The 56,657-nt window shown below is 61.3% G+C and carries 49 protein-coding genes and 4 pseudogenes (1 of these 53 running past the window's edge); 29 read left to right on the forward strand and 24 right to left on the reverse strand.

Features of this window, described 5'->3' with window-relative positions:
- Window positions 1–635: 635 nt before the first annotated feature.
- Window positions 636–1,823, reverse strand: a complete 1,188-nt coding sequence (locus tag ACFSNN_RS04330) for a tyrosine-type recombinase/integrase (protein ID WP_134466206.1) — start codon at window positions 1,821–1,823, stop codon at window positions 636–638.
- Between the two features lie 145 nt (window positions 1,824–1,968).
- On the opposite strand from ACFSNN_RS04330, the gene ACFSNN_RS04335 reads away from it, so the two are divergent.
- Window positions 1,969–2,130: a hypothetical protein gene (locus ACFSNN_RS04335; protein ID WP_244323243.1), complete on the forward strand. Its 162-nt coding sequence runs from the start codon at window positions 1,969–1,971 to the stop codon at window positions 2,128–2,130.
- Window positions 2,131–2,133: 3 nt separating this feature from the next.
- Complete coding sequence (locus ACFSNN_RS04340; RefSeq protein WP_134466207.1) at window positions 2,134–3,567, forward strand: NAD(P)-binding domain-containing protein; 1,434 nt, start codon at window positions 2,134–2,136, stop codon at window positions 3,565–3,567.
- Window positions 3,568–3,636: 69 nt separating this feature from the next.
- On the opposite strand, the pseudogene ACFSNN_RS04345 reads toward ACFSNN_RS04340, so the two are convergent.
- Window positions 3,637–5,046, reverse strand: a pseudogene (locus ACFSNN_RS04345) (tripartite tricarboxylate transporter permease); the annotation flags it as partial.
- Between the two features lies 1 nt (window position 5,047).
- Between ACFSNN_RS04345 and ACFSNN_RS04350 the strand changes: the two are divergent.
- The 5 genes and pseudogenes from ACFSNN_RS04350 to ACFSNN_RS04370 all read left to right on the forward strand — a co-directional run.
- Window positions 5,048–5,455 (forward strand): annotated as a pseudogene (locus ACFSNN_RS04350) (LLM class flavin-dependent oxidoreductase); the annotation flags it as partial.
- 151 nt (window positions 5,456–5,606) lie between these two features.
- Entirely contained in the window at window positions 5,607–6,335 is a 729-nt protein-coding gene (locus ACFSNN_RS04355; RefSeq protein ID WP_244323244.1) for an ABC transporter permease, read from the forward strand.
- 94 nt (window positions 6,336–6,429) lie between these two features.
- Entirely contained in the window at window positions 6,430–7,077 is a 648-nt protein-coding gene (locus ACFSNN_RS04360; RefSeq protein ID WP_244323245.1) for an ABC transporter ATP-binding protein, read from the forward strand.
- A gap of 37 nt (window positions 7,078–7,114) precedes the next feature.
- Window positions 7,115–8,152, forward strand: a complete 1,038-nt coding sequence (locus ACFSNN_RS04365; protein WP_244323246.1) for an ABC transporter substrate-binding protein — start codon at window positions 7,115–7,117, stop codon at window positions 8,150–8,152.
- Window positions 8,153–8,661: 509 nt separating this feature from the next.
- On the forward strand, window positions 8,662–10,077 hold the full coding sequence (locus ACFSNN_RS04370) for a YeiH family protein (protein ID WP_134466212.1): 1,416 nt from the start codon (window positions 8,662–8,664) through the stop codon (window positions 10,075–10,077).
- Window positions 10,078–10,508: 431 nt separating this feature from the next.
- Here the strand turns inward: ACFSNN_RS04370 and ACFSNN_RS04375 are convergent, their stop codons facing one another.
- The 4 genes from ACFSNN_RS04375 to ACFSNN_RS04390 all read right to left on the reverse strand — a co-directional run bounded on the left by ACFSNN_RS04375 (window position 10,509) and on the right by ACFSNN_RS04390 (window position 13,495).
- Entirely contained in the window at window positions 10,509–10,907 is a 399-nt protein-coding gene (locus ACFSNN_RS04375; protein ID WP_134466213.1) for a PIN domain-containing protein, read from the reverse strand.
- The gene (locus tag ACFSNN_RS04380) at window positions 10,904–11,149 is read right to left on the reverse strand and encodes an AbrB/MazE/SpoVT family DNA-binding domain-containing protein (RefSeq protein ID WP_134466214.1); all 246 of its coding nucleotides are present in this window, start codon (window positions 11,147–11,149) and stop codon (window positions 10,904–10,906) included. Before ACFSNN_RS04380 ends, ACFSNN_RS04375 begins: the two co-directional genes overlap by 4 nt.
- Before the next feature lie 559 nt (window positions 11,150–11,708).
- Complete coding sequence (locus ACFSNN_RS04385) at window positions 11,709–13,040, reverse strand: type II toxin-antitoxin system HipA family toxin (protein WP_134466215.1); 1,332 nt, start codon at window positions 13,038–13,040, stop codon at window positions 11,709–11,711.
- Window positions 13,041–13,042: 2 nt separating this feature from the next.
- Window positions 13,043–13,495, reverse strand: coding sequence for a helix-turn-helix transcriptional regulator (locus tag ACFSNN_RS04390; protein ID WP_377689702.1), 453 nt, complete (start codon window positions 13,493–13,495; stop codon window positions 13,043–13,045).
- Between the two features lie 324 nt (window positions 13,496–13,819).
- Here ACFSNN_RS04390 and ACFSNN_RS04395 point away from each other — a divergent pair.
- Window positions 13,820–14,825 (forward strand): annotated as a pseudogene (locus tag ACFSNN_RS04395) (LLM class flavin-dependent oxidoreductase).
- 68 nt (window positions 14,826–14,893) lie between these two features.
- Here the strand turns inward: ACFSNN_RS04395 and ACFSNN_RS04400 are convergent.
- The 6 genes and pseudogenes from ACFSNN_RS04400 to ACFSNN_RS04425 form a co-directional block, all read right to left on the reverse strand.
- Entirely contained in the window at window positions 14,894–16,135 is a 1,242-nt protein-coding gene (locus ACFSNN_RS04400; RefSeq protein WP_134466216.1) for an acyl-CoA dehydrogenase family protein, read from the reverse strand.
- A 92-nt stretch (window positions 16,136–16,227) separates the two neighbouring features.
- The gene (locus ACFSNN_RS04405) at window positions 16,228–17,232 is read right to left on the reverse strand and encodes an NrtA/SsuA/CpmA family ABC transporter substrate-binding protein (protein ID WP_134466217.1); all 1,005 of its coding nucleotides are present in this window, start codon (window positions 17,230–17,232) and stop codon (window positions 16,228–16,230) included.
- 35 nt (window positions 17,233–17,267) lie between these two features.
- On the reverse strand, window positions 17,268–18,014 hold the full coding sequence (locus tag ACFSNN_RS04410; RefSeq protein WP_134466218.1) for an ABC transporter ATP-binding protein: 747 nt from the start codon (window positions 18,012–18,014) through the stop codon (window positions 17,268–17,270).
- On the reverse strand, window positions 18,011–18,850 hold the full coding sequence (locus tag ACFSNN_RS04415) for an ABC transporter permease subunit (protein ID WP_134466219.1): 840 nt from the start codon (window positions 18,848–18,850) through the stop codon (window positions 18,011–18,013). The genes ACFSNN_RS04410 and ACFSNN_RS04415 overlap by 4 nt, the downstream gene beginning before the upstream one ends.
- Before the next feature lie 135 nt (window positions 18,851–18,985).
- On the reverse strand, window positions 18,986–19,852 hold the full coding sequence (locus ACFSNN_RS04420) for a class II glutamine amidotransferase (protein ID WP_134466220.1): 867 nt from the start codon (window positions 19,850–19,852) through the stop codon (window positions 18,986–18,988).
- Window positions 19,853–20,126: 274 nt separating this feature from the next.
- A pseudogene (locus ACFSNN_RS04425) lies at window positions 20,127–20,246 on the reverse strand (acyl-CoA dehydrogenase); the annotation flags it as partial.
- Between the two features lie 258 nt (window positions 20,247–20,504).
- On the opposite strand from ACFSNN_RS04425, the gene ACFSNN_RS04430 reads away from it, so the two are divergent.
- Together ACFSNN_RS04430 and ACFSNN_RS04435 are read left to right on the forward strand one after the other, a co-directional pair.
- On the forward strand, window positions 20,505–22,094 hold the full coding sequence (locus tag ACFSNN_RS04430; protein ID WP_134466221.1) for an ABC transporter substrate-binding protein: 1,590 nt from the start codon (window positions 20,505–20,507) through the stop codon (window positions 22,092–22,094).
- Window positions 22,095–22,284: 190 nt separating this feature from the next.
- Entirely contained in the window at window positions 22,285–23,331 is a 1,047-nt protein-coding gene (locus ACFSNN_RS04435; protein ID WP_166799455.1) for a sulfonate ABC transporter substrate-binding protein, read from the forward strand.
- A gap of 89 nt (window positions 23,332–23,420) precedes the next feature.
- Here ACFSNN_RS04435 and ACFSNN_RS04440 read toward each other — a convergent pair whose 3' ends face one another.
- On the reverse strand, window positions 23,421–24,197 hold the full coding sequence (locus tag ACFSNN_RS04440) for a GntR family transcriptional regulator (RefSeq protein ID WP_134466222.1): 777 nt from the start codon (window positions 24,195–24,197) through the stop codon (window positions 23,421–23,423).
- Window positions 24,198–24,493: 296 nt separating this feature from the next.
- Here ACFSNN_RS04440 and ACFSNN_RS04445 point away from each other — a divergent pair, with 296 nt between their 5' ends.
- Window positions 24,494–25,930 (forward strand): SLC13 family permease, encoded by a 1,437-nt coding sequence (locus ACFSNN_RS04445; RefSeq protein ID WP_244323247.1) that lies wholly within the window; start codon window positions 24,494–24,496, stop codon window positions 25,928–25,930.
- 43 nt (window positions 25,931–25,973) lie between these two features.
- Complete coding sequence (locus ACFSNN_RS04450) at window positions 25,974–28,388, forward strand: hypothetical protein (RefSeq protein ID WP_134466223.1); 2,415 nt, start codon at window positions 25,974–25,976, stop codon at window positions 28,386–28,388.
- A 223-nt stretch (window positions 28,389–28,611) separates the two neighbouring features.
- On the opposite strand, the gene ACFSNN_RS04455 is transcribed toward ACFSNN_RS04450, so the two are convergent.
- Together ACFSNN_RS04455 and ACFSNN_RS04460 are read right to left on the reverse strand one after the other, a co-directional pair.
- Complete coding sequence (locus tag ACFSNN_RS04455; RefSeq protein WP_377689707.1) at window positions 28,612–28,902, reverse strand: hypothetical protein; 291 nt, start codon at window positions 28,900–28,902, stop codon at window positions 28,612–28,614.
- A 110-nt stretch (window positions 28,903–29,012) separates the two neighbouring features.
- Entirely contained in the window at window positions 29,013–29,876 is an 864-nt protein-coding gene (locus tag ACFSNN_RS04460; RefSeq protein ID WP_134466225.1) for an NADPH-dependent oxidoreductase, read from the reverse strand.
- A gap of 396 nt (window positions 29,877–30,272) precedes the next feature.
- Here ACFSNN_RS04460 and ACFSNN_RS04465 point away from each other — a divergent pair, with 396 nt between their 5' ends.
- From ACFSNN_RS04465 to ACFSNN_RS04485, 5 genes are all read left to right on the forward strand, one after another.
- Window positions 30,273–30,488: a hypothetical protein gene (locus tag ACFSNN_RS04465; RefSeq protein WP_134466226.1), complete on the forward strand. Its 216-nt coding sequence runs from the start codon at window positions 30,273–30,275 to the stop codon at window positions 30,486–30,488.
- A gap of 153 nt (window positions 30,489–30,641) precedes the next feature.
- Window positions 30,642–31,205: an alkyl hydroperoxide reductase subunit C gene (gene ahpC, locus ACFSNN_RS04470; RefSeq protein WP_134466227.1), complete on the forward strand. Its 564-nt coding sequence runs from the start codon at window positions 30,642–30,644 to the stop codon at window positions 31,203–31,205.
- A 183-nt stretch (window positions 31,206–31,388) separates the two neighbouring features.
- Window positions 31,389–32,456 carry a sulfate ABC transporter substrate-binding protein gene (locus tag ACFSNN_RS04475; protein WP_134466228.1) on the forward strand — a complete coding sequence of 356 codons (1,068 nt, stop codon included), beginning with the start codon at window positions 31,389–31,391 and terminating at the stop codon, window positions 32,454–32,456.
- Window positions 32,457–32,460: 4 nt separating this feature from the next.
- Window positions 32,461–34,245: a SulP family inorganic anion transporter gene (locus ACFSNN_RS04480; protein WP_134466229.1), complete on the forward strand. Its 1,785-nt coding sequence runs from the start codon at window positions 32,461–32,463 to the stop codon at window positions 34,243–34,245.
- A gap of 218 nt (window positions 34,246–34,463) precedes the next feature.
- Window positions 34,464–34,667 (forward strand): cold-shock protein, encoded by a 204-nt coding sequence (locus ACFSNN_RS04485; RefSeq protein WP_083083486.1) that lies wholly within the window; start codon window positions 34,464–34,466, stop codon window positions 34,665–34,667.
- A gap of 72 nt (window positions 34,668–34,739) precedes the next feature.
- Here the strand turns inward: ACFSNN_RS04485 and phaP are convergent, their stop codons facing one another.
- Window positions 34,740–35,309: a TIGR01841 family phasin gene (gene phaP, locus ACFSNN_RS04490; RefSeq protein WP_134466230.1), complete on the reverse strand. Its 570-nt coding sequence runs from the start codon at window positions 35,307–35,309 to the stop codon at window positions 34,740–34,742.
- Between the two features lie 212 nt (window positions 35,310–35,521).
- Here phaP and ACFSNN_RS04495 point away from each other — a divergent pair, with 212 nt between their 5' ends.
- The 3 genes from ACFSNN_RS04495 to ACFSNN_RS04505 all read left to right on the forward strand — a co-directional run bounded on the left by ACFSNN_RS04495 (window position 35,522) and on the right by ACFSNN_RS04505 (window position 37,118).
- Window positions 35,522–36,190 (forward strand): TauD/TfdA family dioxygenase, encoded by a 669-nt coding sequence (locus ACFSNN_RS04495; RefSeq protein WP_341868466.1) that lies wholly within the window; start codon window positions 35,522–35,524, stop codon window positions 36,188–36,190.
- Between the two features lie 34 nt (window positions 36,191–36,224).
- A complete protein-coding gene (locus tag ACFSNN_RS04500; RefSeq protein ID WP_465263113.1) occupies window positions 36,225–36,503 on the forward strand; it encodes a TauD/TfdA family dioxygenase in 279 nt (92 codons plus the stop codon).
- Window positions 36,504–36,806: 303 nt separating this feature from the next.
- Window positions 36,807–37,118, forward strand: a complete 312-nt coding sequence (locus tag ACFSNN_RS04505) for a hypothetical protein (protein WP_377689714.1) — start codon at window positions 36,807–36,809, stop codon at window positions 37,116–37,118.
- A gap of 73 nt (window positions 37,119–37,191) precedes the next feature.
- On the opposite strand, the gene ACFSNN_RS04510 is transcribed toward ACFSNN_RS04505, so the two are convergent.
- The 6 genes from ACFSNN_RS04510 to ACFSNN_RS04535 form a co-directional block, all read right to left on the reverse strand.
- Window positions 37,192–38,019, reverse strand: coding sequence for a MetQ/NlpA family lipoprotein (locus tag ACFSNN_RS04510; protein WP_134466231.1), 828 nt, complete (start codon window positions 38,017–38,019; stop codon window positions 37,192–37,194).
- 282 nt (window positions 38,020–38,301) lie between these two features.
- Complete coding sequence (locus tag ACFSNN_RS04515; protein ID WP_134466232.1) at window positions 38,302–39,474, reverse strand: ABC transporter substrate-binding protein; 1,173 nt, start codon at window positions 39,472–39,474, stop codon at window positions 38,302–38,304.
- Between the two features lie 128 nt (window positions 39,475–39,602).
- A complete protein-coding gene (locus ACFSNN_RS04520) occupies window positions 39,603–40,178 on the reverse strand; it encodes a peroxidase-related enzyme (protein ID WP_134466233.1) in 576 nt (191 codons plus the stop codon).
- Complete coding sequence (locus ACFSNN_RS04525) at window positions 40,175–40,711, reverse strand: CMD domain-containing protein (protein ID WP_134466234.1); 537 nt, start codon at window positions 40,709–40,711, stop codon at window positions 40,175–40,177. The genes ACFSNN_RS04520 and ACFSNN_RS04525 overlap by 4 nt, the downstream gene beginning before the upstream one ends.
- 27 nt (window positions 40,712–40,738) lie before the next feature.
- Window positions 40,739–42,235 (reverse strand): NAD(P)-binding domain-containing protein, encoded by a 1,497-nt coding sequence (locus tag ACFSNN_RS04530; RefSeq protein ID WP_134466235.1) that lies wholly within the window; start codon window positions 42,233–42,235, stop codon window positions 40,739–40,741.
- Entirely contained in the window at window positions 42,232–43,254 is a 1,023-nt protein-coding gene (locus tag ACFSNN_RS04535) for a LysR family transcriptional regulator (RefSeq protein WP_134466236.1), read from the reverse strand. Before ACFSNN_RS04535 ends, ACFSNN_RS04530 begins: the two co-directional genes overlap by 4 nt.
- Before the next feature lie 339 nt (window positions 43,255–43,593).
- Here ACFSNN_RS04535 and ACFSNN_RS04540 point away from each other — a divergent pair, with 339 nt between their 5' ends.
- The 4 genes from ACFSNN_RS04540 to ACFSNN_RS04555 are packed head-to-tail and all read left to right on the forward strand — an operon-like array spanning window position 43,594 to window position 48,326.
- Window positions 43,594–44,772: an ABC transporter substrate-binding protein gene (locus ACFSNN_RS04540; RefSeq protein ID WP_134466237.1), complete on the forward strand. Its 1,179-nt coding sequence runs from the start codon at window positions 43,594–43,596 to the stop codon at window positions 44,770–44,772.
- A 40-nt stretch (window positions 44,773–44,812) separates the two neighbouring features.
- On the forward strand, window positions 44,813–46,636 hold the full coding sequence (locus ACFSNN_RS04545) for an ABC transporter permease (protein ID WP_134466238.1): 1,824 nt from the start codon (window positions 44,813–44,815) through the stop codon (window positions 46,634–46,636).
- An 11-nt stretch (window positions 46,637–46,647) separates the two neighbouring features.
- Window positions 46,648–47,517, forward strand: coding sequence for an ABC transporter ATP-binding protein (locus ACFSNN_RS04550; protein WP_134466239.1), 870 nt, complete (start codon window positions 46,648–46,650; stop codon window positions 47,515–47,517).
- Between the two features lie 8 nt (window positions 47,518–47,525).
- Entirely contained in the window at window positions 47,526–48,326 is an 801-nt protein-coding gene (locus ACFSNN_RS04555; protein ID WP_244323249.1) for an ABC transporter ATP-binding protein, read from the forward strand.
- Window positions 48,327–48,387: 61 nt separating this feature from the next.
- On the opposite strand, the gene ACFSNN_RS04560 is transcribed toward ACFSNN_RS04555, so the two are convergent.
- A complete protein-coding gene (locus tag ACFSNN_RS04560) occupies window positions 48,388–49,200 on the reverse strand; it encodes a VOC family protein (RefSeq protein ID WP_134466240.1) in 813 nt (270 codons plus the stop codon).
- A 275-nt stretch (window positions 49,201–49,475) separates the two neighbouring features.
- Between ACFSNN_RS04560 and ACFSNN_RS04565 the strand changes: the two genes are divergently transcribed.
- The 3 genes from ACFSNN_RS04565 to ACFSNN_RS04575 all read left to right on the forward strand — a co-directional run bounded on the left by ACFSNN_RS04565 (window position 49,476) and on the right by ACFSNN_RS04575 (window position 52,688).
- Window positions 49,476–50,822 (forward strand): LLM class flavin-dependent oxidoreductase, encoded by a 1,347-nt coding sequence (locus ACFSNN_RS04565; RefSeq protein ID WP_134466241.1) that lies wholly within the window; start codon window positions 49,476–49,478, stop codon window positions 50,820–50,822.
- Window positions 50,823–51,083: 261 nt separating this feature from the next.
- On the forward strand, window positions 51,084–52,301 hold the full coding sequence (locus ACFSNN_RS04570; RefSeq protein WP_134466242.1) for an acyl-CoA dehydrogenase family protein: 1,218 nt from the start codon (window positions 51,084–51,086) through the stop codon (window positions 52,299–52,301).
- 42 nt (window positions 52,302–52,343) lie between these two features.
- On the forward strand, window positions 52,344–52,688 hold the full coding sequence (locus ACFSNN_RS04575; RefSeq protein WP_134466243.1) for a DUF3088 domain-containing protein: 345 nt from the start codon (window positions 52,344–52,346) through the stop codon (window positions 52,686–52,688).
- A 114-nt stretch (window positions 52,689–52,802) separates the two neighbouring features.
- Here the strand turns inward: ACFSNN_RS04575 and ACFSNN_RS04580 are convergent, their stop codons facing one another.
- Window positions 52,803–54,032 carry a porin gene (locus ACFSNN_RS04580; protein WP_134466244.1) on the reverse strand — a complete coding sequence of 410 codons (1,230 nt, stop codon included), beginning with the start codon at window positions 54,030–54,032 and terminating at the stop codon, window positions 52,803–52,805.
- A 419-nt stretch (window positions 54,033–54,451) separates the two neighbouring features.
- Between ACFSNN_RS04580 and ACFSNN_RS04585 the strand changes: the two genes are divergently transcribed.
- Window positions 54,452–56,056, forward strand: coding sequence for an ABC transporter substrate-binding protein (locus tag ACFSNN_RS04585; RefSeq protein WP_134466245.1), 1,605 nt, complete (start codon window positions 54,452–54,454; stop codon window positions 56,054–56,056).
- Window positions 56,057–56,069: 13 nt separating this feature from the next.
- Window positions 56,070–56,657, forward strand: the 5' portion of a protein-coding gene (locus ACFSNN_RS04590) for an ABC transporter permease (protein ID WP_134466246.1). 393 nt of this gene lie beyond the right edge of the window; only the first 588 of its 981 coding nucleotides appear in the window; the start codon lies at window positions 56,070–56,072; its stop codon lies beyond the right edge, outside the window.

Here is a 56,657-nt window from a genome sequence, read left to right on the forward strand (position 1 = left end):
CATTTCGACCTCAAAGCCTCACCCTGAAAGCCTTCGAAGATTGTTCAGGTCCGACTGGATAGCGGGCGCGGTTGCGTTATGCGTGTTGGAGTGGATGTGCGCTGCGACCGGCGCGTCGGATTCGACGTGCTGGCAAGCCGCAGCCTGTGAGCCCGGCGGCGAAACAGCAATGGCCGGAGAGCTTCCCGACAGGGCGTCGCTCACTGGCGACGGGATGGGGTTCTTATGACGTGAGTTCATTTGTGCGCTGGCATTGGGTTGGCATGAATTTATGCGCAACGTCCAGACGCAGAAGGGCTTACCCAATCTGTTACACACGCTTGTGCAGATTTGCAAAGCGTGTGGCGCTGGACGCGCAAACATAAACAGATACAGGCAAACCCCACTCACCATTTGTGGCGGGCGTTCAACTGTCGGCCCCTTGGCGGAAGACGACTCCGATTCGGTTGATTAGCCTATTCGCAGATTATCGGCGGTCGATTTCCCGGCTCCAGGCGGCTTACGGCTCCGATCCCAGAACATTTTGGTAGTCGACCTACCGGTCTACGAGTTGCTACTTTAGCAGACAAATTATTCTCGCGGGTCTTCGTAGCTTTTTAGACCCGCCTAAACTTACTTGAACTTCCGCGACGCCCTCAAGCGCAGAAATTTGCCCAGTCTTGCATCAATGCCGCCCGCTTTACGAAGAGGTCGCCACGGGCGTACGCCGCTTCGGCCTTGTCCTTGATCCCGTGAGCGAGAGCGGCCTCGCAGACTTCGCGCGGGTAGTGGGTCGTTTCGCCCGCCCAGTCGCGGAACGTCGAGCGAAAGCCGTGGACCGTAATGTCGTCGCGTTTCATGCGTTCCAGCAGTTGCAGCATTGCCATGTTGGACAACGGGCTCTTATCACGCCTCCCCGGAAAGACGTAATCGCCCCGCTTCACTTCCTGCTGCATCTTGACGAGAGCGATTGCTCGGGCGGACCGCGGAACGCGATGCTCCTTTCTCATCTTCATGCGCTCGGCGGGGATGGTCCAGACGCCCTCGTCCAGATCGAACTCGGACCATGTGGCTCCGATCACTTCATTAGTTCGGGTGGCGGTCAGAATGAGAACTTCGAGGGCGCGTGCGGCGGTGCCTTCCTGCGCGCGCAGCTTCGGCATGAATGCGGACAAGTCGGCATACGGCAGTGCCGGATGATGTGTCACCTTCTGGACGCGGGAACGTTTCGGTAGCAGCGTATCGAGATGACCCTTGAGACGCGCCGGATTTTCTCCGGTGCGATAGCCGCGCACAGTTGCCCAGTCGAGTACCGACTCGATTCGGCCGCGAAGGCGCGAAGCTGTTTCGGTTTTTGTCGCCCAGATCGGTTCCAGCACCTTCATGACGAGCGTGGTGTCGATGGCGGCGACGGAGCGCGAATCGAAGATCGGGTAAGCATACGTGGTCAACGTGTTGGTCCACTGGTCTGCGTGCTTGGCGTTTTTCCACCCGGTCCGGTGCGCCTCGATATACTTCTCGGCACAGTGCTGGAAGCTTATCTCGTCGGCTGCAGCGGTTGTCTCTGCCTTACGCTTGGCTTCGCGGGCGTCAATAGGATCAATGTCGTCCAGCAATTGACGGCGGCAGGTCAAAGCAAGAGCGCGGGCTTCTGCCAAACCAATAGTGTGAACGGGACCGAGTCCCATGCCTCGCGGTTTACCCTTGCGCATGTAACGGAAGAGCCACGACTTGACACCCGCGGACGTGATCTGGAGATAAAGGTTGCCGCCGTCGGCATACAGCCCCGGCTTGGTTGTCTTGGCGACCGTTAGTTGGCTAAGTTTGTTTATGGCTCTTGGCATTTTGACTACAAAATGACTATCAAATTAAAGTCTGATTGTACCCAAGTTCATCCAAGTTCAACTGATAGCAAACGTCGACGCATCGGTCGGCAAGCCAATGCTGGCAAGGGATGCCGCGAATTCCAGCGATCACCGATGAACACCGATGCATTCAATCTTGACGGACACCGCCGCCGCCTTCGACGGGATTGTCAAGGACTGGCACCGCACGGGCTTTTTGCTCGACGAAGGCAACAAGTGGCACATGCCGCCTTCGCAACGGTTGCTCGAACTGCATCGGCAATATGCCGCGAACAAGGAAAACTGATCGATGACACAGACGACTCATCCTGACGCCGAAGCGCGCCGCACCCTTGAACTGCTCGGCCCCGCACCCGAAAACTGGGTTCCGGACCAGCCGGGTATCGATCACAACGTGTTCATCGTCGGCGGTGGGCAGACCGGCTGTGCGTTCGCGTTTGCGCTGCGGCGGGCCGGCATCGGCCGGGTCAGCGTGATCGATGCGGCCGATGACGCCTCGAAGGCCGGCGTGTGGCTGACGCGCGCGCGTATGAACAAGCTGCGCACGCCGAAGTCGCTGGTCGGGCCTGAAGGTGGTTTGCCAGGGCTCAGCTTACAGGCGTGGCACGAAGCGCGTTTCGGCGCGGCATCGTATCGCGAGATAGATCGCATTCCGCGCGAACAGTGGGCGCAATATCTGGCGTGGTATCGGGAGTTTCTCGACGTTCCGATTCGTTACGGTACGCGGCTCGTGAGAATCGAGCCGCTCGGCACGCATTTCCGCCTGCATCTCGAAGTGAATGGCGAGGCGCGCGTCGAGACGGCGCGCAAGGTGCTGCTGTGCAACGGCGTCGCAGGCAATGGCGGCGCGTTTGTGCCACGCGTGCTGGCGCCGCTGCCGGCGGCATTGGTGGCGCATACGTCGCACGACATCGACTTTGCCACGTTGCGTGGCAAGTCAGTCGCGGTGCTCGGCGGCGCGGCGTCAGCATTCGATGCCGCCGCAACCGCGCTCGAAGCGGGCGCGGCCGACGTGCATCTGTTCGTGCGTCGCGCGACCCTGGCGGCCGTGCCGGTCTCGCGTGCGCGCGCCTACCCCGGCGCCTACGACAACTACTTCGATCTGCCCGACGCGCTGCGTTGGGCGCAGGCGCTTCGCTTCAAGCGCTCGGGATCGACCGCGCCGCTGGACTCGCTTCAGCGCGTCACACGGTTCCCGAACTTCCATTTGCATACGGGCGCGCGATGGGAATCTGCGCGTGAAGCGGAAGGGCGTATCGCCGCGCAAGTATCGGGCGAGACATTCGAGTTCGACTTTGCGATTGCAGGCACGGGCTATTTCATTGATCCATCGGTACGGCCGGAGCTTGCGGATTTCGCGTCGCAGATCCGGCTGTGGCGCGACCAATACACGCCACCTGCCGGCGATGCCGACGAAGGGCTCGGCGCGCATCCGTACCTCGGCGCAGCGCTGGAGTATCTGGAGAAATCGCCGGGACAGGCGCCGCATCTGAAAGACATTCACGTATACAATCCGGCGGGTTTCGTCAGCGCCGGCGTGCCGGTGGGCGATGTGCCGAGCATGAAGCGCGATATTCCCGCGGTGGTCCGGCGCATAAGCCGCGATCTGTTTCTCGCCGATCTCGATGCGCATGCGGCCCGGATCGCTGCGGATGTGCCCGCTGATTTCGACGAAACCGCGTATGCGTCGAGTGTGTGGCAGCGTGAAGCGTGGAACGCATGATGCCGTTGTTGATGAATTAAGGGGAGAAGCGGGCGTCTTCAACGCCCGCTTCTGCGGCCTATACAACCATTAAGACTGCCGTTCGTGCGCAGACGCAAGCCGCGTGGCCTTTGAAGTTCGCGTCTTGCCGCCAGCACCCAGAGCGCCACGCGCCCACAAGAACATTTGGACGGTCACCAGCAGCAGACACGCCCCCAGCACTGTCGCGCTGATCGGGCTTTGAAACAGCGAGGCCAGATTGCCGCGCGCGAGCAGCATCGAGCGCCGGAAGTTTTCTTCGACCATCGGCCCGAGCACATAGCCGAGCAAAATTGGCGCAACCGGAAAATCGAGCGCCACAAGCAGCGCGCCCGCGATGCCGAAGGCAAGCACTTCGCCCACTTCGAACAGACTGTTATTCGTGCTGTACACGCCGAGCGCAATGAAGAACAGCGCCGACGGATACAGAAAACGATAAGGCACGCGCAGCAGTTTCACCCAGATGCCGATCAACGGCACGTTCAGTACCGCGAGCAGCACATTGCCGACCCAGAAGCTGGCGATGAGCCCCCAGAACAGGTCCGCATGTTCGGCGACGAGGCGCGGCCCCGGCTGAATACCCTGGATCACGAGCGCACCGAGGATCAGCGCCATCACCGCATCGCCGGGAATACCGAGGCTCATGGTCGGAATGAAATCGACCTGCGTTTTGGAGTGCGACGCCGCTTCCGGTGCGGCCACGCCTTCTAGCGCGCCACGGCCGAAGCGTTCTGGCCGCTTCGCGAGTTTCTGCTCCAGCGCATAAGCGACGAAGGTCGTGATGGTGGGCCCGGTGCCCGGCATGGCGCCGAATAGCGTGCCGATCAGCGTGCCGCGCAGCATCGGCGGAAATGACTGGCGCAATTCCGCACGGCTTGGGCGCATGTCGCGCAGACTCAAACGAACATTGCTGCCCACGGTTTCCGTACGGTTCACGCCGCGCAGAAACTCGGTGACGCAGAAGAGACCGAGCGCCAGCGCGACCAGTTCGACCTTGTCGGTCAGCGCGGACAAACCGAAAGAGAAGCGCACGATGCCCGTGTTGACATCGGTGCCTACGGTGCCGATCAGCAGCCCGACGATCGTCATCGCAATGCCTTTGAGCGGCGAGCCTTTCGTGAGCGTGGCGCCGCACAGCAGCCCCAGCAGCATGATCGAGAAAATCTCCGCTGGTCCGAATTTGAACGCGACGCGCACGAGCAACGGAGACGCGAAAATCATCACGATAATGCCGAAGGACGCCGCGAAAAACGATGCGATCATCGTGATGCCGAGCGCGGTGCCGCCTTTGCCCTGGCGTGTCATCGGATAGCCGTCGAGACAGGTCACCGCGTGCGGCGGATGACATGGCAGGTTCAGAAGAATCGCGCCGATCGCACCGCCGTATTGCGACCCGTAGAAAATCCCGGCCAGCATCAGGATGGCGGGAATGGGTTGCATCGTGTAGGTCAGCGGCAACAGCCCCTACGACCTGATCGACAAGGGTAGTGGGTCCAATGTTTCGCAGGGATTCATCCACTCCACGGTCCGACTGGCTCGAAGTGAAAACCTGACGGTTCGCGAGTTGCTCGACCGCAATCCTGGCGCACACAGGATGATTGTGGGAACCCCCGAAACCATTGCAGACGACATCGAGCATTGGTTCGCCGGTCGCGCCGCGGATGGCTTCAACCTCAACGCCGACGCGTTTCCCTCCGGCCTTGCGGACTTCGTCGATCACGTCGTGCCGCTGTTGCAGCGCAAGGGCATTTTCCGGCGCGACTATGAAGGCACGACGTTGCGCGAGCACTTCGGCCTTCCGCGTCCGCCCAGCCGCTATGCCGAGGCCGGAATAGACGTTGCAACAACCGCTTCGGATGCAATCGTTTGAGGCTCATGGCGGCTGAGACACATATTTCGGATGCCTGTTCAATTTCATTCTTTCAGGAATCGTATGTCTACAAGAGAGTCCACCTTGACGGCGACGCCCGCAGCGCCTCCCGTCGCGGCTCGATACGCTGCGGGAACCGCTTCTGCGCGCCGTGACTCCAGTTCTGCTGATCGCGCTATGGCAATTGGCTTCTTCGCTGGGTGTAGTCAGTGAGTTCGTGCTGCCGGCGCCGGCCTCGGTGCTGGCCGCCTACCGCGAACTGTGGCAGTCGGGCGACTTGCAGGATGCGCTCAAAATATCGCTTGCCCGCGCGGCGCTGGGGTTGCTGATCGGCGGCGGTGCGGGGCTGCTGTTGGGAGTCGCCGCCGGCCTGAGCAAATCAGCCGAACGCGGCTTCGACACCGTGCTGCAGATGCTGCGAACGATCCCATTCATTGCGCTCGTACCGATTTTCGTCGTCTGGTTCGGAATCGGCGAATTGTCCAAAGTCGCGCTGATCGTCGGCGCGGCGATTTCGCCGATGTACCTCAGCACCTATCACGCCATACGTGGTATCGATCCAAAACTGCTGGAACTCGGCCGTACGTTCCGTCTGACGCGCGGGCATCAGATACGGCTCATCATTCTGCCCACGGCACTGCCGGGCATTCTCGTCGGCGTGCGTTATTCCGCGGCCATCTCGCTGCTGGCTCTCGTGGCGGCGGAGCAGATCAATGCAAGCGCGGGTATCGGCTTCATTCTGAACAACGCGAATCAATTCCAGCGGACCGACATCATCATCGCGGGAATACTCGTTTATGCGGTGCTCGGTATCGGCGTGGACGCGCTTTTGCGTCTTATCGAGCGCAAGGCTCTGGTCTGGAAAGGCACCCATGTCTGAAGTCGCTTATAAGCCCCAAGCCGAGTTCGATCACGATTCAGCGCCCGTCGTGGCGAGACTATCCGGCGTCAGGAAACGCTATGGCGACAACACGGTGCTCGACAACGTCGATTTCACGGTAAGGAAAGGGGAGGCCGTTGCTCTGGTCGGCCCGTCCGGCACGGGCAAGACCACGGTGCTGCGCCTGCTTGCCGGGCTCGAAGCGGTTTCGGGCGGCAGGACCGATGTGTCGGAGAATACCTCTGTCGTGTTTCAGGAGCCGAGGCTGATTCAGGCGCTCCGCGTCTGGAAGAACGTTCTGCTGGATGAGGTGCACAAGCCCAATGCCAAAGACCGCGCACGCGTGGCGTTGCACGACGTGGGGCTCGAAGACAAGCTGGAAAGCTGGCCTGTCAGTCTTTCCGGCGGACAGGCGCAGCGCGTTGCCGTTGCGCGGGCACTTTATCGCCGCCCGGACCTCATGCTGCTCGACGAACCGTTTAGCGCACTCGACGCTTTCACGCGCCGCAGCACTCAAAGCCTGGTGTTGAAACTGTGGGCCAAGTACAGGTTCGGTCTCGTTATCGTGACGCACGATCTGGACGAAGCGCTGATTCTGGCCGACCGGATCGTGATCCTCTCCAAAGGCAGGATCTGCCATGAAACGCGGGTGGATCTACCCCGCGAGCGTGATGTGACGTCGCCGGAATTCAATGCGCTCAAGCGGGACCTGCTCAAACAGTTCTCGCTCAGTCTGACCTGATTTGTTCAATCATCCACTCAAGGTATTTATGTCGCTGATGAAATCGTTATGCGCCGGCGTTGCCGTACTTCTTGCGGCCGGTTCGCTCACCCTGTCCGGCACGGCCGCGGCCCAAAGCCAGCCTGACCTGAAAAACACCAAGCTGGTTATTGCATATCAGGACCCGGCGTTTCCAGCGTTGATCCGCAAATCAGGCGTGGTCAATGGGGCGCCTTACCAGATCGAATGGGTGCTGCTGACAGGGCCCGCCGCCAATCTCTCCGCGCTCTATGCCGGCAAGATCGATCTCGGTCATATGGGCGATACATCCCTCGCGATTGAACAGGCTAATGCCCGCACGGAATGGACGAAGGACTCGACGCCGTTGCGCATCGTCGCGGGCTGGCGAAATTTCTATTCGAAGGAGTATCCGCCGGTTGTGACCGCAGTGCGCACGAGTGCCAACATCAGCAACGTTCAGGAAATCAAGGGGCGTAAAGTCGGCTATAACTATGGCGGCTACAACCATTCACAGTACCTCGCCACGCTCGTCAAAGCCGATGTCACTGAAAAGGACATCCAGCCCATCAAATTCGCCGACGGCGCGACCTCCGCGGCCGGGTTTAATGCGGGCGAGGTGGAAGTCTACTCGGGCGCGCTCGGGCCTATCCTGCCGACGATCAAGTCGGGTGCCGGCCATATCCTGCTGGTTGATCGGGACACTCAGATTCCTGCACTCAACGTATGGACCACGACAGCCGCAGACCTGAAAGACCCGGCCAAGGTCGCGGCGTTCCGGGATTTCTTCTCGCGTTTGTCGGGCTACTGGGCGTGGCATGACGCGCACAAAGAGGAGGTGGTGAGCGTGCTCAAGGACACGCTGAAGATTTCCGACGACCGTGCCGCATTCGAATACGAGGTACGCAGCGGCAGCTTCGTCAAATTCGATGCCGGCCTGCTCGGTCAGGAGCAGAAAATCGCCGACATCCTGTACGACGGCCACGCAATTCGCAAGAAAGTGAAAGTGGATGTCGAATACGACCCGCGGTTCAACGCAGAGCAGAAGGCTATCTGGCCCATCAAGACCAAGGGCTGATACTCCATCGCAATCTCGGTGGGCGGAGGATCAATCAGAATGATCGCGCTCGCGAAGAGTTGCTTGCGAATGATATCGAAGACGTTCAGCCCGTTGCCTTGGCAGCGGGGTTCTTTCTGCGTGCGTGGCACATGCCAGCTGCCTCTTGACGACTTACTGAGCCGCGCGCATTGAGCGGCGCGTGACGAACGTTCTGCCCCGCGCGCCCGGTGTTCGGCGCAGTGTCGCTGCGCGGCGGGCAGCCCGTGATTCTGCGCGCTGTGGCCGGCGTGAGCGACTGATCGCCGGTGGCAACGTTTTGTCCCGGCCCGTCCCGACGGGTTCATTTTCTCAGGCAATATGCAAAGATGAATTCGTCATTTCCCGTTTGGAAAGAGCAATCGCATACTGGATTATTGACGTTTGCATGAAAAGCTGGCGTCAGATGGATCGCTGCGCGCAAGAAACACGTCGCCTTACAAAAAATACGCGCAGTTCCTCGCGATCAACCGCAACTAAAGGGGAATGTGATGAGCAATACTCCAGCGACGCGCAGCGTGGCTGCGAATGCGAACGTGGGCTCGCATGAAAAGCGCAGGTTGATCGGAAGCGAAGACTGGTGGGCTGTTGCAATCGGTCTTTTTGCGATCGCCGTCGCTTACGGGCTGTTCGCATCGGGCACGAGCATCAAGTGGCTAACAGTCGCGCCGGCGAAATGGGCTCAGCCCGCGCAGCTTGGCGTGGACGTTGCTAAACATGCGAGTGGCTACGTTTCACTTTTCATCGCATTCGCCATTGTGTTTTCGGTAGCAATCGGCGCACTGGGTCAGCAGATCGGCCACTTTCTGTTCGGATTCGTCGCCGTATTCATCCTCTCGGCGTTGATTTTTTCTGCTGGCGCGTGGGCGCAGGCAAGCACATATAACCTTGAGCCGCCGCTTATCGCGCTTGCACTCGGACTGATCATTTCAAACGCGATTGGCGTGCCGGAGTGGCTCGCCCCGGCGCTGCGCGTCGAACTGTATATCAAGGTGGGGATCGTGCTGCTCGGCGCCACGCTGCCGCTCACGCTGATTGCATGGGGCGGCCCGGTCGCGATCGGGCAGGCCACGATCGTGTCGCTCGTCACATTCTTCGTGATTTACTTTGCCGCACGGGCGCTTGCGATCGACAAACGCTTCGCGGCGGTACTAGGCGTGGGCGGCGCCGTGTGCGGTGTGTCGGCGGCCATCGCTATTGCTGGCGCTGTGCGGGCCAAACGCGAACAGGCGTCGGTCGCTATCACGCTGGTTGTGATATGGGCGATCGTGATGGTCTTTGCACTGCCGGGCGTGTCGCGCCTGCTTGGACTTCCCACTGGCGTTGCCGGCGCGTGGATCGGTACGTCCGAATTCGCCGATGCCGCCGGGATCGCCGCGGCTCAGGCATATGGCGATTTCGCGCGCCACGCGGGTGGTGCAGTGGCAGGCGCTCCGGAAGCTTCCCTGCAGGCGTTTGCGCTCATGAAAGTAGTAGGGCGTGACATCTGGATCGGTATCTGGGCATTCGTGCTGGCCATCGTCGCGACCACGCGTTGGGATCGTGAAGCCGGCGAAGAATTGCGCACGGAAACGCGCGCGAGGGAAATTTGGGTGCGCTTCCCGAAGTTCGTGATTGGATTCGTCGTTGCTTCGGTGCTTGTGACGTGGATTTCGTCGCACTACACACTGGCCGATTACCGACGCGTCGTGACGCCTGCATTCGTTGCTCCGATCGTTGCGCTGCGCACCTGGGCATTCACGTTCTGCTTTCTGAGCATCGGGCTGACGACGCGGTTCGCTTCGCTGACCGCCACGGGTCTGAGGCCGCTGGTCGCTTTCACGGCCGGCGTGGTTGTGAACGTGGCGATCGGTTACGTGCTATCGGTTCATGTTTTCGCGCCGTACTGGTCCAATTTTGCCCAGTGACGCGTTCATCCCTTAAAGCGCAGCGAGCGTTGGACTATGGGAAGCGATATGCGAACGCAACAGCCTTGCGGGACGTGCGAAGATTGCGCGTATTTTTCGGGTGATCGCGACGAAATCGAAGCGAATATCCCGGGACTCACGTCGTTGAGTTCGGCATACGGTGCAACTTTAGGCGAGAGCCGGCTATGCAGCCGATTCGACCGGTTTGTGTCGCCTCGCGATGCCTGTGCGTCGCATAGCCCATCTGTAGTGAGTCACATGCATCCCAAGGCCGCGGCATTGCGAGGAAGCCGACAGTGACCGCAAGAGTCGAGACAATGCCCCTTATAGCTATCGCCCACCAGCCGGATGCCATCGGGGATCGCGTTGAGCTGCTTTTCGTACGCAATCAGGCTCCCCGCCGTTTTCCCGGTTATCGGCGCGCGCCGTGATTACTTGATTAACTGCATTCCAGCGACGTTCGATGCCGTCACGTCGAAAGTCGCCGTGTACTCGCACTCTGCGACATGGCCCAACCGCTCGATCAGGCAGTTCGCGAAATCCGCCTTGTCTGATGCCGCAAAGATGCGAAGTGCCTTTCGCACCGAGTCCGCACCTTCGAGAACCAGCTCCTTCGTGCCAAGCATGGATTCGATAATGTCCTTAATCTGCTGTCGCTCGACGCCGTAGCCGCGCCCAAGCACCCACATCACCTCGACCAGGGCAATCTGCGAAACATAGTCCGGCCGCTCGGCGCAAAACGAATCCATGAGCGCTGTCGCCTTCCTCGACTGCACCACGTCATCCTGCGCGAAGTAGCGGACCAAAACGTTTGCATCCAGTCCGATCATCGCGCCGATGTCCCCTGCTCGGCGACGGCGTGATTCATGTCCTCAATCGAAACCGGTTTGGCAGGCTTCTTCACGATGCCCTTGAGCAACGCGAGCAGACGAGTAGCCGGATAGACTTCATACCGACCCGTCTCCTCGTTGAAGCTGAATTCGAGCCGGTCGCCAGATTCCAGGCCGAGATGGTTGCGTACGTCCACCGGGATCGTGGCCAGGCCCTTCGACGTGATCGTTGCTGCTGTCATAGTGCCCTCCAATTTCGCCTTACTTTAAGGTAAGGAGTCGGAAAATGCATGAGCGAAATGGCGCCGGCCACAACTCGTCGCCCTCGAAGCACACGACTCACAATCGCGGACAGGCGCACCGGATCACCCTTGGCAAGATTCTTAACTGCAGACAGTGGGGAAACTCCAAACAATTCGTGAATGAGCATCAGCGGGCGACCGCCGCGATGCATCCGCACGGAAGATGTGCGTCGCGCAGCGAACGCGTTCCCGCCTTCAATCCCGGTCTGCTGTTGCAGTCGCGGCACAATCTTCGTCAACGTTTCGCACGAGTAGATGACTGTGCCGCTGCCCGTTACGCGTCGCACAAAAAGTGAACGACTTTCCGTCGCTCGCCTTGAAGAGCGGCCCGTGCTGGTCTAGCCCACGATACGCGGCCCGGGAGCTCATGATGCTATGCGGCGCCACGAGTCGGTACGCCAACTAGTCGTCAATCGCTCGGCAGGTCTTGGTTCTGTTCGAGAAGAATTTTCCGATGCCGTAGTCGGGCTGGCGCAGGTACGCGCCGCGTTCAACCGGTCTATTGGGCAGCAAGTTTCGAGCTTTGTTGCCGCAAGCCCTCAAAGATCCTGTCCGACACATCGTTGGGAAAAGCGGCCGGCAACTGCGCTTCAACCTCCGCGACGACATCCTCCGTCATGTTCGTTAGCGTCGTGATCATCTGCTCGACATCAGCGGGGGCTAGCGTGACTCGTTGCCCTTGCGCAACCCAGTGGCGTCGCCGGATCTCATTGATCAGATAGTGGGCGTTGTTGCCCCGTACCGCCATTGCCAGTTTCACCCGGCATGCGGAAAGCAGGTTCGGTCCGTTTCCAATGATCGGGTGCGTGGAGATAACGTCATAGATCGGCGTGGCCTCATAGCGGTTGGACTTCAGGTGGGCGATGCTGAAATTTTTCGCGTGCCCGTCGGTGGCTGCGAGCATCCAGAAGACGATCTGCGTCATGAAGAAATGGCGCTGATCGATCGCGGAGCGCTCCGAACCAGCCAGAACTTCCATGACTTTCTGGATGCCGGGGCCGCCATCCGACTCATATTTGTCCGCTGCGGATGTGCCGGTCGCCTGGCACATGTCCTCCTGGGGAAGCCGCAGGATCCATGAACCGTCGCTCGCATGCCGGCGATCGAATCGCTCGACGACAAGTACTTTCTGGTCCTCGAAGCTTGCGATGTCGCAATTGGCGATGGGCAAACCATACGCGGCGATGATTTTCGAGCACAGCCACTCGTTTTCCACCGACGTGCGCATGTCGGCGCGCATGTTGCCGACGAGCCCGAGAGGGAGCTTCAGGATATGCGTGGTCGGGGTACTGCCTTCCGGAATGGCCCACCGGTCGTCGTGCCACAGAAGCGCGGTCTTTTCCTGCGCGCCGGCAATGGACAGGCGCAGGTCGTCGATGGGCTCATGCTGGCCCAAGACCGGCGGGGCCGTTGTCTCCCGCAGTAGCCGCGCGATCTCCGCCTCGTTGAGGGGGCGCCCCCTGATCTGCTCGAGATCCACCGGCGTTTCATCCGGAGGTAGCAGCTGGATAGCACCTACGCAGTCCCGGCCAAGCCTGGCCAGCAGCTCGAAAGGGGAGGTGCCGCCAGTTTTGTAGCGCCTTGCGATGCGCTCGCGGATAGCCCGGCTATCGGGTAGAAGGTTGTCGAAATAGTCCGAGACCACCTTGCCGCGAAAGGGCTGATTGCCGGGCGTAAACGGCAGCGAGAGCGACAGGGGACGTCCTTGTTCGTCTGCGATCCAGTCTTCGAAGTAAGTGAGTTTTTCCCCGTCGCGGGTCGTCTCCCATGTGCCAACGGGCAACCCGTTTATCCAGAGATTCAGGCTTTTGTCGTGTGCGCGGCGGCCCATTGCTACCAGTCCTCGCGCTTCTTGGGGGTAGCAGCCGTTGAAGCCGCCCGCTTCCGTGCGAGCGGCTTCGGTGTGCCTTGCGTGCTAGCACGCGCTGGTGCGGCGACGGCTTTCCGGGTGCCGGCCGTTTTGGCTGCCGTAGAAGTCACGCGGTTTTTTGTCACGCTCTGCTTCGCCGCGGCCGGCGCTTCCGCTGTCCGCAGACTCGCGGATGGGCGGTCTTCGAGATCTGCCGGGGTCAACAACTGAGTCAGAACGATATCGACCTTGAGCACCCTCAAAACCTGGAATAAGCGGTCCATGCTCGCGGATTCGGGCTTTGCCTCGAGCTGGGCGTAGGTCTGCTGGGTGATCCCCAGGCGGCTCGCCAGCTGCGCCTGCGTAAATCCGGCGGCCTTGCGGAAGCCTACAAGAATGGGCCGCAACTGGTGAGGGGTTTTAACGGGGTAGCCCACGGTCGACCTCGGATAGCCGGGAAAAACAGCAATGAGACTGTAAATGGAAAATACAGTATATATCCTGTATTCGGCAAATACAAAGACTAATCTGTAAATAGAAAATACAGGAAATACCCTGTTAAATCGTATCATCCGTTGCGCGCCGGCCGAGTCAGGTTAGTCGTTGACAATAGGCGGCGCGTGTGCCTTCGCCGACACACCGATCCGAGGGGCGTTAATGCCATTCTGGCAATTGCATATCGATAGAAATTGGAAGGCAAGGCACACGGGTAGCGGTAGCATGGGCGTCCCTTCACGTGCCTCTTCCCGCGTATCAAATCGATGTCAGCCAAATCTCCACGCTTCGGTATCTGGGCGCTCGTGCATGGCAGCCGCGCGGCGCTGCAGGATCCCGCGGAACCTTACGACGCCTCATGGGAGCGCAACAAAGCGCTCGTGCTCGAGGCCCAGCGCCTCGGCTACGACTCGGTGCTCGTCGCCCAGCATACGGTCAATCCGCATGACGCCTCGCTCGACCAGCTCGAGGCATGGACGGCGTCGGCTGCATTGGCGGCACTCACATCGCGCATCGAGATCATCGCGGCCATCAAGCCCTATCTCTATCACCCGGTCGTACTCGCCAAGATGGCTCAACAGATCGAGCACATTAGTGGCGGGCGCTTTGCGATCAACCTGGTGAACGCGTGGAATCGTCCGGAGCTGGAGCGCGCCGGCATCGGTTTTCCGGAGCACGATGAACGCTATGTGTATGGGCGTGAATGGATCACGGTCGTCGATGCGCTGTTGCGCGGCGAAGTGGTGAATCATCACGGCGACACGGCGACAACTTCCGCATCGACGAATATCAGCTGCGTCCCGCCGATCCGTTTCGCGCACGTCCGCGCATCTATGTGGGCGGTGAGTCGGAGCCGGCGCGCGTCTGATCGCCGACGTCTCCGCTCGCGCTCGCCCCGCCGGGCAGGACGCTTTGCGTTTCGGTCTGTCGGCTTTCGTGATCGCGCGCGAAACCCAGGCGCAGGCTGAGGCTCACCTTGAACATCTGTTCGCATTGGCCGAGTTGGACAAGCCGCTGCGTGAGCGGCAGAAAGCCAATATCGATCCGAACGTCGTGATGATCCAGACGTTTGCACAGTCGCCCCGTGTCGGTTCGAACGGGGGCACGGCGGCAAACCTGGTCGGCGATTACGATACGGTCGCGCGACGTATTGCCGAGTTTCACCGGGCGGGAATTGAACTCTTCATGCTGCAGTTCCAGCCGTTCGAGGCCGATATGCAGCGCTTCGCAGAAGAGGTCGCGCCGCGCGTTCGCCGTCTGCTTTCCGACTGAGCGCGGGAATATCTCGCTGCTGGCCATCGAGACGTCGTCCCTGGCAGCAGGGACGACGGCCTTTGCGCTCAGAAGAACGCGCCTGTAGGCGGAAGACGCCCAGTGAGCAGGTTCTGGCCAAGCAGGCGCTCCTTGTAAAGTCGCGGATTGTGCGAGGCAATCACCTTGATGTTGCGCCAGTGCCGGTCCAGTGCGCCCGCACGCGAGACCACTGAGCCGGACCCAAGGTCGATCAGCCAACTGGCGATCTGCGGAGCGAGATCGTCGATCACCACTTTGGCTTCTGCCGCCGAAAGCGTAGCGGACAGCGTGGTCTCATACTCGTCGCTGGTGCCATAACTGTCCCACGCTCCTTGCAGCGCGCCGACAGCGCGGTCGACAGTCGCCTCGACGCTGGCCGCATACGCGCGGATACGACCGAGCAATGTCTGTAGAACAGGCTCGTCGGCAGGATGCGCGGCTTCGCCATGATAGAAGTTGCGCCCCCTCGAGCGCAGCACCTCTACGGCGTCCAGAACGATCCGCCGCACGACGCCGGCGATGCAGTTGCTCAGATAGACCTGATGAAACGTGTATCCCCACGGCGCGGTTTCTTCAGCCTTCGGCGGATCCGGCGGATAAACATGGTCGGCAGGCACGATCACGGCGCGAAAGGTCGCCGTGCCTGAGCCTGTCAGGCGCTGGCCGAAGCCCTGCCAGTCGTCGTGGTCGCTAACCCCTTCGCCACGGTCGAGCACGTATTGCACTGTCTGGCCGGCACGGCTTTCCACAGCGAGGCCGACAAATGCGTCGTTGTAGAGGTTGCCCGTGGCATAGACTTTGTCCCCGGAGCCGACGTAGGCATGCCGTGTCTCGTCCCATTCGAGTCTGCTCAGCACGCGGCTCGGACGGGCGCCGGCCGCCACCACGTCGGTCTCGGTAAAGCTGAGGCCGATCGTCTTGTTCTGTCCGGTCAGGTCGAGAACATGCGCATGGAAAGGATGGCCTCGCTGTCTGAGCGACGCTTCGACCTGCCACAGGTGATTGCGAAAAGCATGCGCGATATTGGAATCGGCGGCTGCGACATCGCGGGCTACGACGAAGAGCTCGGTTAGCGACAAACCTCGTCCTCGTGCCTCGGCGGGCAGGCGCAGCGCACCGAAGCCCAGCGCCTTGAGCCTCGCGATCTCATCGTGCGGCAGACGATGCGTCACCTCCCGCTCGGCAGCAGTCGACGCGATATCGGCGAGCGCCGCCGAAAAACCGAGGGTTGCAGACAATGGTGAGACGAGCCGTGGCCGGCCGCTATCGACGATCGTTGCGTCAGACATGCGTATACCGATTACAGATAGCTTCGTTGCGGCTGCGGGCCTTCGCATCGAAGCCCGGATGAATGTGTTGTGCGATCATCAAATGTGCCCCATCAAACCTTAATGCTGTAATCCGCGACCTTGATTCGCGATCGGATGATCTTGCGTTCCGCGAGCCAGTCGGCTGCCCGCTGAAGTTGCGCGATGAAAGCGGCGTCGTCGGGTTCGTGGAATTGATTCACGCGCTTCAGGCTGGTCAGATAATCGCGCACCTGGTTCGGGTACCTGGCTTCGCCCTGTGCGAGTTGCTCGGCTTCGGCGGAATGCGTCGACTGCCACGCGCCTTCCACGTAGTACGCGTCGATCACCGCGCGAATCAGCTCGGAGTTCTCTTCGGTAAATTTTCGGCGTGTCACCAGCGAGCTGTAATCGATCAGAAAATCGAGGTCGCGTCCCTCGTTGAAGATGTCCTTGGCATCGTTCGAATTACGCGCGATGTCCACCGCCGGCGACCACATCGACCAGGCGTCGACTTTGCCTTGAGCAAACGCCGGCGCGGCATCGGGCGGATTCAGATAGACGAACTCGACCTTCTCGCGGTCGACGTGGTTCTTTTCCAGCGCTGCGATCAGCAGGAATTCGCCGAGCCCCGAGCGATTGATAGCGACCTTGCGGCCCGCCAGATCGGCGACCGAATTGATGCCGCTCGACTTCTTTACGATGATGGCGGTCGAGCGCGGCGAATAGACATCGAATGCATTGAAGACGATGGGCGAGCCGGCCAGCATGGCGGCCAATGCGGGCGTAGTCGATCCCCAGAAGCCGAAGTCCGCACTGCCGCCGACCACTGCCTGAATCGACGGCGCATGGTTCGGGAACGGGCCGATCCATTCGACCTTGATGCCTTTGGCGGCGAGCGTCTTTTCGAATACGCCGCGTTGTTTGGCGATGTCCGGCAGGCTGCCGTACCCCCAGCCGATGCGCACCGTATCGGTGTTGCGTGTCAGTTTGCGCGGCTCGGCTGCGCGGGCTGGGAACAGGCCGCCGGCGGCGGCGCCGGCCAGCAGGCCACCCGCCGCGCGCAACAGCTGGCGACGACTCAGCGAAGAATCATTCATTCTTTTCAGGTCCTTGGAGTAATACAGGAAATCGATCAGTGAGACAGAACGCCCAGTTCTTCGAGCAGCGTGGACCGCAGTTCTTGTGGCGTGCCGTTTTTGGGCCGGAAGGAAGCCGCGATACGCCCCGAGCGCATGACGAGAATCCTGTCGGCGAGAGTGAGCGCTTCGTCGACGTCATGCGTCACGAGCAGCACGCCCGGGTGATGTCTGGCGACGAGTTCCTTGACGAGTCCGTGCATCTTGATTCGCGTGAGCGCATCGAGTGCTGCAAACGGTTCGTCCAGCAGCAGAAGGGCGGGGTCGCGAACGAGAGCTCGCGCTAACGCTACGCGTTGCGCTTGACCGCCCGACAGATTGCGCGGCCAGTCGCCCTCGCGGCCGGCAAGCCCGACTTCGGCCAGCGCGCGCGCTGCGCCGGCCCGGCCGACCGTTGTTTCATGACCGAGCGCGACGTTTTCCCACAACGTTGCCCAAGGCAGCAGGCGAGGCTCCTGAAACACGACGGAAGGGCGTTCGGGCGCGCGAATCTGCCCAGCGTCAGGCAGATCGAGCCCAGCCAGCGCGCGCAGCAGGGTGGTCTTCCCGCAGCCGCTTTCACCTAGCAGGGCGACGAATTCGCCTTTATGTATATCGAGATCCAGCGCATCGATGACAACACGCGTGCCGTAGCAGCGCCGCAGGCCGCGTATGGATACGCCGAGCTGGGACGGACTGGCTCGATCCTCGATGACAAGCGCCGAAACTTCAGGATCACGGGGCAGTGCGATGCTTCCGCTCACTTTTGCGCTCCTTTGGCGTAATTCGCGTGCCACGCGAGGAACCGGGTTTCAAGCAACCGCACCAGCGCGTCGGCCACGACGCCGATGATCGCGTAGATGATCATGGTGAGCAGAATGACATTGGTTTGCAGGAATTCGCGGGCATCCATGGCGAGGAAGCCGATGCCTTTTGTCGTCGCGAGCGTTTCGGCGATCACGAGCGCGAGCCAGGCATGAGCGAGCGCATAGCGTACGCCCGTGAGGATCGACGGCATTGCTCCTGGCAGAATGATTCGCCGCACGATCGCGGTCCAGTCGAGCCCGATGACCCTGGCGAGTTCCATCAGCTTCGGATCGATCTGGCGGATGCCCAACATGGTGTTGATATAGATGGGGAACAACACCGCGAGCGCGACCAGAAAGATTTTCGCCACCTCGCCCACGCCGAACCAGACGATGACGAGCGGCAGCATCGCAAGGAAAGGGATGGCGCGCACCATCTGGATCGGACGGTCGAAAAGCGCCTGCGCCAGCGGCGAGAAGCCGACCGTGATGCCAAGCACGAGGCCGATCGCTCCGCCGACTATGAAGCCCGCCACGGCACGCAGAAGCGAAACGCCGAGGTGAACGAACAGATCGCCATTTCTTGCCAGATCCAGCGAGGTTTCGGCGACACTGCTCGGTGCCGGGAGCACCTGAGACGCAATCAATCCAAGACGCGCGGCGGTCTCCCAAAGCACTAGAACCACAACGGGAACGAACCACGAAAGCCAACTATAGAGCGCGCCTTTCGAAACACCCGAACGCAGCCATTTCGAAGAGACATAGCTGCTGCGAGAAGAAGTTACGTCGGCCATGTCGGTTCCATATCAGCCATGAAAAAAATGCTCAAGGTCGGCGCATCGCGAAGGCCAGCCTTCTATTAGAGGCCGGTTGATGTGGCAATGACAAACAGTTTCTTATGCTTAGCTTTTCAGTTTCGGCGCGTTGATTCAGGGTAGCGCCGCCAGAGCGCAATCGGCCGTTGGGTGTGACGCCTCGTGCGCCGTCTCTGACGCTGATGCACTTATGCGTTCTGGAACCGGAATAAAGGCTTGTCGCTGCAAGGCGCCGCGCGAGAACATCAGGAGGTCGCCCGGGCGGCAGATGACCCACTCTTCGTCCGTCAACGGCGTAGTCGCGATCACCGTTGTGCAATCTTCTGGTTTGCCTCGCTCAGAAAAATCGATGGACAGATCCGCATCGACAAGTCGTGCGCTGCTGAACGGCCACGCTCGCGTCACATACGCGAGCCGCGTCGAGCAGTAGGCGAATTGCGCTTCGCCGTTGGACAGCAGAAAGTTGAAAGTCCCTTTCGGATTGAGGCCTTCCACGATCGCGATCAGCGCGTCGAACACCGCGTCGAACTGGATCGCAGCGCCACGAAAGCGTGCCGCCAATGTATTCATCATGCTGCAGAAAACGGCTTCGCTATCCGTGGTTCCCACGGGCGAAAACGGTCCCGAAGTTAACGGCTCAAACACATTGAAGTCGCCGTTGTGCGCAAAGACCCATTGCAAGCCCGATAATTCACGCATGAATGGATGGCAGTTCTCCACGCTTGGACGGCCCTGCGTTGCCTTGCGAATATGAGCGACCACGTTGCGCGACTTCACCGGGTGCGCCTTGACGAATGCAGCGATCGGGGAGGTGTGCGCCGGGCGGTCATCGGCAAACAGGCGACACCCTTTTCCCTCATAAAACGCGATGCCCCAACCGTCCACGTGGTCGTCCGTCAAACCACCGCGCGCCGCGAAGCCCGTGAAGGAAAAGGTGATGTCGGTAGGCTCGGCCGCATTAAGCGCAAAGAGTTGGCACATAGACTAGACGCGATTAATTGACAATCTGCATCTGGAGATGGAATTTTTAATTTGCAGTACTGCGTTCGGATTGTATCTCCGCATGAATGCGGTACAACGCCGATGTTCATCCTTGTTTAATCTTCGTCGCTCCATATGCTTAGATGTTCTTTTCCTAAGCGGTGTCACATATCCTTGCCGGTTTTAAGCCTGTCACGCAACGCTGGCAGCAATTGGCGACGGGCGCCATCTGATGGAATAGCGGCCTGCGGCGCGCGAGCGGTTGCGCGCGGGCTTACGTCTGCCCGGAGGTCGGCGGCCGCACGCCGTTAAGATAGAAGTCGCCGACTGCCGCGTATTTCCAGCGAACGGGATCGTGCAGCGTGTGAACGCGTGCGTTGCGCCAATGCCGGCGCGACCCATTATTGCTTCGGCCGCGTGCAGTCTCGTTTTCAATTCGCCAAGCTGGAAGATCACATACGGGTCTGCGCCGATTGGCGGTATGCCGCTCAATTGTGAAGCTGCATCGCGATCGCGGATGAATGAGATCGAAAAGTCAGGGGATTCGGGCGATAGATGAAGCCCCCGCCTATGCAAAACTAATCACTTTTGCTTGTTTTCGTTCCTTTCGGCGAGCTTTACTATCCGCTATTCAATAATAAAGAGGATAAGTATGAGCACGCAAAACGGACTGCGCGGAACCCTGTTTGCCGCGTTGATCGCTTTCACTCTGACCAGCGCCTGGCCTGCGCTCGCGCTGGCAGCGCCGAACCATGGCGGGACCCTGACATGGCTCGTCACGCCGGAACCGGCGTCGATTATTCCGTTGACTACCACCGCCGGGGGCAATGCGGAGATCGGCCCGAAAGTGGTTGAAGGCTTGCTGACTTACGACAAGAATCTCAATCCTCAACCTTTGCTGGCTAGCGCATGGTCGGTCAGCAAGGACGGGCTTCAATACCGTTTCACGTTGCGTCGCGGCGTGAAGTGGCACGACGGCAAACCGTTCACTTCCGCCGACGTTGCCTTTTCGATTCTGACGCTCAAGCAGGTTCATCCGCGTGGCCGGAGCACGTTTGCGAACGTGACCGACGTCAAGACACCCGATCCCTACACCGCAATCATCGAGTTGTCGAAGCCGGCGCCGTTTCTGATCACCGCGCTGTCGGGTTCCGAGTCGCCGATCATCCCCAAGCATCTGTTCGAGGGAACGGACATCGTGTCCAACCCGTACAACAGCGCACCGATCGGTACAGGGCCCTTCGTTTATAAGTCGTTCGTGCACGGCAGCTATATTCTTCTGGAGCGCAATCCGGACTACTGGGACAAGCCCAAGCCGTACGTCGACAAGATCATCGTGCGCTTCCTCCCTGACGGCGCGGCTCGGTCCGCCGCGCTCGAATCGGGCGCAGCCGATCTTGGCGACCAGGCAATTCCGTTGTCGGACGTCAAGCGGTTTGCAGCGCTGCCCAACTTCAGTGTGGATACGACCAACTGGCCGTACGTGAGCAATCATCAACAGCTGATCTTTAATCTGGACACGCCGGTTCTCAAAGACAAGGCCGTGCGTAAGGCAATATCGCAGGCGATCGACGTCAACGCATTGAACCGCGTCGTTTGGTATAACTACGGCCAGGTTTCCGCCGCAGCCATCGGCGTGGCAAACACGAAGTATCACGACGCCGACATCCATTACTTTCCGTATGACATTGCTCAGGCCAATGCTGAGCTGGATGCAGCCGGCTTGAAGCGTGGCGCGGACGGCAAACGGTTCAAGCTGCGGTTGCTCTTCAATCCGTTCCAGGATCCGCGCGCCGCTGATTTCGTCCGCCAGTCTCTGGCGCGTATCGGAATAGACGGCGAGATCGAGACCTATGATTTCGCGACTTACGTGAAGAAGGTATACACGGATCGCGCTTTCGACATTACGCTTGAAGCACTTGCAAACGTGTTCGATCCGACCGTGGGTGTGCAGCGAGTATTCTGGTCGAAGAACTTCAAGATCGGATTGCCGTTTTCCAATGCGGCGCACTATTCGAATCCTGAAGTGGATCAGCTGCTGGAGGCCGCCTCGGTGGAAACCGATGAGGCGAAGCGACGTCAGCTATTCATCCAATTCCAGCAGATCGTGCATGACGACGTGCCGTCGATCGAGTTTGGCGCGAATCCGAATATCACTATTGTTTCGAAGAAGGTCAAAGACTATGCGCCGACTGGCGAGGGATTAAGGGGGAATTTTGCCGATCTGTATATTCAGCAATGAATTGAAGCTGGTTTGTTGACTGCGCCGCACAGGGTGGATGATCGCCGCAAACGCGCCGATGCATGCTTGCGAGGTACTCGCAGCGGAATAATAACCTTATGACCTTTCCTTGGTTGCTGTACGCCGCGCCACCCGTTATTTTCGAAGTATCCCGCATTCCGTTCACTCAATTCATCAATCTGGCAGGCTCATGGCTTCTCGCGACACACCGTACTATTCGGCATCTGCGGACTCCGCGGACAATCTGGCCCGTATCGACCCGACTGACGCACGCCGGCGCACGCTGCTAAAGGCGGCCGCGGCCAGTGCAGCGACCTTCGCTGCCGGTGCGCTCTTCTCCGCGCAGCGGGCCCAGGCTCAAACGCAATCCTCGGGCAAAACTTTGCGCATCGGCTTTCAGAAATACGGCAACTTCGTGGTTCTGAAAGCGCGCGGCACGCTTGAAAAGCGCCTCGCCGCACAGGGCGCGTCGGTGCAATGGCTTGAATTCCCGGCTGGACCGCAGCTTCTCGAAGGGTTGAATGCGGGCGCGGTGGATGTCGGGACGGTCGGCGAAACGCCGCCGATCTTTGCTCAAGCCGCGGGTGTCGACTTTGTCTATATCGGCAACGAGCCACCGGCGCCCAAGGGCGAGGCGATCGTCGTGCAGCATGATTCGCCGATTCGCACGGCCGCCGAATTGCGCGGCAAGAAGGTCGGGCTCAACCGAGGCTCGAATGTGCATTTTCTGCTGGTCAAGGCCTTGCAGCACGCGGGCCTCTCGTATGCCGACATCCAGCCGGTTTTTCTGACGCCGGCAGACGCGCGTGCGGCATTCGTTCAAAAAAGTATCGACGCCTGGGTCATCTGGGATCCGTATCTGGCCGCGATCGAACGGCAGGCAAATGCGCGGGTGGTCGCCAATGGCGAAGGTCTCGTGCGCAACACGCAGTACTATCTTGCGGCGCGCAAGTTTGCCGATGCACAGCCTCAACTGCTGCGAGAATTGCTCGCCGAACTCGATCAGGTCGATCGATGGGGGCGCGACAATATTCCTGCGGTCGCCAGTCAGTTGTCGCCGCTCATCGGCCTCGACGCCCCGACGCTCGAAGTGGCATTGAATCGCACGAGTTATGGCGTGCAGCCAATCGATGCAGCAACGCTCGGCTACCAGCAGCAGATCGCTGACACCTTCACCGATTTGAAGCTGATTCCGAAGAAGCTGGTCGTAGCGGACGCGAAATGGCGCGCCGTTTAACTTTTCACTATCCGCGATTTCTATTCTCAGTTGATGCTCGCCTAAGCTGCGTGAAGTAGGCGTGTAGAACGGCGGCATCGTCGACGCGATCAATCCTGCGCGGGACTCGGGTACTCCGTCGTCCGCGCACTCAACTCGCCGTTCATCGCGCTGCTCACGACGAACTCATATCGTTCCGCCCGTATATGAAATAGCGTCGACTCGCAGACACGTCCATCCGTGAGGCGCGAAATCCGTTTCATCACCAGCAGCGGTGCATGTTCAGGCGTTTGAAGACTACGCGCGATGGCCGCCGACGCCGCCACCGCGGTAATGCTCATGTCGGCGCGAGCGATTTTCCATCCCGGCAGCGATTCGATGATTTCGTAAGACGGCCGCGTTTGCGCGAGCCGCTCGGAGATCGTCTCCGCTTCCGGCAGCAACCACGTCTGCGCGAGTGCTACGCTCACGCCGTCCACGGAATGCAGTCGTTCGAGATAGACCGCGTGTTTCACCTCGCTCGCGAATACGCCGGCCATATCGGCCGGCAACTTCTTGCCGGACTGCATGCGCAGGAGCTTCATTTGCGGTTCGGCGCCCTGGCGCGCCAGCGAATCGTAAAAGCCCCGCAACACGTCTAGCCGATGCTGCATGCGCTTGCCGCTGGCAAAAGTGCCTTTGCCCTGTTTCCGCTCCACCAGTTTTTCTTCCGCCAGCTTGCCGATAGCCAGACGCACGGTCACGCGGCTCACGCCAAAGCGCTCGCTTAACTCCGCCTCTGACGGCAGCTTGCCGGAAGGCTCGTAGCTGCCGTTCTCTATCTCGCCGCGCAATGCGCCGGCAATCTGATCGTAAAGCGACGTGACGTTCTCACGGACCAAAGTCATGTTCGGTGTTTCCCTCTCGTGGCGCGCCGCGGCATTGGCACGGATCGGTGCCGCGGCTAAGCGATTCATCGTATAAGGATATGAGAAGTGCTTCGATCGACAACTTGTATTAATACGTATTATGCCAACTTTCCGGCACGCCGGGTCCGCATACGGACGAATCCTAGCCGCATAATGGGAGTAGGGAAGTGGCAAACGACACATCGAGCTATGCATCGGTCGCAAGTGCAGGTTCAGCCGCACGGCCGCAAGAGAGTCACGCTGCGCCGGCTCATCCGTCAGCGAGCGGACGACTGTTGAAGGCTCGCGCAGGATTTCTGCTTGCGTGGCTGTGCTTCGTCGCTATCGCCTGGGTGCTGCCTGCCCCGCATGGTCTGACGCCGAACGGCAGGGCGACCCTGGCCGTGGTCGCATGGGTGGCGATTGTGTGGATCAGCGAAGCGATTCCGGTCGGCGTCAGCGGCATTCTTTTGCCGATGCTGCTCGTGCTGTCGCACGCGGTCACGCCGTTCCCTAAAGCCGCCAGCGGTTTTGCCGCGCCGGTCGTCTTCCTGTGTCTTGCGGCTTTCCTGTTTTCGGCGATCATGCAGGCGGCCGGGCTTGATCGCCGCATCGCGCTCGTGTTGCTCGACAAACTCAAGGTGCGCTCGGCCAATGGCGTGATCTGGGCGATGTTCGTCGTCAACTTCGTGATGTCGCTGGTAGTGCCGGCTGCCAATGCCCGTGCGGCCGCGTTGTTGCCGGTGACCAACGGCATTGTCGCGCTGTTCGGCAATAGCACGCGCGAGCGGAGTGCCAGAAAGGCCATTGTGATTCAGACATTGGTCTACGGCTCGATGATCAGCGGCATGTGCATTCTCACCGCGCATCTGCCGAACATGGTCGTCTCCGGTCTGCTGGAGAAGCAACTGGGTGTGCGGATTTCGTACTTCACGTGGTTCCGGCTGCAATGGCCGTACCTCGGCATGTTCGTACTGACGCAGTTCTGGGTGCAGCGCTACTTCAAATCGCGCGGCGTGCCGGTGCCCGGCGGCCGTCAGGCGATCGTCGACGCGCGCCGCACACTGCCGCCGGTAGCACGGCAGGACTGGTTGGTGCTTGCGGTCTTTGGTTTCATCGCGGTCATGTGGGCCACTGAATCGCTGCATCACCTGCAATCGGAAATCGTCGCATTGATCGCACTTGCGCTGCTGTTCGCGCCCGGCGTGCTGCGTTCGGGTTGGAAAGAGATCCAGGAGCGCACTATCTGGGGCACGCTGTTTCTGCTCGGCGGTGCGCTGTCGCTGTCCTCGGCGATCAGCGATTCAGGACTCGCGCAGTGGGCCGCCGATCACATCTACTCGCTCGCTCACGGCTACGGCTGGTGGTTGATGCTGGCGATCGTGATGATCGGCACGCATGTGATCCGGATCGGCATGCTTTCGAACGTGGCGGCAGTCACCATGATCGCGCCGATCGCGCTTGCGTTGGCGCCGCGTCTCGGCCTGCATCCGGTGGCCTTCACGTTGTTGATCAGCGATACCGACAGCTTCGCCTACCTGTTGCCCACGCAAATCACAGCGGGCGTGATCGCGTATAGCAGTGGCGCCTTCACGACCTCGGACTACGCGAAAGTGGGCGTGGTGTCCGTGTTGATCGCGATCGCCTACGGCATCTGCGTGATGGCCCCGTGGTACGCCTGGCAGGGCATCCCGATCTGGAATCCCGCCGCGCCCTGGCCGTTCGCACATTGATCGCGCCACTCATTACCGCATTCTTCGATTGAGAGAATATCCAATGAACCAGGAACACGAAAGCGTTGAGGCAAGGCTCGCCGCCCAGGGCGCCGCGCTGCGCAAGCGGCTCGGCCCGCATGTCGCGCCGGCCGGTTTGTACGAGCGTCACAAGGCGTTGCCGTTCGCCGGGCGGGTGAGTTGCAACGTGACGCAACTCGAAGCGGGCAGCTGGAGCGAAATCGTACTCGACTATGAAGTGGGCGCGTCCGGCATCGCCGATGGAGCGTGGCTTAAGGCGACCTTCAAGTTCTATTCGGATTGGGCGCTGTTTCAGACCAGCGATCCCGCCGCGGCCAATTACATCAGCGCGGAATATCACGCGGCGCCGCTCGTTCCGGGTCAAAGCCCCGCGACCGTTCAGTCGTTGAATGTGCGCTTCGATCAGAAAGGGCACGAAAGGCCGTTTCAGAAGGCCGTCATCGTCGATGTCGCGGACGGTTACCTGAACGCCGGCGACCACATTGTGATCAGACTGGGCGATCGACGGCGCGGTCCGGGCACGCGCGTGCAGACCTTCGTCGAGGATCAGTTCCGCTTCCGCTTTTACGTCGACCCGCTCGGCACTTCGCGTTTTGTCACGGTACCGGGAGATGTGGTGATCGATATTCGTGCCGGTGCGCCGGCTCAAGCGCTGCTCAATGGGCCGCGTTTCGTACAGCCTGGCCAGCCCGCGCCGTTCCGGTTGTCGTTGCAGGATCGGTGGGGCAACGCTTGTCGCGATGTCAGCGCAGACGTGCGTGTGCGGGCCTATGATGAACGCCAGCGTATCGTTTTTGACCGTGAGCTACCGTTGCCGGCCGAAGGCTGGGCGAGCATCGCGCTGAACGACTTGCCGACTTCGCCTGGCGGCCTGCGTATTGTCGCGGATGTGCCGTCGCTGCGTGATGTCCGAACAGCAGAAGCGTTCCTAACTGTGGATGCCGCGCTGCCAGTCCTTCGTTCGCTGTACGCCGACTTGCATGTTCACGCCCACGACACGGTGGGCACGAACAGTCCGGCTTATAACGCGGCGTATGCTCGCGACATTGGCGGCATCGACATACTCGGCTACACGGCCAACGATTTCCAGATCACCGATGCGAACTGGCAGCTAGGCGTCGAGACCGTCGAGCAGTTCAACGAAACCGGGCGCTTCGTCGTCTATCCGGTGCAGGAGTGGTGCGGCAGTTCAACGGCAGGCGGCGACCACAATGTGGTTTTTCTCGGCGACGAGCGGCCTGGCTTCCCATACAACGCGCGTGGCGAACACAACCGCACGCTGGTGTGGAACGAGGACATGAAGGGCGCAGCCGTCGAACTGGGCCGCTGGCCGGTGGACGAACTCTGGGACGCCTACGTGGACGATGCCGCGCAGCATCTGGTCATGCCACACGTGGGCGGCCGCCGTTATATTCCTGACTGGCATCACCCGGAACTGGAACGGCTCGTCGAGATCGCATCGACATGGGGCCATTTCGACTGGCTCTATCGCGACGTGATTGCACGCGGCTATCAACTCGGCGTAGCGGCAAGCGGCGACGAACATCGCGGCCGGCCCGGCGGCGGTGCGCCTGGCGTCAGTGTGTTCGGCGTGCACGGCGGCTTGACTGGCGTGCTGTCCGATTCCCTCGACCGGCGCTCGGTCGGCGAGGCTCTGCGTGCCCGCCGCACGTGGGCCACCACCGGCGAGCACAGCGCGGCGCTGGTTCGCTGCGGCGAGCATTGGCAGGGCGATGCCTTCACGCACCGCGGGCCGGCATCGCTTGATTATCGCTTGCTCGGCCGTGCGGGCTGGGAATATGTCGCCGCGTTCGATCATAACGGCCTGCTCGCCGAGCGCAATCTTCATGAAGAACTCGGCTATGCCGAGCGCCTGATCCGGGTCCGCTGGGGCGGTGCGCGGATTCGCGATCGATACCGTTGGGCCGCCTGGCAGGGACGCATTCGCATCATCAACGGCACCATCAACAATTTTGGCGCCGCAGGCTTCGAACACCTGGAAGAGGCCGCGTGGCGCACGGGCGCAACCGACATCGAGTTTCGCAGCGATACCTACGGCGACGCCGACAGTGTCGAGCTCGATATAAGTAACCTGAGTCAGGCGCGCATCGTGATCGAAGGCACGATCGACGGGTTTGTGAAAGTGGGGGATCCGCTGCAGGGTAATCCGTTCGCGCATGCACCGACGTTTCGCTGGGAAATCAGCGGGGCGGAGCTGCTGGCAAGCGGTTCGGCGCGGCATGAACTCGGTGGCACCGAACTGTTTCTCGCTGTCGAGCGTTTGACGGACAAGCCGCTGCCGGTGGATCTGGCGGGCAGTTTCGAAGTGGCGCCGCGCAATGCCGGCTTTGGTTTTCGCCCCGTCTATGTGTTCGGGCGTCAGCGCGACGACAGTAAGGTGTGGACGTCAGCGCAGTTCATCACGTTCGACCTGTAGTCCGACGGTTCGATGTGACGACCGGCGTTGTGGCGTTCGGGCAACCGTTCAGAACGCCAACATCCGGGCGGCAGCGAGATGGCGGATTTCGCGCGAGGTAGCGCGGTCGAGCGCAACGACGGATTCGTCAGACGCTGTCACCTGCAGGCCTTGGGCATCGCTGGCCATTATCGTGCTCCCGGGTGGTGATCGCGCCGTTGCTCACATTCTTCGACCGATTGGGTCATGGACCGCGGTTGAACAGGATCGACACGAGATGGTGCAGGGTGTCGCTAGCATAGGCGCTCAGCGCGGAAAAGAGCGAACCATCGCTCGCACCCGAAATTTCCCTATGAATGCACGCCAGAATCGCGCCGACTAACAACACCGTGCCTACCCGCTTAACGGACCCGCGCGGGAAACCGGCTGGCGCTGACGCGTTTTCTGCAGCGTCGTCGAGCGTTCGACGAGAAAGATATCCGAATCCCTTCATGATGGTCGGCGGATCGATTGAGAACATATCGAGTGTCTGCAATCAAGTGACTGCGTCGAACCAATTTTTTTGCATATCGATAGCAGCATAGCGGCTTAGCGTCGTAGCGCGTTCTTCGCGCCGGCCCGTCCGTGCAGTCATTGAGTTTCTTTTTACCGCAACTCGAACCCGAGCGCGGCCAACGCGTCGCGCAAGCGATCGCGGCCGTGCAGCGACTCGCGGGTGCGCCAACGCTCTATTGAACGACAGGTCCAGGCCGCTTCGGACTGGCCCTGCCGGGTCTGGAATTCGGACAGGATTCCGTCGTAGACGGCGATGCCGGACGGCTGTGCGTGCGCGTCGTAGCGTTCGCGGTGCAGCACCACGGACTGCGGCAGGCGCGGCTTCACTTGCGCCGGACGGGCCAGATCCGCGTAGCCAACGCACAAGCCGAACACCGGCAGCACATGCGGCGGCAGAGCCAACTCCGCCGCGACCTGCTCGGGCGCGTTGCGGATCGCGCCGATGTAGACCGAGCCAAGCCCAAGCGACTCGAGCGCAACCACGGCGTTCTGCGCGGCCAGCGCCGCGTCGATGACGCCGACCAGCAACGTCTCCAGATAGTGCAATCCTTCCGGCTTCACGCCGGCACGCGCGGCCACCGCTTCGAGCCTTGCGAGATCGGCCAACCAGACGAGCAATAACGGTGCATGCCGGATATGCGTCTGATCGCCCGCCAGAACGGAGAGGCGCGCTTTTCGCGCCGGGTCCTCGACAGCGACGACGCTCCAGGTCTGCAAGTTCGATGAACTCGGCGCGGACTGCGCGGCCGCAATCAAGGTTTCAAGCGCACCGTCGGGTAACGGGCGATCGTCGAAGGCGCGCACCGAGCGATGCGCGAGCAGCGTTTCCAGCGTGTCATTCCATTCGGGCGGTGACGTGGCGAATGGCGCGCCATAGCGTTCGCACAAGGCGGCATCTGCGGCATCGGAAAGAGGGTTCCGTACGGGAAGCTCGAGCGTGTTATCAGTGGACATATTTCTTTCCTCGCAATGTAGGTCAAGCAGCGTATTTCTGTCGATGCGCCACGCGGCGGCATCCTTATAACCCCCCGGGCACACTGCTGCGATTGGCGCTTGTTCTTGCGCATACATTACCAAGAACCACCTGCACGGAAACGCGCCTGCATCTAACAATTCTCGCGACCAATATGAGCCTGCCACTGGTTCGCATATGAAATTTTCAGCGATGGATCTAACAAGGCCCTCGTGGCGGAACGCCCCCGTCGCCCGATCGAAACGCTTCCTTTTTATCTATGCAACGACGAATGAATACGGGTTTGGATTTGCCAAATGCTTATTTCTCCCGCTTCGACAAGCCGGTTAACCTTGCCTCATTGCTTTTAGCGGTCACGTATCGGAGGTCAATCGGGCATGCATTACAAAGGTTATGAAGTGGCGCCCGCGGCGCAAGCTCTACCCGGTGGATTGTTCGCGGCCAATCTCGTCATTCAGGACGAGGTGTCGCTGTTGAAGCCGGCTTTCGTGTTCGACGAACTCGACTACTTCTTCGAGTCGGATCTTGCCTTGGCCTATGCGGCTCGCTGGGCGCGCCTTTGGATCGATGACCAGCCGTCGCGATGTTCATGAAACGCGTGGCAAAAAAGCGCATCCGTGTGACGAGACGGACAGCATTTCATTCTCTGCGGATTTCATGCAAGCAAAGATCAGGTCGGTCGCTTGCGTGGTGCGACTAGCCTCATTGATTGCTTCAGCCAGCCTCAAATCGTTCAAGGAAAATTCATGTCTCTCATCAACACCCAAGTTAAGCCGTTCAAGACAACCGCTTACCATGGCGGTCAGTTCGTGTCAGTCAGCGAAGAGAATTTCAAGGGCAAATGGTCGGTCGTGGCGTTCTATCCGGCTGACTTCACATTCGTGTGTCCGACGGAACTCGGAGACCTGGCCGATCACTATGCCGAGTTTCAGAAGCTGGGCGTCGAAGTCTATGGCGTGTCCACGGATACCCAGTTCACACATAAAGCCTGGCACGACACGTCGGACACCATCAGGAAGGTGAAGTACCCGCTGGTTGCGGATCCGACCGCGACCCTCGCCCGTAATTTCGACGTGCTGATCGAGGAAGAAGGGCTGGCGTTGCGCGGCACCTTTGTGATCAACCCCGAAGGTCAGATCAAACTTTATGAAGTGCATGACAACGGTATTGGTCGCGACGCCAAGGAACTGCTGCGCAAGGTGCAGGCCGCGCAATACGTTGCCTCGCATCCTGGCGAAGTTTGCCCGGCGAAATGGACTCCCGGCGCCGAAACGCTGACGCCCTCACTCGATCTGGTGGGGAAACTCTGACCATCGGCTTTCGATAAGCCAAAGACTAATCACGGCGATGCTTTGCATATCACAAGAAATTGGTTTTCGACGGTCCGTCCCGGGCAGACAATCGTTTCCGGATGACGGTGCGCAAAGCGCCGCCTTTGCCGGAATGCCTCAGTGCTGCAACGGACCCGGTTGGCCGGGCCTGCCGGAGAAACAATGAAACGTCTGCCGTTGCTCAATCTTGCCGCCGTGGCGGGAGTCGTGATTGCCGTGACGCTGATCACGGTGAAAAATGTTCACGGCACGACGGCTCATGAACTGCTGAACGTTTCGTACGACCCCACCCGGGAGTTGTACCGTGCCCTCAACGCCCAGTTTGTTGCGGCCTACCAGCAGGAAACGGGGACTCGGCTGCAAGTGAAACAGTCGCACGGCGGATCTTCCCGTCAGGCCCGCACGGTGGTGGCGGGCGAGCAGCAAGCCGATGTCGTCACGCTAGGGCTTTATTCTGATGTCGATGCGTTGCGCAAGCAGGGTTTGATCGCCGATAATTGGGTTCAGCGTCTGCCGAATCATTCCCAGCCGTATTACTCGACAATCGTATTCGTGGTGCGCAAGGGCAATCCCAGGCATATCCACGACTGGCCGGACCTGATCGTGCCGGGTGTGGACATCGTGACGCCCGATCCACGCAGTTCCGGCAACGGCAAATTGAGCGCTCTCGCGGCGTGGGGGGCGGTGACGACACGCGGCGGCAACGAAGGCGCAGCGCGCGACTATCTCAATGCGCTGTACCAGCATACGGTGCGGTTCGATAGCGGCGCGCGAGGAGCGGCGATCGGTTTCACCGTCGAAAAGATCGGCGACGTGCAACTCGCGTGGGAAAACGAAGCGCTGCGCGAGGTCGCGGACGCACGCGACGAACTCGAGATTGTCTACCCGCCCGTCAGCATTCTTGCCGAACCCTACGTGGCTTGGGTCGACACGAATGTGGCACGCCATCATAGCGAACGCGAAGCACGAGCGTACCTGACATTCCTGTTCAGCGACGCGGCGCAGCAGACCATCGCGCAGGCGGGTTATCGGCCCCTCAGCGCGAACATTGCGCAACGCTTTGCCGCGCGCCTGCCGCCGCTCAAGCTATTCCCGGTGACGGCGATCGCCCGTGACTGGGATGACGCGAACCATCGCTTCTTCGACGAGAACGGCATTATCGACACCGTGCTGAAGCCGGCTGACAGCGCGGCGAATTCGTCCAGCCAGAGCGCAAGAGACAAAGGGTGACTTCATGGCGCTGCCACGTAACTTTTCCTACGACTGGAGCAAAGGTAAGCGCGATCTGCTTGCAGGTCTGACGGTTGCCGCCATTTCACTGCCGCAAGGCATGGCGTACGCGCTGATCGCGGGTGTCGATCCCCGCTTCGGATTGTATTCGGCGGTAGTGGTGACGCTGATTGCGTCGTTGTTGGGGTCGTCTTCGCATTTGATCAACGGGCCGACCAGCGCGATTTCCCTCGTCGTCTTCAGCGCGCTTGCATTTCTCGATCCGAATGCCACAGCCGACGTCTACGAGGCGATGTTTCTACTCGGCGTGATGGTTGGCATCGTCCAGATCGGCATTGCCGTCTTTAGATTGGGCGATCTGACACGCTACATCTCGGAATCGGTCATCCTCGGTTTCATGGCGGGGGCCGCGGTACTGCTGGCGATCGGCCAGATCGGCAATGCGTTGGGGGTACGCGAGAAGGGCACCGGTCACCAGCATGTGCTGTACCGGCTCTGGTTGACGCTCACGCAGGGCGATCCCGTCAACCTGAAAGCCGTCGCGCTCAGCGCGGCTTCAGTGGTTCTGGCGGTGGCGCTGCGCCGTGCAGTGCGGCGTTACCGGCTGCCGCAAATCGATATGTTCGTCGTTTTGCTGATCGTTGCGCTGAGCGCTTATGCACTCGGCTGGTCGCGGCCAGAAGAGGGCGGTCATACGGCGGTTGCTGTCATCGGTGCGTTGAAAGCAGGCTTGCCGTCGCCTCATATACCGGAGATTCACTGGAGCTGGATCGGTCAATTGTCGTCGAGCGCGGTCGCGATTGCGTTTCTCGGCTTGCTGGAGGCGCTCTCCATCGCGAAGTCGATTGCGCATCACACGCATCAACCACTCGACTACAACCGGCAATGTCTCGCAGAAGGCGTCGCCAACCTGGCGGGTGGCTTCTTTCGCTGCCTGCCGGGCTCGGGATCTCTGTCGCGCTCCGCAATCAATTATCAAGCCGGGGCTGCTACGCGATTCTCAGGCGTGGTGACGGCTGTTACTGTCGCGCTGGCGGTGCTGGTGTTAGCCCCTTTTACGCGGTATATCCCGAAGGCGGCGCTGGCGGGACTGTTGTTTGTAACCGCCGTGCGCCTGATCGATGTCGAGCGCCTGCGTTACACATTGCGGGCCTCGAAATATGACGCCGGCCTGATTGTATTGACGACGCTCGCAGCGTTGCTGATCGGCGTCGAATTCGCGATCCTGGTCGGCGTCGCACTCTCTATCCTTCTGTTTGTCCCGCGTGCGGCGAAGTTGAAGGCAACCGAACTCGTCGTGAGTCCGGAGGGCGTCGTGAGAGAGCGTTTGCCTTCCGATCCGTCATGCGCCGCAGTCGCGGTATGGGACTTTGAGGGCGAGTTTTTCTTCGGCGCGGCCCCGGAACTCGATCGTCATTTCGAAACGATCACGGCGCGTGCGCGGCAACAGGGCGTCCGCTATCTCGTGCTGCGCTTCAAGCGCGTGAGGAATCCCGACGTCGTGTGCATCGAACGTCTCGAACATTTTCTGCGCGACGCACAACGTGACGGATTCGTTGTACTGCTCGCCGGACTTCGGCCGGCATTGCGCCAGGTGCTCGGCAATCTGCGTTTCACCAGCTGGTATCCGGCAGACCGGTTTTTCCCGGAAGAAGATGAAACGTGGTCGGCGACGGTACGCGCTGTCCGTCACGCCTACGCGCAACTCGGCGCGAGCAACACCTGTCCGCACTGCGCGGGGCGCTTGCAGGCCGAGCAACGTCCGGCGGATCTTTATTACCTCGTGTAGCGCCTGAGTTTTGACTGGCGCGAAGCGATGGGGCTCACACGCGTGATAAACATCGAAGAATAGATTCGTTTCGAGTGCTTCACGCTTGCCGTATTGTTTATATTGCGCCGTATGGATGAAACATCTCATGACGCAACCTGGACCCGGCAGCAACGGAGCGCCCCACGCGCGAAACGCCTTCGCCGCGGTCCAGCCCAATACTCAGTCAGGAATGCATCATGGCAACAGGTACGGTCAAGTGGTTCAACGATGCAAAAGGATTTGGCTTCATCAAGCCCGATGACGGCGGCGACGATCTGTTCGCACACTTCTCCGAAGTGCGTACGGAAGGTTTCAAGTCGCTGCAGGAGAATCAGAAGGTTAGTTTCGAGGTCAAGCAAGGACCTAAAGGCAAGCAGGCTGCCGACATCAAGCCGCTGTAGGTCGCAGGCAGGCGACGGGCCCCCAGTCGCGGGCCGGTGTGGCGCCGCGCGACTTGGGGCATGGTCTCTGTATCAGGCGGCCTTCGTGGCCCGCGCCGTGTGTGCAGCGCTTTCCTTGACGGCTTTCGACGAAGCGACAGTCACGGCATTGAAATTGTTTTCCGCAATCTCAGCGGCCTGTCGGGTGGCCTTGTTCACTGTGTCGTAAGCGGTATGGGCGGCAGTGATCGTCGACTTCAGCAGGGCGACTGCCGATTCCGAACCAGCCGGTGCGTTCTTTGTGACGCTGTCGACAAAGGCCTGCGCGTTCTGGCTGTACTCGACGAATTGCGCTTCGGCGATCTTGACGAACTCCTGATGAGTGGCCGTCAGAATCTCATACGCCTGCCGGCTGTACGCATTGCCCTTTTCAACTGCAGGCTGTAGGAGGGCGTGGCGAAGCTGGAAGAGATCCGGCAGTTCTTTCTCCGCCAATGCCTTTTGCGCGGCTTCCTGCGTTTCAGCAAAAATCGACTTTGCGGCCTGCAGGTTCAGGACGCTCAGCTTTTCGACACCTTCGACCAATTTGCCTGTCAGGCTGAAGAACGTATCGACATGTTTCTTTTGGGCTGCGGCGAATTGTTCCTGAGAAAACTGGGTCATCTCGATCCTCCTGGGTGGACGGCAGTGGTGGCAACTTCCAACATGGCGCGAACGTGATGCGTCGCAACATGAGCCCCATTCTTGGTGCCCGCAGGTGGTGAAGTCAAATCACTTATTCGCGAATGCATAGATGGCCGACGAGATCGTGACGTACGCTGTCCTGCCTGTTGTCAGATGAAGTCATCGACTGAGATCCATAAGTAAATGATTTCTTGTTGGTTGGTTTTGGGCCGATTTCTGCGGAGAATCTGGCGCCTGAGTTCTTGGTCGCCGAGAGCGGTCGGACTCGCTATCCGGCACGACGGCACGAGTGTGCGCGCCTGCGTCACCGGCGCAATCAAGTTTTCAAGGAGGGTGCAGTGAGTTTGAATTTCACCCGTCTTACGCCGGCGCTCGGTGTGCTGGTGGAGGGTATCGATCTGGCCCGGCCTATCGATAACGACGTGCGGGACCGGATCCGCGAGGCGTTGACGCGCCATCAGGTATTGTTCTTTCGCAACCAGACCATCAGTGTGCTGCAACAGCGCGATTTCACTGCACAGTTCGGCGATCTGCACACTCATCCCATCTATCCGCAGCATCCCGAGGCGCGCGAGATCATGGTGCTGGATGCCGACACTCTCGACCTCAAAGACAACGCCATCTGGCACACCGACGTCACGTTCACCGCGACCCCACCCCTTGGCGCCGTACTCGTCGCGCGGCAGTTGCCGGAAACCGGTGGCGACACCCTGTGGGCGAGCAGCTTTGCCGCGTATGACGCACTATCCGACAGACTGAAGACCTTCCTGGAAGGACTGACGGCAACGGCACGATTTCACCAGGAGCTTTCCGCTCAAGCGTTTCGGCCTGACCGAACCGGACCGGCAGCGCTGGAATGAGACACGGTTCAAGAACCCGCCATTGAGTCACCCGGTGGTCCGCACCCATCCGGAAAGCGGCCGCAAGGGGCTCTTTGTCAACGAAGGCTTTACGACCGGGATCGACACGTTGCCCGAAGAAGAAGGCAAGGCGTTACTCAACTTCCTGTTCGCACACCAGTCGCGCCCGGAATTCAGCGTGCGCTGGCGGTGGGCGTTGGGTGACGTGGCCTTCTGGGACAACCGCCCGACCAGCCACTACGCGGTGGACGACTACCACCCAGCGCGGCGCGTCATGCACCGCGCCACCATTCTCGGCGACAAGCCATATTAAGCGCCGTACGCGGCATGCGCGATGTGCGCCGGACTCGCACGGGCACTCGATGCGGATCCGTCACGCCTGCTGATGGACAAGCCGCCTGGCGCCCTCGATGCATTCACGCGAGAGCGTTCGAGCCGACTGACACGCACGTAGCGACGTGTCGCGTTTCATAACCATATCGGAACTCGGTCTTTCCAAATTTTGGCGAACCCTGCCATGCTTCCACTCAGGCCGCGCGCAGGTTCAGCGCGCGGCGTTCATTTCAAACCTGTAGTGGCCACCTTTATGAGCATGGATCCGTTAATCGATAGTTTGATGCTGAAAATGCGGCACAACCGCGTCTACACGACTGTGACTTTCGCCCGCCTGTTCGGCGTGTCGGAAAAGGCCGTCGAAGCCGCGCTCGCTACGCTGATCGACGCAGGTAAGGTGCGAACCTGCATCAACGCTCGGCGCGATGTTGGTTACTGTTTGGCCGGCACCACCCCGGTGTCCGGTTCGACGGCGCTGTCCGAGGCAACCACAGTGGCCACGCCGCCCTTGCTACGCCGCGTCGACGGTGCGCTTGCCGGCTACGACAGGCAGCTCGACGTGCATCGTTCGCTCGCCATGCTGGTGCGCCGCTGAGCTTGTCGCGGCGCTATGCTGAAGCGCGCCGCGTGCTGTTCAGCCTGCGGCGCGCATCGATAGCGGGTGCGCCTCAATGTTGCGGCGCGCCTTCCCATGCCGGCAGCGTCGCACCGTGATAGACGGTCAGAATCGAGGTCGCGACGTTGGTCTGCTGATAGCTGTCCACCAGTGCCTTCACCCAAGGCGCCTTCGCATCTTTCGCGTTGACCGCGATGAAGTTGCGATACGGATTGCCCGGTACTTTCTCCTGTGCGATGCGCTCCTGCGGAATCTTGATGCCGGCCTTGATCGCCCAGTCGGTATTGACCACGGCTGCATCCAGATCGCCGATCGCGCGGCCGACGATGCCCGCGTCGAGCTCCTTGATCTGAATGTGCTTCGGATTGTCGGCGATGTCGCGAGCGGTCGGCAGCAGGCCAACGTCAGGACGCAGCTTGAAGAGCCCATTCGCTTGCAGAAGCAGCAGCGCGCGGCCTTCGTTGCTCGGATCGTTCGGTACGCCGATCGTCGCATTCTGCGGGAGCGCTGCGACCGATTTCACCTTGCGTGAGTAAAGGCCGATCGGTTGCACGTAGGTATAGCCAACCGGCACGATCTCATAGTGGCGCGCCGCGATCTGCGCGTCGAGGTAAGGTTTGTGCTGGAACGAATTGGCGTCGAGGTCGTGCTGCGCCAGTGCTTCGTTCGGCTGCGTATAGTCGGAGAACGTCGTGACCTTGATGGTGAGGCCGTGTTTGGCCGCATTGAGCGCGACTGCTCGCCATACGTCCTCGTCCTCGCCGGACATGATGCCGACACGCACCGTTTGATCGGCTGCCAGCGCCGACTGCCCGCTCACAATGCCGCAAGTCAGAAGAAGGGATAGCAATGCGCCTTTGAGCGTCGTGGTTGTTTTCATGTGATTTTCAAAGTTGTCAAAATGAAGATCGAGAGATGCTAGAGAGTCTGTCGCCATCGCACAAACAATATCGAGCACTATCGTTATATTGATGAACCCAAGCAGGGACGTACAACGAATCCTGCGGGCATTTTTGTGGCAGGCAATCGCGATTGGTGCGCGTAATTCGATATCGTCACGGTTTGCATTGCAGCAGCATCTCTCCGGCCTCTACTACAGTTCCGCCCGACTCTTCAGCTGTAGAAGTCGACGGGCACAGCGCGCCAGGGAGGCAGCCGTCTCCTATTGCGCCGCCGGCTTGCTGCCGAGCAGCGTCCACTGCCCGTTTTCGACGACGAGGTTGACGCTCTTCACACCGATCACGCGGCGCGTGGCCGGGTCGAAGGTCGCCTTGCCGAACACGACGCTCGGCACGTTATGCAGCTTCGGCAGCGCGTCGCGCACGGCGCGGCGATCGGTGCCGCCCGAGCGCAGCGCGTACGCGGCGATGACCGTCGCGTCGTAGGCGAACGCATTGAAGGCGTCGGGCTGGTGATGATACTTCGCTTCGAAGCCGTGCACGAAATGCTGGACTTCGGGGCTGGGGTCGCCCGGGAAGAAACTGGTGTTGGTCGTCACACCGTTGACGGCATCGCCGCCGAGTTCCATGAACTTCGGCGAATACACTGAGCTCGCGGCCACGATCGGCAGAGTGATACCGCTCGTACGGGCCTGCCGCGCGATCTGCGCGCCGTCGGAGTAGTACGAGATCAGCACGAACGCGTCGGGATGGGCATCGCGCGCACGCAACAGCGTCGCGCGGAAATCTTTGTCGGTGGGCTGGTAGCCTTCGGCGGCCACCACTTGCGCGCCCCGCGCCGCAGCGGCCTTCACGAACACGTCCTTGCTCGCGCGGCCCCAGTCGGTGTTCTGGAACAGCACGGCGATCCGCTTGAAACCCTGCTTGACGGCCAGGTCCGCGAGCAGCGGTTGCGCGTCCGACTGACTCACCGACGGGCTCCAGATGAAGTCGCCGCCTTTGGTGAAGTCGGGATGCGAATTGGTGAAACCCAGCTGCACGAGGCCGGCGCGCTGATAGATCGGCGAGGCCGCCATCGAAGCGGGGCTCAAGAAGTCGCCGAGTTCGATCAGAATGCGTTTGTCGTCGACGAATTTCTGCGCAATGCCGACCGCCTGGCGCGGATCGCTCTGGCTGTCTTCGAACACATACTGCAAAGGATGACCGTTGATGCCGCCCTGGCTGTTGATCTCGTCGAGCGCGAGATCGAAGCCGGCTTTCCATTGCGCGCCGTATTGCGCGTTCGGACCGGTCAACGGTCCGCTGACCCCGAAGAAAACCGGCTCGCCGCTGGCCGGCGCGGCGTCGGACACGCTGTGAAGGGAGAGGGCAAGCACGGCAGCGCCGGCCAGGGTGAAGAGTCGCTGGTACAGTGCGGATGGACGCAATGCGGACATGAGTATCTCCCGGAAATAAGTCGGACTGCGAGTCTCCGACGCATCACATCGTGCGGCAACGAAGCGATTGGCATATCCATATTCGCTCGCCGGCGCACTGTGACGTCGACGTGATGTGAAGCCTTACGCTACGCTGGAAACACCGGCTCGCCCAACGTAAGCATCAGCCGGTTCGCCCATGCGAAGATCGCAATCGCGTGGCTCAGATCGACAATCTGCGTATCGTCGAGTCCCACGCGGCGCAGCGCGTCGAGCGATTGCGGGTCGATCGCTTCCGGATGCAGCGTAAGGTCGATTGCATAGCGCACGATGGTGCGTTCGCGCTCCGTTGTGCCGGCGGTTTCAGGGTCGGCGAAAATCTGCTGGATCACGTCGTCGCGCTTCGCGAGTTGCTGGAAGCGCTGCGCGTGCACGGACGCGCAATACACGCAGCCGTTCACGCGCGACACGACCGTGCTTGCCAGTTCGCGCTCGGCGCGCGACAGGCCGCCGGGCGCATACATGATGCTGTTGAATGCGCCCGAACGTTGCCGCAGGATTTCGGCTTCATGCACCAGCAGCAGGTAATAGTCGGAGGTCTTCGCCTGCGGGTGACTCGTTTCGAGTACGGCGGTCTGAGCGGGCGTTGCCTGCGCGAGCGGGACCACGTCGAGCCATGCGCGCCAGCCGAGTGTTTGCGATGTGAAGCCGTGATCGGTACTCATGCATTTGCCTCCAAGGCGCGCAATGCAGCGACGACCCGCACTTGATAGGTGACGAACGCGACCAGTTGCGAGAGCGTGACGATGGCACGCGTGGTTAGTCCTGCGGCCTGCAGTTTAGAGAGGGCTGCCTGACCGGTTGCAGCGGGACTTATGACCAGGGCCTTGGTGTGAACGAGGATCGCCGCTAGACGCTTATCCGCTATCGTTTCGAATGGAAGCTCATGATGCTGCGCGATGGCATCGAGTAGCGCATGCGTCTCGGCACTGTCCGCGGCTGCGAGCGTCAGCAGACGTTCGCGATAAGCCTGCGCGGTCTGCCCCGCACGCGTCAACAGCGCCGCATACCAGGCTGCGATCAGTCGTTCCTGAAGAGTCAGATCGGTGACATCGTTCGAGAAAAGCGCGTCGTGGCTGCCTTGCGTATAGCGTGTCGCGTCGGCACGGAAGGCGCGCAGCGCGACGACTGCGCTGTCGGGCGCAAGGCCTGCTAGTTGTGCGACGAAGTCGTCGCTTGCGGCTGGCAATGAAGACATGAGATGTCGGTCCGTGAGAAAAAGTGGTTACGCAGTGGTGTCGATGGAACGCACGGCGGCGTCGGCGTCCGCCCATTCGTCGCCGGCGAGTTCGGCGGTGTCGAACGCCTGCAGCGCGGCGAAGTGGGTCTCGCGATCGGCGTCGAACAACATCGCGGCGATCGCTCGGGCGAGGCGTTGCGCGCCGTCGCTGATCGCGGGGATGTCGCCGGCGATCTTGCCGTGCGTCAGGCTCGCCGCGTGGTTGAAGCAGTGGATGCGCGCGAGTGCCGGACAGCTGCCCGAAATGTGCTCCTGGAAGGCGAGATTGCGATCGAGGTCCGGCGAGCTGGCGAGCTCGTCGTTCGGCAGATCGGCCGCCGGTGTGAAGCGGTCGCGCCAGCGGCGCACGTGCGGCGCAATCAGCGCGAACTCGTCGCGCGTATCGATCTCCGAATGAAAACCGGTGGCGAAGATCAGATAGTCGAGCGCATAACGCCCCTTCGGCGTGCCGACCATCACAGTCTCGCCTTCGTGATCCACCTGGTTGAGCGGGCTGGCCAGATGCAGCTGCGCCTGCGGATGTCGCGCGACCCGCAGCACACTGTCGCGCGGCGGCGGTGCCTGAGTTTTTGCGGAGTAGTGCAGAAAGCGCCACTTCCAGGCGTCGGGCAGGCTTGCGAAACCGTGTACGAGTCCGGGGCTGCCGATTCCGGTCAGCTTGTTGATGCGCGGCAGCGCATCGCGGCGCACGAACAGATCGACTTGCGCGGCGCCGGCTTCGAGCGCGCTCGCGGCATTGTCGAACGCCGATGCGCTCGCGCCCACCACGCCGACACGTTTGCCGCGCAACGCGGCGGAGTCGATCGCATCGGACGAATGCGCGTAGAAACGCTCAGGAAGATCGCCGACCACGTCGGGAATGAACGGGCCGCCGAGACCCTCGCGGCCGGTGGCAAGCACGACATGGCGAGCCCGCACGATTTCGCGCCGCGTGTGGCTGTTGTCGCCGGACGGTCCGTGCAGGAGATCGAGTTCGAGCAGGCCGTCACTGCGCGTATGCAGCTTCACGACGCGGGTCTCGTTGCGCACAGGCAGGTCGAGCACACGACGATACCAGCGCAGATAATCCATCCACTGCGCGCGCGGAATCTTGTACAGCGCATTCCATTGTTCGCGGCCAAACTGCGCTTCGTACCACGCACGAAAGGTCAACGCAGGCAAGCGCAGCGCGGGGCCCGTCAACTGTTTCGGCGAGCGCAAGGTCTGCATGCGTGCATACGTGACCCACGGGCCTTCGCTGCCGGCCGGCGCCTGATCGAACAATTGCTGGTTGTCGATGCCGAGCAGCCGCAACTCGGCACTCGCCGCGAGTCCCGCCATGCCGGCCCCGATAATGGCGACGTCGAGCACGCGCTGCGCGTCGACGCTGCGCGCCGGCACCCAAGAAGGCGCGGGCAGTTCGAGCCAGTCGAGGTCTTCGCGAAGCCGGGCTTCGAGCGCGGCCAATCCGTCGGCGGCGTGTGGAGAATGCGTTGCGGTCATGCCGTGACTCCGGTGTCGCGGTGAGGAGAAGAGGTGGCGTCGTCGGCGTTATCCGCGCGATCGTGAGCGACCAGTGCGCCGTGTTGCGACGCCGCGTGCCGTACGGCGCCCGGCAGCAATGCGCGCGACACCTCCGCTAGCGCGTCGATCACGGCGTCCATTTCGCTCGTGCGCGGCCGGCCCGACAGCGTGACGACGCCGTAGAGAAACGGAATCCGCACGTCGAGCGGTCTCACTTCGACGTCGGCTAAACGCATGCCGAACGCCGTCGCCGGATCGACAATGGCCACGCCGAGCTTTTCCTGCGCCGCCATCATCGCGTTGAGCGACGCGTTCGTTTCCAGCGCCACGTGAAGTTCGATGCCGGTCCGAGCGAACGCGCGATCGATCCGGTTGCGCAGTCGGTAACGGTTCGCCAGTGTCGCGACCGGCCGGCCCGCAAGCTCGGCAAGCGGTAGCACGGCATGCTGCGCAAGCGGGTCGTCACGGTGCAGGACTGCCACGCACGGCGCCTCAATGATGTAGTGCACGTCGAGAGCCGCATGATCGAGCGGCAGCGTCGCGATGCCGACGTCGGCTGCGCGTGAGAGCAGGGCTTGAACTACCTGCTCGGCGGAGGCGCTGCGCAGTTGCGCGGCGGTGTGTGTGCGTCCCTGTGCCTGACCTTGCGCCAATTGACTCAGCTGAGCGAGTGCGCGTGGCGCCAACGCCGCTGCAAGTGCGGGCGTCGCAACGACGCGCAGCGACATGGACTCGTCACGCCCGATGGCCCGCGCGCTCGCACGGATGGCATCGAGCCCGATTAGCGAGCGTTCGACCTCGTCATACAGCAGAAACGCGCGACGGGTCGGCGTGACGCGCGGTCCTTTGCGGTCGAACAGCGCATAGCCGATCTCCTGTTCGAGATCCTGGATCATTCTCGTCACGCCCGGTTGCGAGCGGCTGAGCAACCGCGCGGCGCCGGTGATGCTGCCCGTCGACATGACCGCCGAAAACGCTTCGAGTTGATGCAGCTCCATGCAATGCCTCGTTCATGTGATGGGTGCATTCTAGAGGCGCTTGAATGCACAATTCTTATAATAAATTCGGCTATGCATTTGACGGAAGTTGCAGTGCGCCGGCGCGCAAGTCAAAACGTGTGATGGCTCGGCTTCAGTCCGAGATCAAGAAAAAGCCCATGAAATAAGGGGTTTTGTGCAATCGCCCACATTTCGCGCAAGCCTTGTCAGGCTGCACGGCGAGTCTTCTTCATAAGCTTTGCGCTCATGCTGGAATAAGCTTTGACGCTTATCTTCGTTGGCCCGCTTCCCGGCGACATGGTTACATCGGCTCACTCTAATTCAAGGCGTGAGAACAGCATGTCGATTCTGTGGACCAACAAGCGCGGCGCCGCCCGCACACTGCTGCAACTGGCCGGCGCACTGACGATCGCATTCGGCGCCGCCATGCCCGCGGCCAACGCGGCCGATCCGTACTGGGTCGGCGTGACCGGGCCGCTCAGCGGTCAGGACGCGCAATACGGCGAGCAGTGGAAGCGCGGCTTCGATCTCGCGCTCGAGCAGATCAACGGCAGCGGCGGCATCAACGGTCATCCGCTGAGCTACGATTTCGAGGACAGCCGCAGCGATCCGCGTCAGGCGGTGGCCATCGCGCAGAAGTTCGTCGACGACAAACGCATCCTGCTCGAACTGGGCGATCTGTCGAGCGGCGCATCGATGGCCGCCTCGCCGGTCTACCAGCGCGCCGGTCTTGTGCAGTTCGGCTTTACCAACTCGCATCCCGACTTCACCAAGGGCGGCGACTATATGTGGAGCACGGCGATCAGCCAGGCGGAAGAACAGCCGATGCTCGCCCACTACGTCACCAAAGGACTCGGCTTCAAGAAGATCGCCGTGCTCTATCTGAATACCGACTGGGGCCGCACGAGCAAGGACATCTTCGCGAAGGCTGCCGTGGCGAACGGCGCGCAAGTGGTCGCGGCCGAGGCGTACCAGCCGAACGAGAAAGACTTCCGCGCGACGCTCACGCGCGTGCGCAGTGAAGAGCCCGACTCGATCGTGTTGATCTCGTACTACTCCGACGGTGCGCAGATCGTTCGCCAGGCGCGCGCGGCGGGTGTGCGCGCGCCGATCGCGGCAGTCGGCTCGGTGTATTCGCCGAAATTCCTCGATCTGGGCGGCGCCGCGGTGAACGGCGTTTATACGGAATCGAATTTCTTCCCTGGCGACCCGCGCCCGGAAGTGCAGAGTTTCGTGCAGCGTTACCGCGCGAAGTACGGCGCCGATCCGGACACTTTCGCCGCGCGCGCTTACGACGCAATGATTCTCGCAAGCGAAGTGATTCGCCGCTACGGCGCGGACCGTACCGCCGTGCATGACGGTTTTTCGAAGATCAGCGACGTGCCGAGCGTGATTTTCGGCAAGTTCAAGTTCGATCCGCAGACGCGCCGCGTGGCCGGTGCGAAGAACCTCGACCTCGTCGTGAAGGACGGAAAATTCGCGTTGTGGGACGGCGCCAGCGCCGTGCACGCGCAATGATCGAACGCACGAAACTTTTGCGCCACTGGACCGACACGCCATGACTGCCTGGTTCGACTACACGATCAACGGATTGATCGTCGGCAATATCTATGCGCTGCTGGCGGTCGGCCTTGCGTTGATCTTCGGCGTATCGCATCTGATCAACTTCGCCCACGGCTCGGTGTACATGGTGGGCGGCTTTATCGGCTGGCTGTGTTTGACGCGGCTCGGCTTGCCGCTGCCCATCGCGCTGCTGGCGACCGTCGCGGGCTGCGCGCTGCTCGGTATCGTGATCGAGCGGATCGGCTTGAGGCCGTTGCAGGGCGCCGCGCGCATCGCGCCGCTGCTTGCCACCATCGGCATCAGTTTCGTGCTCGACCAGTTGGCGCAGATCGTCTTCGGTCCCGATCCGCGGCCGGTGCCGAGCCCGCTGCCGCAATGGACGCTGTCGATCGGCGGAGCGACCCTCGGCTCGCTCGATCTGCTGATCGCGGCGATCGGCGTCGGCGCCGCGGCCGTGCTATACGTGTTCCTGCGCTTTACGCGGCTCGGCTGGGCCGTGCGCGCAACCGCGCAGGATCGCGACGCCGCGCAGCAGATGGGCGTCAACGTCAATGCCGTGAATCAGGCCGTGTTCGCGATCGCCTGCTGTCTGGGCGGATTGAGCGGGTTGCTTGTGGGCATGTACTACAACAGCATCGATCCCGCGATGGGGTTTCAGGCGACGCTGAAGGGCGTCGTCGCATTGCTGATCGGCGGACTGGGCAACGTGCCGGGCGCGATCGCGGGGAGCCTGCTGCTGGGCCTTGTCGAGAGCTACGGTGTGGCGCTGTTCGGCACGAGCTATCGCGACCTGTTTGCGTTCGTGCTGTTGCTGGCGTTTCTCGTGTGGCGTCCCAATGGACTGTTCAGTTCGAACCGCCGGCTGCCGCCCGAGCCGCTGACGGGCACATTCCTGTCGAATTGTCGCGCGGTGCGCATTCCGCGCCGCGTGATCGTCGCGGTGGTGGCGCTCGCGTTCGCGTTGCCTTTCGCGACGCCATCGTCATACGTGCTGCAAACGCTCACCAATGGCTGGATCTATGGGCTGCTTGCACTGAGTCTGACGCTGGTCGCGGGAACGGTAGGGCAGATCTCGCTGGGCCACGCGGCGCTGCTGTTGATCGGTGCGTATGCGTCGGCGTTGTTGTCGGTGAACCTGGGCTGGTCGCCCGCGCTGACGATTCCGCTTGCCGGTCTTATCACGGCGGCGATCGGCACGCTGCTGGTCTATCCGTCGTTCCGGCTGCGCGGCCACTATGTGTCGATCGCGACGCTCGGTATCGGCGAGATCATCGGCCTCGTGGTGCTCAACTGGGACAGCCTGACGCGCGGTCCGGTCGGCATCACGGGCATTCCGCCGTTATCGCTGTTCGGCTGGCAATTGACGGGTGTGCGCGCGGTTTACTGGTTCACGCTCGGAGTGCTCGTTCTGCTCGCGCTGCTGCAGGTGCGGCTGCTGCGCTCGCATCTGGGCCGCACGTGGCGCGCGATCCGCGAGGACGACATCGCCGCGCGCGCCTACGGCATACGCCCCAACCGCTACAAGGCGATCGCTTTTGCATGCGGCGGACTGGCGGCGGGTATCGGCGGCGGCATTGCGGCGCATCTGTACAGCTATATCAACTACCAGACCTTCGACTCGCAAGTGTCGATCCTCGCGCTGACGATGGTGATTCTCGGCGGCCTCGGCAGCGTGATCGGCGCGGTGGCGGGCGCGATCGCGCTGATCAGCCTGCCGGAGCTGTTCCGCTTCGCTGCCGACTACCGGATGCTGATCTACGGCGTGATCCTGTTGCTGCTGGTGCGTTTCCGGCCGCAAGGTCTGTTCGGCGCGGTATGAAGGAGACGGCCATGAGCTCTACTTCCAATAACGGTGCGGACATTCTGTTCGACGTGCGCCGCGTGACGCGCCGCTTCGGCGGCCTCGTCGCCGTCGACGAAGTGAATCTGTCGGTCGCGCGCGGCGAATGCGTGAGCGTGATCGGACCAAACGGCGCGGGCAAGTCGACACTCTTCAATCTGCTCACGGGAATCGACACGCCCGACGCGGGCGAGGTGCGCTTTGGCGGCGAGGACGTGACCGGCATGGCACCGGAGTTGCTCGCCGCGCGCGGCATCGCGCGCACGTTCCAGCATGGACGCGTGTTCGGCAACCTGAGCGTGCTGGACAACGTGCTGATCGGCGCGCACGCGCGTCTTGCCACCACGCGGCGCGGCTGGCCGGTGGTCGGCGCATTCGCGGAAGTGCTGCGCGCACTGGTCGGCTCGGCGGCGGTGCGGCGCGAGGACGCCGAACTGCGCGAAGAAGTGACGGCGCTGCTGGCGCGCTTTGGTACACGTCTCGCCCCGCGCATCGACGAACCGGCGCACAGCCTGTCCTACGCGAACCGCCGGCGCGTCGAAATTGCGCGCGCGCTGGCGCTGCGTCCGCGCATTCTCCTGCTCGACGAACCCACTGCCGGCATGAACGAGTCCGAGACCGCGGAGATGCTCGAACTGATCCTCGAACTCAAGCGCGAAGGCCTGACGATCCTGCTGATCGAACACAAGCTCGATCTCGTGATGCGGCTCTCGGATCGTGTGCTCGTGCTCGACGACGGCCGCAAGATCGCGCAGGGTTTGCCCGACGAGGTGCGTAACGATCCAGCCGTGATCGAAGCGTACCTCGGGCACCGCCAGGTCGGCGCGCAGGCCGGCCAAAGCGAGACGGCCGCCGCATGAATAGCGCCATGATTATCCCGAGCCTGCATCTGGTTTCATCGAACGAATTACCTTCCACTTCACCCGCCATGACTGAGCCGTTGCTGAAACTCGACCAGATCGACACGTACTATGGACAGATCCAGGTGCACTTCGGCGTGAACCTCAGCATCGGACGCGGGGAGATCGTGAGCCTGCTGGGCGGCAACGCCAGCGGCAAATCGACGGCGATGAAGGTCATTCTCGGCCTGCACAAACCGCGAGCTGGCACGGTCAGCTTCGATGGCAAGCCGCTGAACGGCCTGCCGACTTCGCAGATCGTGCGGCGCGGCATCGCTTCCGTGCCCGAAGCGCGCCGGTTGTTCGGCGACATGACGGTGCGCGAAAACCTGCTGATGGGCGCGTTCACGCGCAAAGACCGCGCGGGTATCGCCGAGGATTACGAACGCATGCTCGAACTATTTCCACGCGTGAAGGAACGCCTGACGCAGCGCGCCGGCACGCTTTCCGGCGGCGAACAGCAGATGCTGGCCATGGCGCGCGCGCTGATGAGCCGGCCCGCGCTCGTCTGCATGGACGAACCGACCATGGGCTTGTCGCCGCTCTACGTCGACAAGGTGCTTGAATTGATCCAGACGATCAACCGGCAAGGCATCACGTTCTTCATGGTCGAACAGAACGCGAGTCTTGCGCTGCAGATCTCGCATCGCGGATATGTGCTGCAGACCGGCCGCGTGGTGTTGTCCGGCACCGCGAGCGAATTGCTCGGCGACCAGCGAATTCGCGATGCTTATCTTGGCGGAGCGCTCGCGGCGGAAACCGCGTCGTGAGCAAAAAGGACGTAACGTCCCGCGCTTTACGCCGCGGGACGTTAAATGCGCATTGGCGCGATCAGGACCGTGCGACGAGTTCGAGCGTCGCGCCGTGCGTGAGTTCGCGTGCGAGCTCGCGAGCAGCGTCGTTGGCTCGTGTTTCCAATGCGACGGCGAAGACGCCCTCGCCCCGTATGGCCAGATGCTTGCGAATGTCGGATGCGAGGCCTGCAGCCGGTTCGTGAGGCGTGCGCGTAGGGCTGACCAGCGTCAACGTGGTCGCGCCGAGCGGCAGGATGGCAAGCGTGATGCCGTAGTCTGGCAGGGGCGCACGCTGTACGCTGAATTCACCGAGCAGCGCGCGATATCGCGTAAGGCTCGCCTCCACGTCGTTCACGGCAAGCGTGATGTTCGCTACGCCGCTTACGCCGTTGGCGTGGTGGCGCACGTCACCTTCGGCGACGCGCAGACGGCGCGGCGTCAAATCTCCGCAGAGGAACGGCAGGTCGGCGACCGGCGGTTTGCCGATCTGCCATTCGAGCCGTTCGCCGTCGGGCCTGACGCGTCCACCGGCGATGGGGCCGTCGTAAAGAAGCCCGCGCTGGTGAGCCGCATCGATCGTTGCGCCGACCGAATGCGGCAGCAGCGCGAAATCGACGAAGCCATCGCCGACGCGATGCCCGGCGTCCCACCAGCGATGCTCAGGCGCGTCGCGCAGAAAAGCGATCAGTTCGAAGTAGCTTCCGTCGGCGAAACCGATCAACGCGTTGTGCGTGGCGCCGTCGGCGTGCGTGCCGCCGCGCTGCACCGTAAAACCGAGCGCGCTGAAATGGGTGATGGCCTGTTCGAGATCCTGCACGCGGATCACGATGTGGTCGAGTGAAAGGGACATGCCGGACGATCTCCTCGGGTGAGTGGCTGAAGAGTATGCGAAGCCACGGGCCAAAAGGCTAACAACGGATTGTCGATTGCATAGCGCTTCCGATGGAATGGCCCGGCGAGTTGGTCATTAAAAGGTCCCATGATAATGATCATGCTTTCGGTTCGATTTCGTTAGTTCACTGACGAATATGGATCGATGGATTTGTTCGTGGCGAGATGCGTGGGAGGCGTCGAGAATCGGGTAAGTCGCCCGACACACTCCTCAATCCACTTTCCCGAACCTCCATGAGCAAACGTAGCGGACATCTGCGCCTTGGTGCTTTCCTTTATCCCGCCGGGCATCACATTGCGGCATGGCGTCATCCCGAGGCGCAGGCCGATGCCGGTGTCAATTTCCGTCACTATGTCCAGCTTGCGCGGCAGGCCGAGGCGGCGAAGTTCGATCTGATCTTTCTCGCCGACGGCGTGGGCACGCGCGGGGACGACATCGACTTCCTGAGCCGCACGGCGCACAGTTATGTGGCGCAGTTCGAACCGATCACCTTGCTTTCGGCCTTGGCGGCGGTGACGGAGCGCATCGGCCTGGTCGGCACGGCTTCGACGAGTTTCAACGAGCCGTATCACATCGCCCGCAAATTCGCCTCGCTCGATCACATCAGCGCAGGGCGCGCGGGGTGGAATCTGGTCACGTCGTCGAGCGAGCATGAAGCGAAGAACTTCAACCGCGACAAGCATTTAGACCATGCGGAGCGCTATGCGCGCGCCGCTGAATTCGCCGAAGTCACCGCGGGACTGTGGGATAGCTGGGAAGACGACGCATTCGTGCGCAACAAGCAGGAAGGCCGTTTCTTCGACCCACGCAAGCGCCACGTGCTCGATCACAAGGGCCGCTTCTTTCAGGTGAAGGGGCCGTTGAACGTCGCGCGCTCACCGCAGGGGCATCCGGTCGTCGTGCAGGCGGGATCGTCCGAAGCCGGCCGCGATCTGGCGGCGAGTACCGCCGAAGTGATTTTCACGGCGCAACAAACACTGCCGGACGCGGTGGCTTTTTACGCGGACGTGAAAGGCCGCATGCAAGCGTATGGCCGCTATCCGGACGATCTGAAGATCATGCCGGGTGTTCTGCCTATCGTCGGCCGCACCGAAAGCGAGGCACGCGAGAGATTCGACCAGTTGCAGTCGCTCGTCGATCCGAAGGTTGGCCTCGCGCTGGTGTCGGGACTGACGGGTGGGTTCGATCTCTCCGAGTATCCACTCGACGGTCCGATTCCCGAGTTGCCGGAAACGAATGCCAGCAAGAGCCGGCAATCTCTGACGCTGGAACTGGCTCGCCGCGAAAATCTCACGATTCGCCAACTCTATCTGCGAGTGGCGGGTGCGCGTGGTCACTGGCAACTGGTCGGCACGCCGGCGCAAATCGTCGATCAACTCGAAGAACGCTTCGTGAATCACGGTGCCGACGGCTTCAACGTGATGCCGCCGGTGCTGCCGGACGGCCTGACCGATTTCGTCGGACTGGTGCTGCCTGAACTGCGTCGGCGGGGCCTGTTTCGCGAGGAGTATGAGGGTCGCACGCTGCGTGAGAATCTTGGGTTACGCCGGCCTGAACATCATCGCTCTGCAACAGCTTGATTGGGTTTAACGCGCGCGCGTAGGTGCGGGCCGTGCGTTCGGACATCCAGTCATCGCTTCAGCGATTTGCCGGCCTCTGCCGGCTGCGCGCATTTCAGAATCGCGCATATCCATAGCTCGATTCGCTGGTTTTGCATGACGTGTCGTGTCCCTATACTGATCCGTCAAATCGGCGCGCGCCCGGCGCGTGTGCCGGATCAAGCTCCCAATGCTAACAGCCGGATCCGCTGCGATCCGTGCGCTTTGACAAGGAATCAAGGCATGCAGATCTCTCAGGACACCGCAGCGCGGGCAAAGCTTCAGGCGGCACTGGCCGCGTTGCCGGCGTTGGCCAAGGCGATCGGCGAAGACGCCGCGCAACGTGAAGTGCGGCGCGAGTTGCCGTTCGACGGCTTCGCATTGTTTCGCGAATCGGGTTTGGGCGTGCTCCGTTTTCCGGTGGAGTGGGGCGGCCTCGGCGGTTCGCTGGAGGATCTCTTTCATGTGATCGCGACACTGGGCGCACATGAATCGAACGTCGCGCACGCCTTGCGGATTCACTACGATCTGACCGAGCAATTGCTGTTGTCGCCACGCTCGGCCTTCAACGACACCCAGATCGAACGCGTGCGGAAAGGGGCGATCTTCGGCGGGGCGTCGACCGAACTCGGCACCTCCAGGCCGGGCGAAATCGTCACGAAACTGGTGCGCGACGGCGAGCACTTCCGCGTGACAGGCAAGAAATATTATTCGACCGGCACGGCATTTTCCGACTATGCGCGGATCAACGTGCAGGATGAGAACGACGAGAAGGTGTCGATCGTGATACCCGTGTCGCGCGATGGGGTGCAAGTGCTCGACGACTGGGACGGCATGGGACAGCGCATGACGGCGAGTGGCAGCCTCGTGCTCGACAACGTCCAGGTTTTTTCTCACGAGATCGCCACTCGCGGCTATACGAGTCTCGCCGGACGGCATGGCAGCGCGGTGCGGCAGTTGCATCTGGTGACGGTCGCCGCGGGCATCGTGCGCAACATCGTGGAAGATGCGCGGCGCTACGTCACGCAATACGGCCGGCCGGTGCTGCATAGCCCGGCGCCTTCCGCACGCGAGGACGGTTTCGTACAGCAGGTGGTGGGCGATCTCGCGGCGCACAGTTTGTCGATCGACGCGCTGGTCGCGCAGAACGCGCGTACGCTGGACCGTTCGGCGAATGCAATCCGCAGCGGCGCGGCCAACGCGGAAGAACTGGTGCTGGAGGGCGCGCTGGCAACGGCCAAAACCCAACTCGTGGTGAGCAAGCTGGCGCTATATGCCGGCGAGCGTCTGTTCGAGATCGGCGGGGCTTCGGCCACGGGCCGCGCACACAATTTCGACCGGCACTGGCGCAATCTGCGCACGATCTTCAGCCACAATCCGCTGCTGCACAAAGCCCGCGTAATCGGCGATTACGAGTTGAACGGGGTCACCACGCATCTCACCGAAGGACGCGTGTTCTAAAGCGCGTCGCCATCCACTCATCCATTACGGGCATTGCACACCATGAGCCGAGATTTGCTGCTACTGCTGGAACCGGGATTTATCGATCCGAAACATCCCGGTGAACGGTTTATCTGCCCGGACGGGGCGCCCATTGAAGGTTTGCTCGCGAGCGATCCGGCGCTCAACGCGCGTCTGGAGATTCGCCGGTTGCCGTTTCCGCGTCCGCGCGCCGCGGTGATCGAGGCGCTCGACGCGGAGCACCAGAGTCTGCCCGTGCTGGTTCTCGGCGACGCACATCCGGCGCCTGCCGACGCACAGACATTAGGCGAGAAACGCTTCGTGACGGACACGCGCCGCATTCTCGATCTGCTCGCACAGCGTCACGGGTTCCCTAAAGTACATTGACGAATCCACCCGGACTAAGAGTGCACGATTTCGCGTGAAGTCATGACACGACGCGGAAAACAACGTGCCTCGATCAGGAATCCGATCGAGGCACGTTGCATCAAAGCAGATGCATCAGAACAGATGCTTCACGCCGGCCGAGACGGCCACCTGTTTGCTCGTTGCAGACGGTGTCAGATACCCGATTGCCGCAACCGCGGGGCGCCCGAGCGAGTCGGTTCCGCTCGCGTGCTGAAATGCACCCGTCACATAGAGGTCAGTGGCCTTGGAAAGCGAATACGCCGCGCCGAGGTTCAACTGCTCGTACTTGGCGCCTTCCTTGCCGCTCACGCTGCCTCCCGCCGTATAGTCGAACGATGTGCCGAAGCGCAAGAACGGTGTCGCCTGATAACGCAAGCTCGCACTGGCGGTGCTCAATGTTGGCGAGCCGTTGTAGTGCAGCGCATTGAGCGACGAGTTCGAACCGAGCCCGCGGAACTGCGTAGTCGAGTACGCAGCGCCGAAGATCGCGCCGCCCGCGGTGTACGTTGTCGCCACCGAAATTGTCTGCTGTGTGCTGGCCGAGGCGAAACCGGCGATCGCGGGATTGGACTCGGCGCTCGTCGCCGATCCGGCGGAGCCGAGGTTGTTGCCGGTGGCGCTCGCATTGGCATTGGTGCCGTATAGCGAGGTATTCGGATTGCGCGCATTGACGATCGACGCGGCGATCGCGAACGCTCCGCCGGTATAGCTCGCGCCCGTGGACCAGAGCTGATTCTGCGTGACATTCCCGGCCACGCCGCCCACGCTATACAACGCGCCGAAGCGGAAGCCGTTGAACGAGTCGGACAGGTACTTGAGCGAATTGTTGATGCGGTGCGTGAAGTTCAGATTGTCGTAGTCGGCGGGATGGATCGCGAGGTTGCCCCAATACCAGCCGTGAATCAACGGTGATACGAACTCCACCGATGTATCGGCCTGGCGCCCCAACGTAAATGTACCGTAGCGTGCGGCATTCACGCCGACCCAGGCCTGGCGGCCGAACAACGTGCCGCCTTGTCCCATAGTGCCGTTGTTCACGCTGAAGCCGCTTTCGAGCTGAAACACGGCCTTCAACCCGCCGCCCAGATCTTCCACGCCTCTCAGGCCCCAGCGGCTCGACGACAACCCCGACGAACCGTTGTCGAACTGCGCGACTTGCGAGCCGCCGCGCGGCTTGCCCGACACCGATGTCGCAGCGGTTTGCGCGTTGTTCGAGTAAGTGACATTGCCGGTCACGATCCCATACAGCGTGACGGTACTTTGAGCACTGGCCGTGCCGACCATTAGAGAGGAAACGCTGAAAGCGAAAAGCAGTTTGTTCATGGTTAATTGAATCGGTGTTGAGGGAGAGTCGGAGAAGTGAGTGACCGATGAACATCGTGAAGTCGGCGACAAACGATAAGCAAAACGAACCAATCGAACAAACAATCAAGATCGATATTGATATCGATGAACTCTCTTGAATAAGCGCTAAAACACCGATATTTGAGCGATAACCGCCGACGGGCTCGACGGCAATCTGGCCGACGTGTTCCTTGCCTGAGACGAGCGGGCGCAATGCCCGCAACCGACGCGCGGTCTTTCGTCCGCGCCGTGCTTTGCATATGCAGAACGATTGTTTCTTTTGCTGCCGCAGTGGCTTTATCGTGAGCGCTGCGGCAGCAGCATTGCCGACATCACCACTACGACAATTCATTCGGCGTGAACCGGCCGAACCATCGGCAAAAAAGGACCTGAATCACATGGCAGGGCTGAATCGACGCGATTTTCTGATTTCATCGGGCGCAGCGCTTGTGGCCGCCGGTATGCCGGCCCCGGCGTTCGCCCAGGGCGAGGCGCTCGCGCCGAAGCGGGGCGGCACGCTGAACATGCTGATCAATCCCGAGCCGCCGGTGCTCGTGTCGATCTTCCAGACCACCGGGCCGGCGCTCGTCGCGAGTTCCAAGGTGCTCGAAGGCTTGCTCGCTTACGACTTCGACCTGCGCCCCAAGCCGCAATTGGCCACCGCATGGGCTGTCAGTCCGGACGGCTTGAGGTACACGTTCACGCTGCGGCAGAACGTCAAATGGCATGACGGTCAGCCCTTCACGTCGGCCGATGTCGCGTTCTCGATCGATTTGCTCAAAACGGTGCATCCGCGCGGGCGCAGCACGTTCGCCAATGTCGCGCGCGTGACGACGCCGGATGCGCGCACCGCGGTGATCGAATTGTCGAAGCCGGCGCCGTATCTGTTGAAAGCACTGTCCGCCGGCGAGTCGCCGATCGTTCCGAAGCACCTGTATGCGCAGGGCGATCCGCTGTCCAATCCGCACAACAACGCGCCGGTCGGCACCGGGCCGTTCCGCTTCAAATCATGGACGCGTGGCGCCAACATCGTCTACGAACGCAATCCGGACTACTGGGACGCGGGCAAGCCGTATATCGACGGCCTTGTCTTCAAGGTGATTCCCGACGCTGCGGCCAGGTCCGCCGCATTCGAAACCGGCGCGCTCGATCTGGGCGGCGAGAATCCCGTGCCGCTCACCGATCTGCCGCGTCTCACGCAATTGCCGCAACTGGCGGTCGAAACGCGCGGCTATCGCTTTCTGGAGCCGCTCTCCGAGATCGATTTCAATCTCGAGCATCCGATCCTGAAAGATCTGCGCGTGCGCCAGGCGATCGCGCATGCCATTAATCCGCAAGTGGTGCAGCGCACGGTCGCCTATGGCTATGCCGATCTCTCGCCCACGCCGATCACGCCGGGCTCGCCGTATCACGACGCCAAACTCGCGCCGTATGCATTCGATATCGGCGACGCGGAGAAATTGCTCGATGCCGCGGGCTATCCGCGCAAGGACGGCGGTGTGCGCTTCGGTCTCACGCACGACTTCCTGCCCTACGGCGACATGTATCGCCGTCAGGCTGACTACGTCAAATCGGCGCTGGCGAAAGTGGGCATTGACGTTACGGTTCGCTCGCAGGATCTGCCGGCGTTTCTGAAACGCGTCTATGCGGACCGTCAGTTCGATTTCACGAGCATCGGCGTCAATACGCTATTCGATCCGAGCGTGGGCGTTCAGCGCCTCTACTGGTCGAAGAATATCCGCCCCGGTGTGCCGTTTTCGAATGCGCCGCATTACAGCAATCCGGAGGTTGACCGCCTGCTCGAAAGCGCCGCGGTCGAAACCGACGAGAGTAAGCGCATCGCGCTGTATCAGCAGTTCCAGCAGATCGTCTATCGCGATCTGCCGATTCTCACCCTGGTCGCGCCGCGCATGATTACACTCGCGAACCGGCGCGTTCATAACCACACCGTGTCCGCGCAAGGCCTTGAAGGCAATCTCGCGGACGTCTATCTGAGCGCATGACAGGAGCGACGCGATGAGTCGAGGTTTGCGTTTTGGGGCGATTCTCCGGTGGACCGCGTGGCAGGCATTGCCGACGGTGATCGGCATCGTGATTCTGAACTTCTTCCTGCTGAAGTTGATGCCGGGCGATGCCGCCGACGTGCTGGCTGGCGAATCCGGCTCCGCGACCGCGGAAACGATGCAGGTGCTGCGCGCGAAGTTCGGACTCGACCAGCCGGTGCTTCACCAGTTGTGGTCGTACCTCGCGCATCTGTCGCACTTCAGCCTTGGTTATTCGCCGCGCTACGACATGCCGGTGATGCAGCTGATTCTGTCGCGCCTGCCCAATACGCTGCTGCTGATGGGCGTGGCGTTGTCGTTCGCGATTCTTGCGGGCGTTGTGCTGGGCGCGGTGATGGCGCATTGGGTCGGCAAGTGGCCGGACCGTGTGCTGTCCGTGCTGGCCTTGCTGTTCTATTCGACCCCGGGCTTCTGGATCGGACTGCTCGCGATCGTGTTGTTCTCCGTGCATCTGGGCTGGCTGCCGAGCGGCGGCAACATTACGCTCGGCGTCCAGCTCCACGGTTTCGCCTATTTCGCCGATGCAGCCAGACATGTCCTG

It is taken from the genome of Paraburkholderia dipogonis (assembly GCF_042680985.1).
Taxonomy (GTDB): domain Bacteria; phylum Pseudomonadota; class Gammaproteobacteria; order Burkholderiales; family Burkholderiaceae; genus Paraburkholderia; species Paraburkholderia phytofirmans.

Bases quoted from the DNA above. Each gene is read 5' to 3' on its own strand.
- ACFSNN_RS04330 (WP_134466206.1), bottom strand. From the start codon at position 1,823: ATGCCAAGAGCCATAAACAAACTTAGCCAACTAACGGTCGCCAAGACA.
- ACFSNN_RS04335 (WP_244323243.1), top strand. From the start codon at position 1,969: ATGCATTCAATCTTGACGGACACCGCCGCCGCCTTCGACGGGATTGTC.
- ACFSNN_RS04340 (WP_134466207.1), top strand. From the start codon at position 2,134: ATGACACAGACGACTCATCCTGACGCCGAAGCGCGCCGCACCCTTGAA.
- ACFSNN_RS04365 (WP_244323246.1), top strand. From the start codon at position 7,115: ATGAAATCGTTATGCGCCGGCGTTGCCGTACTTCTTGCGGCCGGTTCG.
- ACFSNN_RS04370 (WP_134466212.1), top strand. From the start codon at position 8,662: ATGAGCAATACTCCAGCGACGCGCAGCGTGGCTGCGAATGCGAACGTG.
- ACFSNN_RS04375 (WP_134466213.1), bottom strand. From the start codon at position 10,907: ATGATCGGACTGGATGCAAACGTTTTGGTCCGCTACTTCGCGCAGGAT.
- ACFSNN_RS04380 (WP_134466214.1), bottom strand. From the start codon at position 11,149: ATGACAGCAGCAACGATCACGTCGAAGGGCCTGGCCACGATCCCGGTG.
- ACFSNN_RS04385 (WP_134466215.1), bottom strand. From the start codon at position 13,040: ATGGGCCGCCGCGCACACGACAAAAGCCTGAATCTCTGGATAAACGGG.
- ACFSNN_RS04400 (WP_134466216.1), bottom strand. From the start codon at position 16,135: ATGTCTGACGCAACGATCGTCGATAGCGGCCGGCCACGGCTCGTCTCA.
- ACFSNN_RS04405 (WP_134466217.1), bottom strand. From the start codon at position 17,232: ATGAATGATTCTTCGCTGAGTCGTCGCCAGCTGTTGCGCGCGGCGGGT.
- ACFSNN_RS04415 (WP_134466219.1), bottom strand. From the start codon at position 18,850: ATGGCCGACGTAACTTCTTCTCGCAGCAGCTATGTCTCTTCGAAATGG.
- ACFSNN_RS04420 (WP_134466220.1), bottom strand. From the start codon at position 19,852: ATGTGCCAACTCTTTGCGCTTAATGCGGCCGAGCCTACCGACATCACC.
- ACFSNN_RS04430 (WP_134466221.1), top strand. From the start codon at position 20,505: ATGAGCACGCAAAACGGACTGCGCGGAACCCTGTTTGCCGCGTTGATC.
- ACFSNN_RS04435 (WP_166799455.1), top strand. From the start codon at position 22,285: ATGGCTTCTCGCGACACACCGTACTATTCGGCATCTGCGGACTCCGCG.
- ACFSNN_RS04440 (WP_134466222.1), bottom strand. From the start codon at position 24,197: ATGACTTTGGTCCGTGAGAACGTCACGTCGCTTTACGATCAGATTGCC.
- ACFSNN_RS04450 (WP_134466223.1), top strand. From the start codon at position 25,974: ATGAACCAGGAACACGAAAGCGTTGAGGCAAGGCTCGCCGCCCAGGGC.
- ACFSNN_RS04460 (WP_134466225.1), bottom strand. From the start codon at position 29,876: ATGTCCACTGATAACACGCTCGAGCTTCCCGTACGGAACCCTCTTTCC.
- ACFSNN_RS04465 (WP_134466226.1), top strand. From the start codon at position 30,273: ATGCATTACAAAGGTTATGAAGTGGCGCCCGCGGCGCAAGCTCTACCC.
- ahpC (WP_134466227.1), top strand. From the start codon at position 30,642: ATGTCTCTCATCAACACCCAAGTTAAGCCGTTCAAGACAACCGCTTAC.
- ACFSNN_RS04475 (WP_134466228.1), top strand. From the start codon at position 31,389: ATGAAACGTCTGCCGTTGCTCAATCTTGCCGCCGTGGCGGGAGTCGTG.
- ACFSNN_RS04480 (WP_134466229.1), top strand. From the start codon at position 32,461: ATGGCGCTGCCACGTAACTTTTCCTACGACTGGAGCAAAGGTAAGCGC.
- ACFSNN_RS04485 (WP_083083486.1), top strand. From the start codon at position 34,464: ATGGCAACAGGTACGGTCAAGTGGTTCAACGATGCAAAAGGATTTGGC.
- phaP (WP_134466230.1), bottom strand. From the start codon at position 35,309: ATGACCCAGTTTTCTCAGGAACAATTCGCCGCAGCCCAAAAGAAACAT.
- ACFSNN_RS04505 (WP_377689714.1), top strand. From the start codon at position 36,807: ATGCTGAAAATGCGGCACAACCGCGTCTACACGACTGTGACTTTCGCC.
- ACFSNN_RS04510 (WP_134466231.1), bottom strand. From the start codon at position 38,019: ATGAAAACAACCACGACGCTCAAAGGCGCATTGCTATCCCTTCTTCTG.
- ACFSNN_RS04515 (WP_134466232.1), bottom strand. From the start codon at position 39,474: ATGTCCGCATTGCGTCCATCCGCACTGTACCAGCGACTCTTCACCCTG.
- ACFSNN_RS04520 (WP_134466233.1), bottom strand. From the start codon at position 40,178: ATGAGTACCGATCACGGCTTCACATCGCAAACACTCGGCTGGCGCGCA.
- ACFSNN_RS04525 (WP_134466234.1), bottom strand. From the start codon at position 40,711: ATGTCTTCATTGCCAGCCGCAAGCGACGACTTCGTCGCACAACTAGCA.
- ACFSNN_RS04530 (WP_134466235.1), bottom strand. From the start codon at position 42,235: ATGACCGCAACGCATTCTCCACACGCCGCCGACGGATTGGCCGCGCTC.
- ACFSNN_RS04535 (WP_134466236.1), bottom strand. From the start codon at position 43,254: ATGGAGCTGCATCAACTCGAAGCGTTTTCGGCGGTCATGTCGACGGGC.
- ACFSNN_RS04540 (WP_134466237.1), top strand. From the start codon at position 43,594: ATGTCGATTCTGTGGACCAACAAGCGCGGCGCCGCCCGCACACTGCTG.
- ACFSNN_RS04545 (WP_134466238.1), top strand. From the start codon at position 44,813: ATGACTGCCTGGTTCGACTACACGATCAACGGATTGATCGTCGGCAAT.
- ACFSNN_RS04550 (WP_134466239.1), top strand. From the start codon at position 46,648: ATGAGCTCTACTTCCAATAACGGTGCGGACATTCTGTTCGACGTGCGC.
- ACFSNN_RS04555 (WP_244323249.1), top strand. From the start codon at position 47,526: ATGATTATCCCGAGCCTGCATCTGGTTTCATCGAACGAATTACCTTCC.
- ACFSNN_RS04560 (WP_134466240.1), bottom strand. From the start codon at position 49,200: ATGTCCCTTTCACTCGACCACATCGTGATCCGCGTGCAGGATCTCGAA.
- ACFSNN_RS04565 (WP_134466241.1), top strand. From the start codon at position 49,476: ATGAGCAAACGTAGCGGACATCTGCGCCTTGGTGCTTTCCTTTATCCC.
- ACFSNN_RS04570 (WP_134466242.1), top strand. From the start codon at position 51,084: ATGCAGATCTCTCAGGACACCGCAGCGCGGGCAAAGCTTCAGGCGGCA.
- ACFSNN_RS04575 (WP_134466243.1), top strand. From the start codon at position 52,344: ATGAGCCGAGATTTGCTGCTACTGCTGGAACCGGGATTTATCGATCCG.
- ACFSNN_RS04580 (WP_134466244.1), bottom strand. From the start codon at position 54,032: ATGAACAAACTGCTTTTCGCTTTCAGCGTTTCCTCTCTAATGGTCGGC.
- ACFSNN_RS04585 (WP_134466245.1), top strand. From the start codon at position 54,452: ATGGCAGGGCTGAATCGACGCGATTTTCTGATTTCATCGGGCGCAGCG.